At 35.3% G+C, this 57,671-nt stretch carries 48 protein-coding genes, 5 tRNA genes, 1 rRNA gene, 3 pseudogenes and 1 riboswitch (1 of these 58 running past the window's edge); of the genes and pseudogenes, 6 read left to right on the plus strand and 51 right to left on the minus strand.

What is annotated here, in order from left to right; genetic code table 11:
• Positions 1-48 precede the first annotated feature (48 nt).
• The 18 genes and pseudogenes from CAT7_RS02250 to CAT7_RS02330 form a co-directional block, all read right to left on the minus strand.
• A pseudogene (locus CAT7_RS02250) lies at positions 49-568 on the minus strand (phosphate ABC transporter ATP-binding protein); the annotation flags it as partial.
• Positions 568-1,383, minus strand: a complete 816-nt coding sequence (gene pstA / locus CAT7_RS02255; RefSeq protein WP_029277397.1) for a phosphate ABC transporter permease PstA — start codon at positions 1,381-1,383, stop codon at positions 568-570. The pseudogene CAT7_RS02250 and the gene pstA, both read right to left, overlap by 1 nt.
• A 2-nt stretch (positions 1,384-1,385) precedes the next feature.
• Positions 1,386-2,246, minus strand: coding sequence for a phosphate ABC transporter permease subunit PstC (gene pstC, locus CAT7_RS02260; RefSeq protein WP_007721571.1), 861 nt, complete (start codon positions 2,244-2,246; stop codon positions 1,386-1,388).
• A gap of 239 nt (positions 2,247-2,485) precedes the next feature.
• Positions 2,486-3,388: a substrate-binding domain-containing protein gene (locus tag CAT7_RS02265; RefSeq protein ID WP_007721573.1), complete on the minus strand. Its 903-nt coding sequence runs from the start codon at positions 3,386-3,388 to the stop codon at positions 2,486-2,488.
• A 275-nt stretch (positions 3,389-3,663) separates the two neighbouring features.
• The gene (gene pnpS, locus CAT7_RS02270; protein WP_007721574.1) at positions 3,664-4,923 is read right to left on the minus strand and encodes a two-component system histidine kinase PnpS; all 1,260 of its coding nucleotides are present in this window, start codon (positions 4,921-4,923) and stop codon (positions 3,664-3,666) included.
• Positions 4,924-4,934: 11 nt separating this feature from the next.
• On the minus strand, positions 4,935-5,438 hold the full coding sequence (locus CAT7_RS12500; RefSeq protein ID WP_007721575.1) for a sensor histidine kinase: 504 nt from the start codon (positions 5,436-5,438) through the stop codon (positions 4,935-4,937).
• A complete protein-coding gene (locus CAT7_RS02280) occupies positions 5,435-6,163 on the minus strand; it encodes a response regulator transcription factor (protein ID WP_007721576.1) in 729 nt (242 codons plus the stop codon). The genes CAT7_RS12500 and CAT7_RS02280 overlap by 4 nt, the downstream gene beginning before the upstream one ends.
• A gap of 51 nt (positions 6,164-6,214) precedes the next feature.
• Positions 6,215-7,393, minus strand: a complete 1,179-nt coding sequence (locus CAT7_RS02285) for a PDZ domain-containing protein (protein WP_007721577.1) — start codon at positions 7,391-7,393, stop codon at positions 6,215-6,217.
• Between the two features lie 414 nt (positions 7,394-7,807).
• The gene (locus tag CAT7_RS02290) at positions 7,808-9,019 is read right to left on the minus strand and encodes a C40 family peptidase (protein ID WP_007721578.1); all 1,212 of its coding nucleotides are present in this window, start codon (positions 9,017-9,019) and stop codon (positions 7,808-7,810) included.
• A 57-nt stretch (positions 9,020-9,076) separates the two neighbouring features.
• The gene (ftsX, locus tag CAT7_RS02295; RefSeq protein WP_007721580.1) at positions 9,077-9,964 is read right to left on the minus strand and encodes a permease-like cell division protein FtsX; all 888 of its coding nucleotides are present in this window, start codon (positions 9,962-9,964) and stop codon (positions 9,077-9,079) included.
• Positions 9,954-10,640: a cell division ATP-binding protein FtsE gene (gene ftsE / locus CAT7_RS02300; RefSeq protein WP_007721581.1), complete on the minus strand. Its 687-nt coding sequence runs from the start codon at positions 10,638-10,640 to the stop codon at positions 9,954-9,956. Before ftsE ends, ftsX begins: the two co-directional genes overlap by 11 nt.
• A gap of 366 nt (positions 10,641-11,006) precedes the next feature.
• A protein-coding gene (gene prfB, locus CAT7_RS02305) for a peptide chain release factor 2 (protein WP_197050098.1) occupies positions 11,007-12,120 on the minus strand; the annotation gives its coding sequence in 2 pieces (ribosomal slippage) (positions 11,007-12,047 and positions 12,049-12,120; 1,113 coding nt in all).
• Between the two features lie 105 nt (positions 12,121-12,225).
• A pseudogene (locus tag CAT7_RS12665) lies at positions 12,226-12,303 on the minus strand (SEC-C metal-binding domain-containing protein); the annotation flags it as partial.
• Positions 12,304-12,371: 68 nt separating this feature from the next.
• Positions 12,372-14,754: pseudogene (gene secA / locus CAT7_RS02310) on the minus strand (preprotein translocase subunit SecA); the annotation flags it as partial.
• A 287-nt stretch (positions 14,755-15,041) separates the two neighbouring features.
• A complete protein-coding gene (gene hpf, locus CAT7_RS02315) occupies positions 15,042-15,584 on the minus strand; it encodes a ribosome hibernation-promoting factor, HPF/YfiA family (RefSeq protein WP_007721586.1) in 543 nt (180 codons plus the stop codon).
• Between the two features lie 136 nt (positions 15,585-15,720).
• A complete protein-coding gene (locus CAT7_RS02320; protein WP_007721588.1) occupies positions 15,721-16,407 on the minus strand; it encodes a ComF family protein in 687 nt (228 codons plus the stop codon).
• Positions 16,404-17,753 (minus strand): DEAD/DEAH box helicase, encoded by a 1,350-nt coding sequence (locus tag CAT7_RS02325; protein ID WP_007721590.1) that lies wholly within the window; start codon positions 17,751-17,753, stop codon positions 16,404-16,406. The genes CAT7_RS02320 and CAT7_RS02325 overlap by 4 nt, the downstream gene beginning before the upstream one ends.
• A 121-nt stretch (positions 17,754-17,874) precedes the next feature.
• Complete coding sequence (locus CAT7_RS02330; RefSeq protein WP_007721592.1) at positions 17,875-18,726, minus strand: DegV family protein; 852 nt, start codon at positions 18,724-18,726, stop codon at positions 17,875-17,877.
• A gap of 202 nt (positions 18,727-18,928) precedes the next feature.
• Here CAT7_RS02330 and CAT7_RS02335 point away from each other — a divergent pair, with 202 nt between their 5' ends.
• Both CAT7_RS02335 and CAT7_RS02340 read left to right on the plus strand, forming a co-directional pair.
• Positions 18,929-19,561, plus strand: a complete 633-nt coding sequence (locus tag CAT7_RS02335) for a YigZ family protein (protein WP_007721593.1) — start codon at positions 18,929-18,931, stop codon at positions 19,559-19,561.
• A 149-nt stretch (positions 19,562-19,710) separates the two neighbouring features.
• A complete protein-coding gene (locus CAT7_RS02340; RefSeq protein ID WP_231549447.1) occupies positions 19,711-20,766 on the plus strand; it encodes an LCP family protein in 1,056 nt (351 codons plus the stop codon).
• A gap of 81 nt (positions 20,767-20,847) precedes the next feature.
• On the opposite strand, the gene CAT7_RS02345 is transcribed toward CAT7_RS02340, so the two are convergent.
• The 15 genes from CAT7_RS02345 to CAT7_RS02415 form a co-directional block, all read right to left on the minus strand.
• Positions 20,848-21,927, minus strand: coding sequence for a glycosyltransferase family 4 protein (locus CAT7_RS02345; protein WP_035019350.1), 1,080 nt, complete (start codon positions 21,925-21,927; stop codon positions 20,848-20,850).
• Positions 21,928-22,065: 138 nt separating this feature from the next.
• Positions 22,066-22,782 carry a GntR family transcriptional regulator gene (locus CAT7_RS02350; protein ID WP_007721599.1) on the minus strand — a complete coding sequence of 239 codons (717 nt, stop codon included), beginning with the start codon at positions 22,780-22,782 and terminating at the stop codon, positions 22,066-22,068.
• Between the two features lie 10 nt (positions 22,783-22,792).
• Positions 22,793-23,500 carry a glucosamine-6-phosphate deaminase gene (locus CAT7_RS02355; RefSeq protein ID WP_007721601.1) on the minus strand — a complete coding sequence of 236 codons (708 nt, stop codon included), beginning with the start codon at positions 23,498-23,500 and terminating at the stop codon, positions 22,793-22,795.
• Positions 23,501-23,534: 34 nt separating this feature from the next.
• A complete protein-coding gene (nagA, locus tag CAT7_RS02360) occupies positions 23,535-24,665 on the minus strand; it encodes an N-acetylglucosamine-6-phosphate deacetylase (RefSeq protein ID WP_007721602.1) in 1,131 nt (376 codons plus the stop codon).
• Positions 24,666-24,740: 75 nt separating this feature from the next.
• A complete protein-coding gene (locus CAT7_RS02365) occupies positions 24,741-26,639 on the minus strand; it encodes an LTA synthase family protein (RefSeq protein ID WP_007721604.1) in 1,899 nt (632 codons plus the stop codon).
• Between the two features lie 36 nt (positions 26,640-26,675).
• The gene (locus CAT7_RS02370; protein WP_007721606.1) at positions 26,676-27,626 is read right to left on the minus strand and encodes a glycosyltransferase family 2 protein; all 951 of its coding nucleotides are present in this window, start codon (positions 27,624-27,626) and stop codon (positions 26,676-26,678) included.
• Between the two features lie 127 nt (positions 27,627-27,753).
• A complete protein-coding gene (gene nadE / locus CAT7_RS02375) occupies positions 27,754-28,581 on the minus strand; it encodes an ammonia-dependent NAD(+) synthetase (protein ID WP_007721608.1) in 828 nt (275 codons plus the stop codon).
• A 124-nt stretch (positions 28,582-28,705) separates the two neighbouring features.
• Positions 28,706-30,184 (minus strand): nicotinate phosphoribosyltransferase, encoded by a 1,479-nt coding sequence (locus CAT7_RS02380; protein WP_007721610.1) that lies wholly within the window; start codon positions 30,182-30,184, stop codon positions 28,706-28,708.
• Between the two features lie 88 nt (positions 30,185-30,272).
• Entirely contained in the window at positions 30,273-31,694 is a 1,422-nt protein-coding gene (locus CAT7_RS02385) for a glycosyl hydrolase family 28-related protein (RefSeq protein ID WP_007721612.1), read from the minus strand.
• Between the two features lie 26 nt (positions 31,695-31,720).
• Positions 31,721-32,179 (minus strand): SprT family protein, encoded by a 459-nt coding sequence (locus tag CAT7_RS02390; protein WP_007721614.1) that lies wholly within the window; start codon positions 32,177-32,179, stop codon positions 31,721-31,723.
• Positions 32,180-32,330: 151 nt separating this feature from the next.
• The gene (locus CAT7_RS02395; protein WP_007721615.1) at positions 32,331-34,508 is read right to left on the minus strand and encodes a Tex family protein; all 2,178 of its coding nucleotides are present in this window, start codon (positions 34,506-34,508) and stop codon (positions 32,331-32,333) included.
• A 140-nt stretch (positions 34,509-34,648) separates the two neighbouring features.
• On the minus strand, positions 34,649-35,479 hold the full coding sequence (locus CAT7_RS02400; protein ID WP_007721617.1) for a metallophosphoesterase: 831 nt from the start codon (positions 35,477-35,479) through the stop codon (positions 34,649-34,651).
• Between the two features lie 34 nt (positions 35,480-35,513).
• A complete protein-coding gene (locus tag CAT7_RS02405; protein WP_007721619.1) occupies positions 35,514-37,031 on the minus strand; it encodes an ABC transporter permease/substrate-binding protein in 1,518 nt (505 codons plus the stop codon).
• Position 37,032: 1 nt separating this feature from the next.
• Positions 37,033-38,013: an ABC transporter ATP-binding protein gene (locus CAT7_RS02410; RefSeq protein WP_007721621.1), complete on the minus strand. Its 981-nt coding sequence runs from the start codon at positions 38,011-38,013 to the stop codon at positions 37,033-37,035.
• Positions 38,014-38,041: 28 nt separating this feature from the next.
• Positions 38,042-38,776 (minus strand): metallophosphoesterase, encoded by a 735-nt coding sequence (locus CAT7_RS02415; protein ID WP_007721624.1) that lies wholly within the window; start codon positions 38,774-38,776, stop codon positions 38,042-38,044.
• 178 nt (positions 38,777-38,954) lie between these two features.
• Here CAT7_RS02415 and CAT7_RS02420 point away from each other — a divergent pair, with 178 nt between their 5' ends.
• The 3 genes from CAT7_RS02420 to CAT7_RS02430 are packed head-to-tail and all read left to right on the plus strand — an operon-like array spanning position 38,955 to position 41,760.
• Complete coding sequence (locus tag CAT7_RS02420; RefSeq protein ID WP_007721629.1) at positions 38,955-39,815, plus strand: efflux RND transporter periplasmic adaptor subunit; 861 nt, start codon at positions 38,955-38,957, stop codon at positions 39,813-39,815.
• 14 nt (positions 39,816-39,829) lie between these two features.
• On the plus strand, positions 39,830-40,519 hold the full coding sequence (locus tag CAT7_RS02425; RefSeq protein ID WP_007721630.1) for an ABC transporter ATP-binding protein: 690 nt from the start codon (positions 39,830-39,832) through the stop codon (positions 40,517-40,519).
• Positions 40,520-40,533: 14 nt separating this feature from the next.
• Positions 40,534-41,760, plus strand: coding sequence for an ABC transporter permease (locus CAT7_RS02430; RefSeq protein WP_007721631.1), 1,227 nt, complete (start codon positions 40,534-40,536; stop codon positions 41,758-41,760).
• A gap of 132 nt (positions 41,761-41,892) precedes the next feature.
• Here CAT7_RS02430 and CAT7_RS02435 read toward each other — a convergent pair whose 3' ends face one another.
• The 3 genes from CAT7_RS02435 to CAT7_RS02445 form a co-directional block, all read right to left on the minus strand.
• On the minus strand, positions 41,893-43,284 hold the full coding sequence (locus CAT7_RS02435) for an L-cystine transporter (RefSeq protein ID WP_007721632.1): 1,392 nt from the start codon (positions 43,282-43,284) through the stop codon (positions 41,893-41,895).
• Between the two features lie 334 nt (positions 43,285-43,618).
• Positions 43,619-44,974 carry a DUF1576 domain-containing protein gene (locus CAT7_RS02440; RefSeq protein ID WP_007721633.1) on the minus strand — a complete coding sequence of 452 codons (1,356 nt, stop codon included), beginning with the start codon at positions 44,972-44,974 and terminating at the stop codon, positions 43,619-43,621.
• A gap of 181 nt (positions 44,975-45,155) precedes the next feature.
• Positions 45,156-47,822, minus strand: coding sequence for a cation-translocating P-type ATPase (locus CAT7_RS02445; protein ID WP_007721634.1), 2,667 nt, complete (start codon positions 47,820-47,822; stop codon positions 45,156-45,158).
• 237 nt (positions 47,823-48,059) lie between these two features.
• Here CAT7_RS02445 and CAT7_RS02450 point away from each other — a divergent pair, with 237 nt between their 5' ends.
• Complete coding sequence (locus tag CAT7_RS02450) at positions 48,060-48,749, plus strand: zinc metallopeptidase (RefSeq protein ID WP_007721635.1); 690 nt, start codon at positions 48,060-48,062, stop codon at positions 48,747-48,749.
• A gap of 331 nt (positions 48,750-49,080) precedes the next feature.
• Here CAT7_RS02450 and CAT7_RS02455 read toward each other — a convergent pair whose 3' ends face one another.
• From CAT7_RS02455 to CAT7_RS02525, 15 genes are all read right to left on the minus strand, one after another.
• The gene (locus CAT7_RS02455) at positions 49,081-49,497 is read right to left on the minus strand and encodes a hypothetical protein (protein ID WP_231549448.1); all 417 of its coding nucleotides are present in this window, start codon (positions 49,495-49,497) and stop codon (positions 49,081-49,083) included.
• A gap of 149 nt (positions 49,498-49,646) precedes the next feature.
• On the minus strand, positions 49,647-51,350 hold the full coding sequence (locus CAT7_RS02460) for a Na+/H+ antiporter NhaC family protein (RefSeq protein ID WP_007721637.1): 1,704 nt from the start codon (positions 51,348-51,350) through the stop codon (positions 49,647-49,649).
• A 99-nt stretch (positions 51,351-51,449) separates the two neighbouring features.
• Positions 51,450-51,629, minus strand: a riboswitch (Lysine riboswitch).
• 86 nt (positions 51,630-51,715) lie between these two features.
• A complete protein-coding gene (locus CAT7_RS02465) occupies positions 51,716-52,402 on the minus strand; it encodes a DUF554 domain-containing protein (protein WP_007721638.1) in 687 nt (228 codons plus the stop codon).
• 183 nt (positions 52,403-52,585) lie between these two features.
• On the minus strand, positions 52,586-53,944 hold the full coding sequence (gene glmM, locus CAT7_RS02470) for a phosphoglucosamine mutase (RefSeq protein ID WP_007721639.1): 1,359 nt from the start codon (positions 53,942-53,944) through the stop codon (positions 52,586-52,588).
• A gap of 68 nt (positions 53,945-54,012) precedes the next feature.
• Entirely contained in the window at positions 54,013-54,342 is a 330-nt protein-coding gene (locus CAT7_RS02475; protein WP_007721640.1) for a CdaR family protein, read from the minus strand.
• Positions 54,336-55,154: a CdaR family protein gene (locus tag CAT7_RS02480; RefSeq protein ID WP_007721641.1), complete on the minus strand. Its 819-nt coding sequence runs from the start codon at positions 55,152-55,154 to the stop codon at positions 54,336-54,338. The genes CAT7_RS02475 and CAT7_RS02480 overlap by 7 nt, the downstream gene beginning before the upstream one ends.
• Entirely contained in the window at positions 55,154-55,993 is an 840-nt protein-coding gene (gene cdaA, locus CAT7_RS02485; protein WP_007721643.1) for a diadenylate cyclase CdaA, read from the minus strand. Before cdaA ends, CAT7_RS02480 begins: the two co-directional genes overlap by 1 nt.
• Before the next feature lie 209 nt (positions 55,994-56,202).
• Positions 56,203-56,275 (minus strand) — tRNA-Lys (locus tag CAT7_RS02490).
• A gap of 15 nt (positions 56,276-56,290) precedes the next feature.
• Positions 56,291-56,406, minus strand: a 5S ribosomal RNA gene (gene rrf, locus CAT7_RS02495).
• A gap of 37 nt (positions 56,407-56,443) precedes the next feature.
• Positions 56,444-56,515, minus strand: a tRNA-Gln gene (locus CAT7_RS02500).
• A gap of 4 nt (positions 56,516-56,519) precedes the next feature.
• Positions 56,520-56,603: transfer RNA gene (locus tag CAT7_RS02505), tRNA-Tyr, on the minus strand.
• 42 nt (positions 56,604-56,645) lie between these two features.
• A tRNA-Thr gene (locus CAT7_RS02510) sits at positions 56,646-56,718 on the minus strand.
• A 23-nt stretch (positions 56,719-56,741) separates the two neighbouring features.
• A tRNA-Glu gene (locus CAT7_RS02515) sits at positions 56,742-56,813 on the minus strand.
• A gap of 199 nt (positions 56,814-57,012) precedes the next feature.
• Positions 57,013-57,291 carry a GNAT family N-acetyltransferase gene (locus CAT7_RS02520; RefSeq protein WP_007721645.1) on the minus strand — a complete coding sequence of 93 codons (279 nt, stop codon included), beginning with the start codon at positions 57,289-57,291 and terminating at the stop codon, positions 57,013-57,015.
• Positions 57,292-57,381: 90 nt separating this feature from the next.
• On the minus strand, positions 57,382-57,671 hold the final stretch of the coding sequence (locus CAT7_RS02525) for a zinc-dependent alcohol dehydrogenase family protein (protein WP_007721647.1). Its footprint extends 706 nt past the window's final position; 290 of the gene's 996 nt are visible here — the last part of the coding sequence; its start codon lies off the right edge, out of view; it ends in the stop codon at positions 57,382-57,384.

Consider the following 57,671-nt stretch of genomic DNA (forward strand, 5'->3'; position numbering starts at 1 on the left):
AAACTGTAACTAGCTCTTCGATTTAGCTGTGAGATAGGTCCAAAGCACTGTAGGCTCATCCATTAGTAAATCTCAGGTTCAACCGCTAAAGCACGTGCAATACAGATTCGTTGTTGCTGTCCGCCGGATAACGATAAGGCACTTTTTTCAGATCATTTTTCACTTCATCCCATATAGCTGCTCCGCGAAGACTTTTTTCAACTAATGCATCCAATGTATTTTTATCCTTAATACCATGTGTTCGTGGCCCATAAGCTATATTATCATAAATACTCATCGGAAACGGGTTTGGTTGTTGAAAAACCATACCAACTTTTTTGCGCAGCTCATTAACATCAAAATCTTTTTTATAGATATTATTTTCATCTAGTAAAATTTCACCTTCAATTTTACAGCCTTCAATTAGATCATTCATCCGGTTTAAACTTTTAATCAAGGTTGATTTGCCACAACCAGATGGCCCAATAAAAGCAGTAATTTGATTTTTAGGAATTTCTAAATTAACATTATGCAAAGCTTGAAATTCACCATAAAATAAATCCATATTTTTTATACTTAATTTACTCATTACTTTGTCCCCTTTGTCAGTCTATTACTCAAAAATGTTGACAACCCATTAATCATTAACACAACGACGATTAAAATGACCCCCGTTGCGTAGGATTCATTTACATGCATCCCTTCACTTGATAAGACGTACATATGCAACGCTAACGTTCTTCCTGAAGAAAACAGACTGTCTGGTAAGTTGGTCGAACTTCCGAGCGTGTACAATAACGCTGCTGTTTCACCTACAACTCGTCCACTTGCAAGAATCACACCAGATAAAATTCCTGGCATTGAAACTGGTAAAATAACTCTAAAAATCGTTCTTAATTTGCCAGCACCTAAAGCAAAACTAGCTTCTCTTAACGAATCATTTACCGCTAGTAATGCTTCTTCTGTTGAACGAATAATCAATGGTAAAACCATAATCACAGAAGTCAGTACTCCAGCTAAAACTGAATATTGAAAGTTCAAAAAGGTAACGAAAAATAACATTCCAAACAATCCATACACAATTGACGGTACTGCTGCTAAAGTGTCTGTTGCAATCCGCACAATTCCAACGACTTTATTGCCTTTTTTTGCATACTCTACTAAATAGAAACCTGTAAACACACCAATAGGAGTCGCAATCACTAACGTCATGCCTACCACGATCAAGGTTGTAATTAATGAAGGCATCAAAGATACATTATCTGTCGTATACTTCCAAGCGAACATATCAAGGTTAAGGTAAGGTATTCCTTTAATTAATATAAATCCGACAACATAAAAGAGTGACCCAAAAGTTATGGCTGCTGCTAAATAAATGAACCCTCTCGTTAATTTGCTGGCCATCATTATTTAGCCCCCTTTTTCTTAATAATCAAGAACGTCCCATTAATGATTAAGATGAATACAAATAGCACCACTGCCGTTGCAATGAGTGCCTCTCTATGCTCACCACTTGCATAAGCCATTTCCAGTACAATGTTTGTTGTCAAAGTACGAACGCCTAAAGTTAAACTTTCTGGCATAATGGGTTGATTTCCCGCAATTAAGACAACTGCCATCGTTTCTCCGATGGCACGTCCGATTCCTAAAATAACAGAAGAGACGATTCCAGACTTAGCAGCTGGTACAACAACTCTCATAACAGACCGTTCGTGTGTCGCTCCTAGGGCCATACTTCCTGTGTAATAACTTCTCGGAACAGCTCGGATAGATGATTCTGACAAGCCAATGATTGTTGGAAGTATCATGATTCCCAGTAAGATGATTGCTGTCAGCATATTCATTCCGGTACCGCCGACAAATTGTCGCATGATCGGAACAATCGCTTGCAATGCAAAGAATCCATAAACAATAGAAGGTATCGCGGCCATTAAGTTGACTGCCGGTTTCAAGATTTTATGCAACCATACCGGACAAAATTCAGCCATAAAAATAGAAGTTAAAATTCCTATAGGCACTCCAACGATAATAGCACCAAAGGTTACAGCTAAAGATCCCATGATCATTGGCAATATACCAAATGAGGCTGGTGTATTAGATGGTGACCATTTTTGGCCGAATAAAAATTCCGACAACCCATAATCAAGTATAAATGGAACGCCACCTGCAAAAATAAAAATACAGATTAAAATGATGGCTAAGACTGATGTCAATGCAGATACAAAAAAGACACCTTTCATAAATCCATCTAATTTTTTCGTTTTCATAGAGTTCTCCTTTAACATAAAACAGAATAAATCATTCATAAATACAGTTGTTTTCAATTGCATTTATGGATAATTGTAAATAATTTTTACCTACTTTTATCCCCATAAATGAAAACCAACCTATCTTTATTTTTATCTATCAACAGGTTGGATTCATTTGTCAATTTCCCAATTGACAAAAATTCAATTTATAAAAATACCCAGAACCATTCTGGGTATTTTTAGTTTATACCTAATGATTATTTAGCAATTTCGTCCCATGTTGTTACTTCACCTGTAAAAATTTGCTTAACTTGTTCCATTGTTAAATCTTCAATAGAGTTTTCAGTATTAACGATTACTGCAATACCGTCAATCGCAATCGGTTCAGCAGTCAAGACTTCTAATTCTTCGTCTTTTAGTTCACGAGAAGCCATTCCAATATCAGCTGATCCGTCCATTGCAGCTGTCATACCAGCCGAAGAACCATTTGATGTAACATCGATTGTGACATCTGGATTAAGTGCTGTATAACCTTCAACTAAAACTTCCATTACAGGTGTTACAGAAGTAGATCCGACAACACTTATTTTCCCTGACATACCATCAGTTGCTTCATATGCAGGAGCATCCGTTACAGCTTCAACATAACCTTCACCAACAACGATTTCTTGTCCTTCAGCACTCATGATGTAACTCCAGAAATCTTGTGCTACTTCGCTTAATTCTCCATTATGAGCAAGATTAAATGGACGAGCAATTGCATAGGAATTATCTTGAACAGTTTCAGCTGTTGCTTCTATTCCTTCAATATTCACGGCCTTAACACTATCATCTAATGAACCTAATGAAATATACCCAATTGATGTAGGATCTCCAGCAACGGTTGTCATAACACCGCTAGTACTATTTTGAATCGTTGCTGCAGAGTAAGTATTATCTGTTTCATTATCTCCGTCTTTTACTAGCACACCTGTAATTTCTGTAAATGCTCCACGAGTACCTGAACCGTCTTCTCTTGAAATAACATTGATTGTTTGAGAAGCATCAAATCCTCCTGCATCTTTTGATGAATCTGTTGAACCTGAATCAGCTCCACAAGCTGCTAATGTTAATCCTACGCCCATTGTTAAAGTCAGTTTTGATAGTTTTGTAATAGTCATATTTCCCATCCTTTTCAGTTATAATGTTGGACACTTTTACCCCTCGTCCACATAACCCATCTTACCCAATGAATATTAATTTTAGCCTCACTTCATGTAATGTTTTTGTTGATTTTTGTAAAGAGTGTTAAAATTTTGTAAATGCTTTACAGTCTATTTGCATACAAAAAAAACCTCAAGAAATTAATCCCAAGGTTTTTCGGCTTCAAACTATTTATTAGACAATCATTTTTAAATAGCAACTTCTCTTTCATTATTACTAGTAAACTCTGTCATCATTTCGGTTGAATAGGCAATTTGACAATAAAAGTGGTTCCTAATCCAAGCTTACTCTCAACCGTAATAAATCCATTCAAGTTTTCAACTAAATACTTAACAATGGATAAGCCTAGACCAGTTCCACCAGAATTACGACTACGGGCTTTGTCTACTCTATAAAAACGTTCAAAAATTCGATCTTGCTCGTCTTCAGGTATTCCTATTCCGTTATCTGAAACCTTGATAACAGCAAAATTATTTTCTTTTTTTATAGTGACTTCTACCTCGCCACTTTCTTGCGTATAAACAACTGCATTGTTGATTAGATTAGCTAATATTTGTTTTAAACGACTGCTGTCTCCAGTGATGAACAGATTATCTTCTTCGATTATATTCAACTTCATTTTTTTCTCATCTGCTTTTTGCTTAACCAATTGAAATGTTGATATAACAGCTTCAGTAAGATTAATTTCTTCTATTTTAAGTGGGACTTGTTTCTGTTCCAACTTGGACAACTCTAGGATATCATTCACCAAAAAATCTAATCGACTGCTTTCAGCTAACATAATTTCTAAAAATTGTTTTAGGACTTCTTTATCTTCCATAGCTCCATCTAACAACGTTTCTGAAAAACCTTTAAGAGCTGTAACTGGCGTTTTTAATTCATGGGAAGCATTCGTTACAAAGTCCGTTCGCACTTTTTCTAATCTTCTAATCTCTGTAATATCATAAAGAAGTACGATTAAATTTTGCTCCCCCGGTTCTTTTCCATCAATTGGGACAATATTTGCATCAACAATTTTATCTTTAGGATAATAAAAATATATTTCATCATTTTGTTGTTCATTTTTTTGATAAGCCATTTCAATCATGTGGCTTAAGCCATAACTTTTTGTTGCTTCTACGTATGAATTTCCGACCAATTGACTGACATCTTCGCCTAAAATAACGCTCATTGCTGGATTGACCATTTTTATAATGCGGTGTTCATCAATTAGCATAACTCCGATAACAAGATGATTAATCAGTTCATACAGTCGTTTATCATTTTGAACTAGCTCTAAGTTTTGTTCTTCTAAACTAGTCGCTAGATCATTGATTGTTTCACCCAAATCAGCCACTTCTCCATAAGCATTACCTGTGTATCTAACTTCATATCTTTTATCTGAAAGACTTTCAGCGACTTCCATAATATCATTGATGGGTTTTGCTATACGTTTAGTTATAATAAGCGTAATAAAGGTAGTTAGGATAAGTGCCAGTACACTAAAAATCAACAGAGATTTTTTTATCTGTTCGCTGATTTGATTATATCTGCAACTGGTCTAGCCAAACGTAAAACACCTAACAGTTCATCTTGTTTTCCGAATAATGGGACAGCGACATAATACAACGTTTCATTAGTACTTTTGCTTTTTCTAACAGAAGTTCCTATTTCGTCTCCTGCCAATACAGCTTTAAATTCTTCCCGATTGTTGTGATTTTCTAATACCTCTTTATTGGTTACAGAATCATAAACTACCACACCAGAAAGATCAATAACGGTTAATCTTTCTTCTGATTGCATATCCAGAGTGGCTAAACTAGTCGCTAAAGATGCTAGATTTGTTGTATTTTCAGTATCTAATTGAAGCATACTTGCAACTGTTTTCGCTTGCTTAATCAATGCTTCTTGTTGACTAGTACTAGCATATTCTTGCAATAAGTTCGTTGAGAAAATAACAATAGAAATACTAAAAATTGTAAATATCGCAATAAAGATGGCTAAAATTCGAAATTGGAGCTTTCTCATTTTTTTGGATCCTCAAACTTATAGCCGAAACCTCTAACCGTTCGAATATAAGTAGGATTTTTTGTATCAACTTCTATTTTTTCTCTTAAGTGACTAATATGCACATCCACTATCCGCGTTTCACCAGCGTAATCGAAATTCCATATAGCATCCAGCAACTGTTCTCTGCTCAAAATACGGTTAATTCGCTTAATCATATACATCAGTAATTCAAATTCTTTTGGTGTAACATCAACTTTTTCATCTCTAACAATTACTTCATACTGACTAGGATCAATTCGAATATCGCCTACTTGGACCAATTCAGCTTCTTCTTTTATAGTATCTTTAGTTTTTAAAGCTTCTTCTGCATTGCTTTTACTACTCATTCGTCTCATAATGGCTTTCATTCTAGCAAGTACTTCACGTGGACTAAATGGTTTTGTCATATAGTCATCTGCACCTAATTCGAGACCAATGATTTTTTCAAGTTCATCGTCTTTTGCTGTTAACATCATTATCGGTGCGTCAATTTTTTCTTGTCTCAACTTTTTACAAATATCCATACCACCCATTGATGGCAACATCAAATCTAAAATAATAAAATCATAAGCGTGTGCTAGTGCCATTTCATAACCTTCTAAGCCATCCAAAGCAGTATCTACATGGTAACCTTCTTTTTCTAGATTAAAAGCTAACAATGTTAAAATTGATTGTTCATCATCGACAATTAATACTTTTTTCATTTTTTATCCCGCCTATAAAAAAATTTTAATTTATAAGTTCCATAAACTAAATTACTTTGTTAAGATGACTACTCCGATTTCATGTGGAGAATCTGCATAGATCGCCGTTTCAGTTAACCGGAGTTCACCATCCACACCGCTAACTTTCAGATGGCAATAAACACTGTTTTTTGATAAAGCTTGATAAAAATCTGTTTCAGTTTCGATAGTAAGATTATTGCACTCAATAATAGTATCGCCAACCATTAAATTCATCTTTTCAGCTGGAGTATCTGGACGAATACCAATAATTTTTATTCCATTTTCAGCTGGTCCAAAAAGAACACTCCACTGTTTTTCGCGCTTACGGTGTCGGTACAGGGTGATTAGTCCACCGACAATCAATAAGACAAAACCCGCAACCAAAGCATACGGAACCCAGAAAGAGCTAATCACACTAATCAAAGCAATTCCTAATAAAATCATTAAATCTTTAGCAATTTTTGAAACTGCTTCTTTTGGAATCTGAGACTGTACTGTAAATTGCAGGCCCATTAACACGGGAAGCCAAAAGAAAGAGTACTGTTCATTTCCAATTGAAAAGACTGGCCACCAGCTAAAGAAAGCATGAAAGCTTTCGCCTGGAACAACTAATAGTAACGGCAATACCCAAAATGGTTTAATAGGGTATTTCGCAATTTTTTTCCCACGTTTTGTTTTTAAAAACCGTGCTGATAGGTGACGATCAGCGGTTCTCTTAATTGTAAAAATAGAGGTTGCTAATAAGAAAATAAGTATAATAAACACATTCATTAATAACGGTTTCCCATTGAACTCAGCTTGACTTAATGGGTGGTACCAAGTGCTAGGCATAAAAGAAAAATCACTACTGTTTAACATAAATGATAGTCCTATTAGCAGTAAAGAACTTATTGAAAATGTAAATAAAGGGTGAATAAATCGATAGCCAAAAATCAAACTCACGATTGCTACGATTTGATAGATTATAATCCAATCCATTGTAACCGGAACTCCTATAATGGTTAACAGAATAGATCCAACTACTCCAAAAAGAAGTCCTAATAGTAAATAATTTTTAATTTCGTACAATGTACTATAAATTGCTACCCTATGATTGCTTCTTTCATGATTGATTCTACGATAACTTGTCCAAATCGTAAAAACCAATCCAATGATAAATACGGGTTGAACAAAAAATAGCGCTAGTGCAATAAAAAAATTTGCAGCCATTTACATCTACTCCTTTTCTGCTTCTTTTCTATTTTATCAAACTAATTCAATATAATCACGGATATATCCGTTTCTAAATATAGTTTACATGATTTTTACACTTAAAACAGTTTCTAGCTTATATTTCTTCTATTATCTGAAAAAAGCCTCCATACTTTTTGTTGTAGATAGTTGAATTTAGTTCATGCTTAACATTCTGGAGTAATAGAATTATTTGTAGCCCTGTGTAGTATTCAAAGATCTTACGAGCAAATCCGGTTATTTCGAAAGAATTTTTAGAAGCATTCACACTATTTGACGAAGGGCCTAAAAAAAACGCAAAAAAAAAACCATTTGCTAACACCAAATTAGCAAATGGTTTTTAAATCGTTTTGGGGAAACGGTTAGAATAAATTAATTGTTACATAGAATTTTTTAGTTTACACGACCAAAACCAACTAGGTATTGAGCCCAGTAAGCTTGGCTAATTGTTGTAACAGCAACTCCAGTTGAAGATTGAGAGCCAATAAACTGATTGTTTCCAAGATAAATTCCCACATGATCAATGCTTCCTGTTTGATTAAAGAATACTAAATCTCCAGGTTGAGCTTCAGATTGTGAAATTTTAGTTGTAGCTGCGTATTGTGCACCAGCCGTACGAGGAAGATTGATTCCAGCTGCAGCAAATGCATATCTAGTAAAACCAGAACAATCAAATCCACTAGTAGTCGTTCCACCATAAAGATAAGGTGTTCCACTAACTCCATAGGCTGCACTTTTAATTGTTGCCCATGAACCAATTGGAGCTTTAGTTGTTGAAGCAGCATTTTCTGTTTCAACTGGTTTAGCTGTTACTTTTGAAGCAATATTAGTTGAAGTAGCAGAATCTTTCACTTCAGTACTCGTACTAATTGTTTCAACTTTTCCAGTTGTAGCAGTAGTTGTTTTAACAAGTGCCAATTCTTCTGCACCTTGTTCCGCAACAGCTTTAACAGCTAAGAACTTCTCTTTTTCACTTTCTAAACCAGCTTTTTCAGCAGCAATCGATGCAACTACTGCTTCTTTTTCTAATTTTTGTTGTTCCAAATCTGTTTTAGAAGCTTCCAATTTCGCAGCAACTACTGTTTGTTTTTCTATATTTGACTCGGTTTCTTTTTGTTTTGCAGCTACCGCTTTTTTGTCATTTGCTTGAGCTTCAACTAACTCTTGGTTTGCAGAAACAATTTGAGAAACAACATCAACGCGTCCAATAACATCAGCAAATGATTTAGCATTTATGACAAATTCCACATAATTTTGGCTATCTCCGTCTGTTTGTACAGAACGTGCTTGCTCATTTAATTTAGCTTCACGTTTCTCAATAGCTGCATTCAAATCAGAAATTTGCACTTTTAACTTTTGTAAGTTAGTTTGCGTTTCCTTCATTTCATTCATCAAAGATGATGCTTTGTTTTCATTATCAGTGATTGCAGTTGTAATAGCTGCTAATTGAGATTCAGCTGAAACTTCTTTATCTTTTAAATTCACCAATTTTTCTGTAGTTGTTTGGATATCTTTATCTGTACTTGCAAATGCTGTTATAGGTGCTATATAGGTTGTAAATCCTAATGCTGCAACTAAAGCTATGTTAATAAACTTTTTATTCAACTTTGTTATCCCCCGTTTTCCCAAATGATTTTAGTTTTTGATTTTTAGTTAAAGTTATTATACTTTTAAGAATTTTCTAATTGACATAAATGATCCAATCGCACCAATGATAATTCCGATTGCCAACATTAATCCTCCAACTTGGTATAAAAATGGATTTGGTGCTAATAATCCAAAATACGTACCTTTTAAGAAGTCTGTTCCTATACCATAAGCCGTTACATATACAAAACTTAGTATAGCTACTGGAATTATGGCACCAACAAGTCCAATTAAAGCTCCTTCAATTAAGAAAGGCCATCTAATATACCAATTTGTTGCACCGACTAATTTCATAATTTCAATCTCAGTACGACGTGAGAAGATCGTGATTCGAATCGTGTTCGAGATTAAAAATACAGCCGTTAAAATTAAAGCTACTATAACAACTGCTCCAATATTACGAACAGTATTCATTGTTTTAAATAAGCTGTCTGCTGTTGCTCCACCATAATTGACTTGAGTAACATACTCTAAATCTTCAATTTGTTTTGCAACTGGTGCTGTATTTTCTGGAACATCCGTATTGACAATAAAAACGTCATATAGAGGATTATCGTCTCCATCAAATAAATTAAATTCATCACCATAGCTTCCAACTACTTGTTTCAGTTCATCTTCACGACTTGAAAACTCAACAGAGTCTACATTCTCAAGTGTTTCTAATTCTGTCTGTAATTCTTTTTGCTGATCTTCATTTGCAGCTAGATCAATATAAACTCGAACACTTACATCATTTTCAATATCTGTAGCTAGTTTATTAACATTCATCAACATAGCAATAAATGTTCCTACTAGTAGGAGCGTTACTGTTACAGCACTTACTGCTGCTAGAGACATCCAGCCATTTCTTTTTAAACTTTTAAAGCTATCAATTATATGTCTCTTTACTGTTCTAGGCTTCATAACCGTAATCTCCTTCCAATTGATCTCGGACGATGCGTCCATTCTCAACCGCAAGAACACGGTGTTTAACAACATTAACGATTTGACTATTATGAGTAGCCATTATTACGGTTGTACCTTGATTGCTGATTTCTTCTAGAATTTTCATGATTTCCCATGAAGTATCTGGATCAAGATTTCCTGTAGGTTCATCTGCGATCAGAATGTGCGGTGTATTTGCAATCGCTCTTGCTATTGCAATTCGTTGTTGCTCACCACCTGATAATTCATTAGGAAACATACGCACTTTGTGTTTCAAACCGACTAGTTCGAGAACTTCTAATACTCTTTTTTGAATGGCTTTAGGGTTTTTTTCGACAACTTCCATCGCATACGCAATATTCTCATAAACTGTCAATTTAGGTAGTAATTTAAAATCTTGGAAAACTACTCCTACATAACGTCTTAAATATGGAATGTTTTTTTCTTTTATTGTCATTAAATCAAAATCACCGACTTTAATCGTTCCTTTAGTAGCTTTTTCTTCACGATAAATCATCTTAATAAAAGTTGATTTACCAGCACCACTAGGTCCGACAACATAAACAAATTCACCTGCTTCAATACGAACAGATAAACCGTTAATTGCTGTAATGCCATTAGGGTATTTCTTGTAGACATTTAGCATTTCAATCATTATTATCACCTAACTTTTATTAGTTTCTAAATCACAATTCAGGTGTTGCTTCTACCTCAATCGGTACTTTTCCTCAATGCTTAACTATTATAGCATTATAAAAAAATATGTCGGTTGTATTTTCTTTACAAATTCATTTCAATTCGTATTATATTTGTAATGTAACTGTTTTATCCTATCGCATTTTAGCATTTATCTTTATTTTCCCACTATTTTCTTTAAAAAAACCTAAATACAGGTTTCTGTCCCCAATCCACTCTAAAAAAAGCTACATTTTTGGGATTAGGTAGATTTCTTTTATTACAGACAAAAAAATCAAAATTCTGACAATTAGATTAAATATGTCGGAATTTTGACTTTTTTATTTTATTCTTCTAGGTCAGATACTTTACTTCTTAAATAGGCCTGTATAAACGGATCTATTCCACCATCCATAACTTGTGCAATGTTTCCCGTTTCATAATTTGTGCGGTGATCTTTCACCATTGAATAAGGATGAAAAACATATGATCTGATTTGAGAACCCCAACCAATTTCTAATTGTTCGCCTCTTATAGCAGCCATTTCTTTTTCTTGTTCTTCAACTTCAAGTTGGTAAAGTTTTGCTTTCAACATACTCATAGCTTGATCTCTATTTTTCAATTGTGAGCGCTGAGCTTGACTTGCCACTACCACGCCACTTGGAATATGCGTAATTCGAACAGCAGAATCGGTGGTATTGATATGCTGTCCACCTGCTCCAGTTGCTCTGTAAGTGTCTATTTTCAAATCATCTGAATTAATTTTAATGTCCACGCTGTCGTCTAATTCTGGAACAACATCGATAGAAACAAACGACGTATGTCTTCTTCCGGCAGAGTCAAAAGGTGAAATCCGTACTAAGCGATGAACCCCTTTTTCAGCTTTTAAATATCCATATGCGTTCATTCCTTTGATAAGCAACGTAACACTCTTGATACCTGCTTCATCACCAGATTGATAATTGAGCGTTTCAATTTTAAATCCTCTTTTTTCAGCCCATCTTGTGTACATACGAAGCAATAAGCTTCCCCAATCTTGTGATTCGGTTCCACCTGCTCCAGGATGAAGTTCAATAATCGCATTATTTTTATCATATGGGTCACTCAATAATAGATCTAGTTCATATTGATCTAACTTATCTAAGAAAGGACTGATTTTACTATTTAACTCTTTGGCTAATTCTTCATCATTCTCTTCTTTGACCATTTCAAGTAACAACTCTAAATCTTCTTTCTCGGTTACAAGGTCATTATATTGATTGTATTTTTCTTTCAACTCGTTTGCTTCATTAATAACAGTTTGAGCTTTTTGGGCATCTTCCCAAAAAGTTGGTTCCGTCATTCTATCATTGTATTCAGCAATGTCTCTTTCCAGATTCTCTAAGTCAAAGAGACCTCCCAAAACCATTTATTTTTTTATCTGCCGTTTCTAAATAATTTCTAATATCACTTAACTCCATTATTCCCACTCCAATTCAGAAAAACACGACTCTACTAGCAAATCGTGTTTTTCTTCTATCTATTTTAGTTGACTTGATTCTTAAAAAAATATTTACGGATGCTGCTTATTCAACATTTCCGTGGCAATTTTTATATTTTTTACCGCTACCACATGGACAAGGATCATTACGACCTATTTTTGAACTCTCTATTTTAATCGGTTTTTTGTGCGCTTCTTTCACTACTTGGCCATCACCCGTCGAACGTGCAGTCGTTCCTTTTGCAACTTGTTCTCTTTTTAAATTTTGACGAATTTGTGATTTCATGAGTAGACGTGTAACTTCATAATCAATAGAAGCAATCATTTCTTCAAATAATTTGAACCCTTCTGCTTGATACTCAACTAATGGATTGCTTTGTCCATAAGCACGAAGTCCAATTCCTTGACGCAATTGTTCCATCGTATCGATGTGTTCAGTCCATTTACTATCTACCACACGTAGAATAACAACTTTTTCAAATTCTAATACTTGCTCTTTACCATTTAATTGTTTTTCTTTTTCAGTATAGATAGATTGTGCTGCATCTAACAATACTGTTTCAATTTCTGCAACTGTTTTACCTTCTAAATCACTTAGAGCGATATCATCCGGATGAACTAATGCAGCTTGTGCAAAATCAAGTATGGTTTGTAATTTCCATTCTTCTTTTGTTCCTTGAGTATTAATTTGAACAATACGTGAAATGGTACGCTCGATCATTGGAACAGTCACATGTTTTAGTGACTCTTCAGCCATGATGACTTCAAGTCTTTGATTGTACATGATTTCGCGTTGTTCACGCATCACATCATCATATTGCAACACATTTTTACGTGTATCATAGTTATTTCCTTCAACACGTTTTTGAGCAGACTCTACTTGACGAGAAATCATTTTGCTTTGGATTACAGCGTCTTCTTCACTAACTTTTAAGCGTTCAAGAACAGCTTGAATACGTTCTGAACCGAATCGTTTCATCAGTTCATCTTCTAAAGAAAGATAGAATTGAGTCACACCAGGATCTCCCTGACGACCTGAACGTCCACGCAATTGATTGTCAATACGACGTGATTCATGACGTTCTGTACCAATGACACATAATCCGCCTACTTCACGAACACCTGCGCCTAATTTGATATCTGTTCCACGTCCAGCCATATTTGTTGCTATAGTAACGCCGCCTTTTTGGCCAGCATTAGTAATAATCTCAGCTTCTTTAAAATGATTTTTAGCATTTAAAACTTGATGTGGAATTTTATTTTTTCTTAACAACCCTGATATCAATTCAGAAGTTTCAACGGCAACCGTTCCAACTAGTACTGGCTGACCATTGGCATGGCGTTCTTTAATTTCTTCCACTACAGCATTGTACTTACTTTCCAATGTTGGGTAAAGCAAATCGGCTTTATCTTCACGAATAAGTGGTTTATTCGTTGGTATTGAAACAACATGGATATTGTAAATTTCACGGAATTCTTCTTCTTCCGTTTTTGCCGTACCTGTCATACCTGCTAATTTTTTATACATACGGAAATAGTTTTGGAACGTAATATTTGCCATAGTTTTTGATTCATTTTGAATCTCTACATTTTCTTTTGCTTCAATAGCTTGATGCAAGCCATCAGAATAGCGACGACCTTCCATAATTCGACCAGTAAATTGGTCAACAATCATTACTTTTCCTTCTTGGATAACGTAATCCACGTCATGATGCATAATAAAATTAGCTCTCAACGCTTGGTCAATATGGTGTGTCAAAGCTTGATTTTCAACATCATACAAATTATCAATTCTAAATGTTTTTTCAGCTTTTTCAATTCCATTTTCGGTTAAAGCAATTGTTTTAGAAGGAATATCAATTGTATAGTCGTCCTCTTCTTTTAATCCTTTAACAAAAAAGTCTGTTCGATTATAAAGAGCTGTAGATTTCTCTGCTTGACCTGAAATAATCAATGGTGTTCTAGCTTCATCAATTAAAATAGAGTCGACTTCATCGACAATAGCGTAATTTAATGGTCTTTGTACCATTTGTTCTTTATAGACAACCATGTTATCTCTAAGGTAATCAAATCCCAATTCATTATTCGTACTGTACATAACATCCGCTAAATAAGCTTCACGTTTTTCTTCTGAAGATTTTGAATTTAAGTTTAAGCCCACAGTTAAGCCTAACCATTCATACAACTCTCCCATTTCAGTAGCATCACGACTAGATAAATATTCATTTACCGTTACAACATGAACGCCTTCACCTGTTAATGCATTTAGATATACAGGCATTGTTGCCGTTAAAGTTTTACCTTCACCCGTTTTCATCTCTGGAATATTTCCACGATGTAGAGTAACTCCACCCATCAATTGCACATGATAAGGGTACAACCCTAATACGCGTTTAGCTGCTTCTCGTACAACTGCAAAAGCTTCAGGCAGCAAAGCGTCTAAGCTCTCTCCATCTTGGTATCTTTTTTTAAATTCCGGTGTTTTTGCTTTTAATCCATCATCCGGTAGATTTGCCATTTCATCCGCAAACTCTTCAACTTGCTTAGCTATTTTGCTTAGGCTTTTTAATTCTTTTTTATCATTTTCAATTAAGTTACGTAAAAAATTCGCCATCAGTCTTTCTCCCCTATATCTTTATCTATATTTCTGTTTATGTTAGTTACATTTCATTTACTGTTAGACAAGTTGACTTCAGCTTGACATTTGTACTGCATTTTTCTGACAAAAGTCTCTATTCTTGTTAATTCTATCATTACTGATTCACAATTGAAACCTTTTTATCTATATTAATCATCGCTTTGCAAGATGCTTTTTTACAAAGAATCAGAAAACAAAAAAACTTCAAAGCAAGAAAGAATATTCTCTCGCTTTGAAGTTTTTTAATTTTTCAGTACATTTAATTATTCTGTTTCAATTAAGCCGTATTTTCCATCTTTACGACGGTACACAATACTTGTTCCATTTGTATCTGCATCTTCAAAGATAAAGAAATTATGACCTAACATATCCATTTGTAGAACAGCTTCTTCACTATCCATAGGTTTCAATGATAGTCGTTTTGTTCTAACGATATTCACTTCATCTTCATGTGATTCTTGTTCTTCACCTGGTAAAACAGGAGGAACAACCACATTGGATCCGCGAGTTCTACGATTAATTTTAGTTTTATATTTGCGCATTTGTCGTTCAAGTTTATCTGAAACTAAATCCACACTTCCATATAAGTCAGGCGAGGTTTCTTCCGCACGTAAAACCAAGTAAGGTAAAGGAATAGTTACCTCCACTTTAGCAGTTTTATCGGAATACGTTTTCAAATTAACGTGGGCTGTTGCTTCAGGTACATCATTAAAATATTTCTCAACTTTCCCCACTTTTTTTTCAACATAGCTGCGAATAGCTGCAGTTACCTCAATATTTTCGCCACGGACATTATATTTAAACATAGACACTCTCCCCTTTCATCTGATTGTTTCTCAGAATCAGCTTCATCAGTTGGACCACTCAAATGATGATATGCTTAAATTAATTATATATTAACCCCAAAATATTGCAAATAAAATCGATTACATTTAGGGGATTTTAACGAGAAATTGAAAACGTTTCAATGCTTTTTGCTCCATTTTCAAATAAACAGTCTGCAGCATGAAAAAAAGTCCGGCCTGTTGTATAGATATCATCAACTAAAATGATTGATTTGCCTTTTATATTCTCTTGAAAGATTTCAGCTACTTTAAACGGTTGTGGAGACAGCATCCGCATTTTACGATCTTTGCTTGATTGTTTTTCTCCTGTTCCACAGTGAATTAACGCTGGCATGTACTTTACCTTTGCAAATTCCAACAAGCCTTCAACTTGATTGAAGCCTCTTAATTGTTTGCTTTTATAACTTATCGGGATAGGAATGATTAATTTCTTCTGCTTATAAAAAAAAGTTTGAATCTCCTTTTTATATAATTCTCCAAGCCGATAATCTCCAGCATATTTATAGGCTTCTATCCACTCTTTTATGAAATCATTGTATTGGTAAAGAGCTGTATGTTTGAATGGATAGTTCGGATAGTCTGCTTTCCATTTTTGACAATCTGGACAGAGCCCATCCTCGCTCCAGTAACGACTACAGCCCAGACAGACAGGGCCAATCTGTAATGAAACTAATTTAGCAGAACATGAATCACACCTAACTGTGGGTTCAATTTTAGTAAAAGTAAGCAATGTTCTTAACTGAATGACTTCTTTTTGAGGTTTCTTGCACCATAAACAATTCATTGATTTATCAGTAACCCTCTTTCACGAGCTAAGCGATTCATTTTTTTTATTTGACGAATAGCACTTTTTAAGGCTTTTGTTTGACCATAATGGAGAAAAAGCACTTCACCAGTTGGAAAGTCCTTGTGCCTACCAGCACGACCGGCAATTTGAATCAAAGCGGCTTCTGTAAATGTTCGATCTTCAGCACCGATAACTAAAACATCTATATCTCGGAAAGTGACACCTCGTTCCAGAATAGTCGTCGTTAGCATGAACTGATAGGTTTCATCACGCATACTCTCTACTTTCTCTTTGCGTTGTCCATCTTCAGAAGAAACACTTGTAAATGAACAGTGCGGAAAAATTTCCTTAAGGTATACTGAAAAGTCTATCATCAATTCTATATTCGGTACAAAAACAAGAAATCGACGATGTGCTTGTATCAGACGGTTAATTTCTTTATAGATAACCGCTTTCTTTTGCCGCTTAATGATCGCATTACGCCAATCTCCTGCCCACATGGCTTTAGGTTCTGGCAAAGCATATCCATGATAGCGTGCCGGTAAAATTGAAGCGGTTAATTTTTTTTGCGCAATATCCTGCCTCATTTTTTTATTTGGAGTAGCCGATAAGTAAATAAGGGCTCCTTTCGTTTTTTTGGCTTTTTGTGCTGCAAACTGTAAACCATTATCTGTATCAAACGGAAAAGCATCAATTTCATCAATAATTAAAACGTCAAAAGCCTCTTTAAACCGCATCAACTGATGCGTCGTGGCAATAACTAATTGTGTGTACCTATAGGACTCTTCCATATCTCCATAAAGAGTGAGCTGTTCGACATCTTGAAATGCACTTTTTAGACGAGGTGCTAATTCTAAACACACATCAGTCCTTGGCGAAGCAATGCAAACCCTTTTTCCTTCCCTTATCGCCAACTCAATTCCTTTGAACAACATTTCTGTTTTTCCAGCACCCGCTACTGCCCAAATCAATCTTGTTTGTGCTGCCTTTATCGTCGACTCAATCTCTTTAGACGCCCTTTCTTGTTGGACTGATAATTTCCCTTGCCAAGTTAATACTGGTTCTTTTACAGGAGAAAATCGATTTTTTTCTGTAAGGGCATAAAGCAGACTGCATCTTTTTATTTTTCCCATTTGAAGACAACGAATGCAATAAAAACAGTGGTCTCCACAATTGCATGGAGCGGATTGTCGGTCTTGCGGCTGGTTAGATCCACAACGACGGCAGGTTATTTGTTTTCCTATTTCTATGAAACCTGGTGAAGTAGTCCCTTCCCACTCTTCAGGTAAACCATCGTTCAGCTCACTTTGCACTAATTCTCTTCCCATCAAAAAATAATCCATCTCAACTCACCTCTTTATAGTAATGTACGCAAAAAAAAGAGGTTGAGAAAAATATCTCACCTCCTTTTGACTATTAAATAGTTGTTCTAAATGAATTTTTTAATAAAAATAGTATAATAGCTTAATTTTTTGTCGAATCTTCTATCCAAGTCATTCCTAATGCGCCTTCACCTAAATGTGTCCCAATAACCGGACCGAAATAACTGAGTTCATAACGAATAGTTGGGTAACGGTGTTTTAAGTTTTCCATCCACTCAATCGCTTCTTGTTCAGCATTAGCATGAATAATTGTCGAAACGATTGGATAACCTTTTGCGACATCTTCACCTAATATCTCTTCGATTCTTTTAAGTGCTTTTTTCTTCGTTCTTATTTTTTCAAAAACCGTAATTTTTTTATCTTCAAAATGTAAAATTGGTTTTATTTTTAATAATGACCCAATCATTGCTGATCCATTGGAAAGTCGTCCTCCACGAACCAAATGATGCAAATCATTTACGACAAAGTAGGCCTGTAGTGTGGGTTGCATTTTTTCAAATGCCTGGAAAATTTCCTCAACGGTTGCCCCTTCATTTGCCATTCTGGCTGCTTCTAGTACAAAATACCCTTGTGCTGAGCAACTGATTCCTGAATCATAAGGATAAATCTTTAAACCTTCATATATATTCGCTAAACTTGCTATCGTGTTGTATGTTCCGCTAAGTTCACTCGACAAATGAACACTTATAACAGCATCATAATTTTTTGAAAGTTTATTAAATAAATCTATCGTTTGACCAATGGTTGGTTGAGAACTTGTCGGCAAAGCATCCATTTCTTCGACTCTTTTAAAAAAATCATTATTCGTTATGCTCGTTTCTTCTATAACATCATTTCCCATAATTACCGATAAAGGTAACCTGTAAATAGAATATTGTTCACATTGCTCTTCTGTTAGATAAGCAGTACTGTCTGTTACAACTGCGATCCTCAAATCATCACCTCACTAGCGTATTTTTGTATCTAAAATTTTATACTTAAGATAAAAGTATAGCATATATATTTTAGGGTTCAACCTCCTCAATTGCTCAGACTGGTTTTGCTTATTTTTTCTATGATTAGACCTTGTTGAATACTCGTACTAACGGTACACTAACTAAACAAAGTAATTACTTAGGTTAACGAAAGGATTATCTATGTTAAATCATTATTATACAATTGAACAAGATGGGCAATTTGAATTAGAAATTAAAAAATCTCGTTTTATTTGCCATTTAAAGCAGGTAACAACTGAAACAGATGCTCAAACCTTTATTCAAGCAGTTAAAAAGGAACACAGCAAAGCCAATCATAACTGTGTTGCTTATTTGATTGGTGAACAAGATGAAATTCAACGTGCATACGATGATGGAGAACCCTCTGGCACAGCTGGTGTTCCTATGTTAGAAGTTCTGAAAAAAAAACAATTAAAAAATGTTGTTGTTGTTGTTACTCGTTATTTTGGTGGTATCAAGCTTGGAGCAGGTGGCTTAATACGTGCGTATGGAAAAGCTGTCAGCCAGGGGTTGGTTGAAATCGGTGTAGTTGAAAGAAGACTACACACTCAAATAACTGTTGTCGTTGCTTATCCAGCCTCTGGAAAATTAGAAAATTCTCTTCGTGAAGCAAACTATACAATTAAGGATGTTCTTTATTCCGAAGTGGTCTCTTTTGTCTGCCTAGTAGATCAAGAACACCTGAATGCGTTCCAAGAAGAAGTTATTGAATGGCTTAATGGGCAGGTAAGTTTTAAAATAGGTGAAAACGTTTATTGTGACAAAAAAATGTAACGTTAATATTAAGAAATCGTTACTTTTTTTAAATAAACTTTCTACTTGTTTTTATTCGTGATAGAATAAACAAGATATTTTAGGCTAAAGATTTTGTGTAGTGGCCTCTATTTGATCAACTGAAAAGCAAAATGATTTTTTGAAGGAGAATGAGAGTGAAGAAACATTCTAATACTAGCAGAAGTGTATCGTACGTTAATAAAAGAAAAAAACGAAAAAATATTATTATTCTCAGTATACTAATTCCAATTATGATCATCCTTTTAGGAGGAGCAGTTTATGCAGCTAAGCTATACGCAACTGCTCAAAAAACGATTGATGATTCGTATCATGAGCTAGATCGTACGAAAGAAATAGAAGTCGATCCGATTAAAGAAACGACTTCTATCTTGATCATGGGAATTGATGATACTGAAGATAGAAAGCTTGGCAGTTCAAGAACGGATTCACTTATCTACCTTACTATCGACCCTAATAACCATGAAGTAAATATGGTCAGTATCCCTAGAGATACATATACTCCAATCATGTACCAAGGGGAAAATGAAGGTGAGGACAAAATCAACTCCGCTTATAGCGAAGGTGAGGAACAAGCAACAATTGAAACAGTTGAAGAATTGCTAGATGTTCCTATTCATTATTACGTAACATTTAATTTTGATGCCTTTTTAAAAATCATTGATGCTTTAGGTGGAGTCGAAATGGATGTTCCGATAACTTTCTCAGAACAAAATTCTGATGGTAAGATGAATCAAATCACTTTAGAAAAAGGGTATCAAACGTTGAATGGTGAAGAAGCGTTAGCCTTGGCTCGTACAAGAAAAATTGATAATGACGTGATGCGTGGAGAAAGACAACAATTGCTGATACAAGCCATTGTAGAAAAAGCCTTAAGTGTTGGTTCAATTACTAAATACACTGATGTTATTGAAGCTGTTGGATCAAATATGCGTACAGATTTAACGTTTAATGAAATGCTAGGAATCGCTCAAACAGGACTAGAAGGTTCATATAAATTCAACTCTTATACATTTGAATGGACTGATTTCATGTTAAATGGTGCAAGTATGGTTGAACTTTATCCAGATAGTGTTGATTTTATTAGTCATCGTTTCCGAGTAGCATTAGGTCTAGATTCTTTAGATGAACGTGATGCTGAAGATTATGAATTTGAAACAAATGGCTTAACGAATTACGCTTACTAGAGGACTTCGTTCTTTATCTTTTGCATAATTTAATAAATAAAAAAATGGGCACCAAGACTGTTTAATCTTGGTGCCCATTTTTTATCGTTTTCGATTTAATTTCTTTGCAAAACGTCCTAGTCTTGATAATAAAGGTCTTCTTTCTTCACTCACTAAACCAATTAATTCCATAAACAACTCTAAACCAAGCAATAATCCTATGGTTAACATTATGGAACCTATGAAATCAGATAATGGATACATTAATGCAATCAATGAAAACATTGCGGCAATACAGTAAATAGCCAGTACCGTTTGTCTATGAGTCAAACCTAATGTCATTAGGCGATGATGCAAATGCATTTTATCCGCACTAGAAATTGGTTTTCGATTTAACCGTCTTCGCAATATAGCGGCTACCGTATCAGTAATCGGTATGCCTAATATGACAACCGGTATGATAACTGTAATCAATGTAGCATTTTTCAATCCTTGTAACGACATAATAGAAATCATAAAGCCTAGAAATAAAGCGCCAGTATCTCCTAAAAAAATGCGAGCTGGAAAAAAATTATACGGTAGAAAACCAACAGCTGCAGCAACTAGCGTAAAAATCATGATAGGTACCACAACATCATCAATCGTTAAAAAGAAAAATCCAATGATACCCATGGTCGTTAAGGCAATAATTGAAACTCCAGTTGCTAGCCCGTCTAGGCCATCAATTAGATTAACAGCATTTGTAATAGCTAATATCCACAGTAACGTTATTGGTAAACTGAAAACACCTAATTGTATTTCTCCAATTAAAGGCAATGTAACAAGATCCATTCGAATATCAGCAACATAATAAATGATAAGCGCGCCTATAACAATACCTAACAGTTTCATTCTTGGCGATATCTCGACTAAGTCATCGATTATACCTGTGATAATGATAACAGTAGACGCAATAAACAAGGGTATCACTTGTTTAAAAGGGATAGGTTGCAAAAAAAACAATGAAATATAAAAAGACAAGTAGATGGCTAATCCACCTAATGTTGGCATAGGCTTTACGTTTACTCGTCTTTCACCAGGTTTGTCTATAGCATTTACTTTTAATGCTAATTTTTTTATTAGCGGTGTTAGTATAAAACTGATAATGACTGTTAACAAACAGAACACTAAAACTTGAAACATATCATACATAAAAAAGAAACCTACTTTCAAAGCCATTCTTCATTTCATTATACAAACATAATTACTAAAACACAATTGCAATTTAGTTTTGAATTTTACGAGTACCGTGAAAACAAAAAAAATTACGCTAGCAATTGCTTAGCGTAAATCTTTTTCTAAATAAAATTCAAATCTTTCGCCTACATATTGAGTACGAACATACTCAAAAGGCAGATTTTCTTTTGAATAACTAATTTGTTTTAACTGAAGAATAGATTCCCCACGTTTTATTGATAAATATTCCGCAATTTTTTCAGAAGCTCTCATGGCTGAAACGGTTTGTTCAGCTCGCATGACGGTAATGCCTTGTTCAGATTCCAATACTTTATAGAGAGATTTTGTGATTTCCTGTTTTCCTAACGATTCCACCAGATAATATGGAATCGTTGCTACTTCAAAACAAATGGGAATTTCATCAGCATAACGAATCCGTTCCATTCTTAAAACCATATCTTCAGTCTTTAACTTCAAATTTCCAGCTTCACTCACACTGGCAGGCTTCACGTGATAAGAAATTGTTTTACTTGTTGGTTTTCGTCCTTGTGAAATCATAATATCTGTAAAACTTTGAATACCTGCCATTTTTTCTTGCACTTTTTTATTGGATACATAGGTACCAGACCCTACTTTTCGCTCTAGTATTCCTTCATCTACAAGAGTTTGTACGGCTTGTCTCAAGGTCATTCGGCTGACACTAAATTGGATAGCTAAATCTCTTTCAGAAGGAATACGCTCTCCAATTTTCCAAACTTCTTGTTCTATCATTTTTCTTATCTGATTATGAATTTGAATGTAAATGGGTGTCGCCTTAGCCATTATTTCGCTCCTAACGTTGAATTAATTTCGCTGCTGCCTCATCTACAATCATAATTACATTGTCATGATTTTGCAAGATACTTCCAGGGACATTTTCAGTTACAGGTCCTTCAATTGTATTTTTGATAGCTTCAGCTTTTGTTTCACCATACGCCATCAAAATTATTTTTTTAGATTTCATAATTGATTTGATTCCCATTGAGTAAGCTAAACGTGGAACATCTTCAATAGTATCAAAAAAGCGTTTATTCGCTTCAATTGTAGATGGAAGCAATTCAACTTTATGTGTTGTTAAATCAAAAGAAGTCCCAGGTTCATTAAATCCGATATGTGCGTTGCTGCCAATACCTAAAATTTGAATATCAATTGGGTGTTTTTCAATAATTTGATCATAACGTTCACATTCTTCTTGTGCGTCTTTAGCCATACCATTTGGTACAAATGTTTCTTTAAATGGTTTTTTAGAAAAAAGTTCTTGGTCCATAAAATAATGGTAACTTTGAGAATCTGTAGGTGCAAGTCCCACATATTCATCTAAATTAAGAGCTGTCATTTCTGAAAAATCTACGTCACTTTGAATCATTTCGTGATACAAAGTAATAGGTGTACTCCCTGTAGCTAAACCTAATACTTTTGCTCCTTGATTCATGCCTTCTTTAATCAATTCAAATGCTTTCTTTCCGCCTTCGATGTTATCTTTCACAATAATTAGTTCCATTTTTTAATTTCCACCTTTTCTTTTCAATTTTAGTTTAATAAACCATTTTCCCGTAACTAAATGTATGCTCTACATCAAAATCATTGCTCATTAAAATTAAATCAGCATCCATTCCAGTTTTTAAACTACCTTTTTTATTTAACCCAAATTCTCTTGCTTGATTGACAGAAGTCATTTTTACAGCATCTTCAATAGAACAACCTGTAAAAGCCATAATGTTTTTAAATGCATCATTGAACGTTAATACACTTCCTGCTAGCGTTCCATCTTCTAATCTTGCTTGGCTATTTTTCACTAAAACTTTTTGTCCACCTAATTCACTTTCTCCATCTGGCAAGCCTTTAGCACGCATTGAATCTGTGATTACTTCAATTCTGTCTGGACCTTTAACTTTATATGCAAGGTTAACCATATCAGGATGGATGTGGTACCCATCGACAATCATTTCAGTATAAATAGAGTCTTCTAAGAATGCATGACCAGTCACTCCAGGTTCGCGATGATGTAACCCTCTTTGTGCATTATACAAATGTGTAATATGAGAAGCTTTAGAATCCATCAACTGAGCTCTAGTAGCATTGCTGTGTCCGATTGAAAGGACAATATTATGATTCACACAATAATCTTCAAATTCTGAAGCATCGCTTGTTTCAGAAGCATACGTTACTAATCGAATCCGGTTCCCACTTAACTTGTTCCATTTTTCCATTTGTTTTGCATCTGGCACACGAATAAATTCTTCTGGTTGTGCTCCTTTAAAAACTTTCGAAACAAAAGGACCTTCTAAATGAATTCCTTGTATCGCTGGATTTTTAATGGCCGCTTCATTGATCGCTACCAGTGCTTTATCGATAGCATCGTAAGATTGCGTCATCGTTGTCGCAAAGTAAGAAGTGATTCCTTCTTGATGCATTTTTTGGATCATTTGATTGATTTCTTCTGAATTCGCATCCATATTGTCGTAGCTGTATCCACCATGACTGTGGACATCAATAAACCCAGGCAAAACAATTTTCCCTGAAGCATCTTGTTCTTGATCAGCCGTTTCTTTTTTATATTCACTCATTCTTCCTACAGCTAAAATTTCTTCAGAGAAACGAATAAAAGCATTTTCAATCTTTTCTTCTCCTGTATACACTGTTACATTTGTAAATACATTAGCCATTTAAGTTTTCTCCTTTACTCTTTTTTATCATTATAAATGGTATAGACCAAAAAAGCAAGCGAAAAAATAAAGCATTTAATCTTCAAAGAAGTTAAACGCTTTACTATAATTTTCACCCACGGTCACATCGTATTGAATTGTATCATAAACCTTTAATAACTCTTGTGTTTCTTCTGAAAGATCTGCTCTTTTTTCAAATACTTCTGTTGAATTTCGTTCAATATATAACCCTTTTTCAAAAGCTGGCAAAGCTTCTTCTAACTCCATCAACAAAGCATAATAAGGGGTAACTTGCGCATTTGTAGTATTTAAAATATGATTCATGAAATAAATTGGGCTGATGGTTCCTAATGCACCCGATTTTTCTGCAAAGTTAGGATAAACTAACAGCGGAGTCTGATGCATTTTTAAACTTCCATTGGTTTCAGCAATAGTTTCACTATAAAAACTAGGTAAGTGGTCGCCCCAGAATATGACAATTGTTTTTTCAGGTAATTCATCTATAGTTGTTAAAAAATCAGCTAGTGCGTCATCACTATAAGACAAGTCCTGCAAATAGTTAGCTGCTTCTTTGGCATTTCCCGTTCCTTGAGCTGAGAAAGCTGTTCCAGGGTATTTACCACTATAAACCATATGATTCTGCATGGTAACCAAATGAATAAAATCCGATTCATCTGTGGTTTCCATTTGTTGTAAGACTTCTTGATAAGCTGATTCATCTGAAATATAAGGATTTTGACCTTTTTTAGCTGAAAACTCCATATTTGTTTCATTTAAAAATGTTGTAAACCCTAACTTTTGATATACTTCATTCCGTTTATACATCGTTGTATTATAGGGATGAATAGCCGTTGTTGCATAACCCTGCTGTTTTAAATAGGAGATGGCAGATGGCAGTTCATTCATTCTAGAAACCAATTGCGTATAAGGAGTTGTTAAACTTGCCGACATTGGTTCCATGGACAGTCCCGTCAATACTTCAAATTCAATATTGGCCGTTCCACCTCCATATCCTTGAGATAAAATTGTTCCACTCAAAGTAGTTTCCTTCAATAGTCGTATTTTTGGAATAGGATCTTCTGAAACGGTTACTCCTTCCAGAGCTAAAGGATCTGAAAAACTTTCATTCATTACATAAACGATATTCACATCATTTATTGCTGCTGGTCTCGTTTCGTTTATTTCAGCTGCTCTTTCTTTGTATTTTTGAACGATATCCGCTATTTGTTTTTTTGAATAGTTAGCTGGTTCTGTCATTGCATCGACACCCAAGTTATACAAAAAGCCTCCTATAAAGCCATTATTATAATAATTCATTTGTTGGCTGTAAGGTATCCAATAGGCATAACGATCGTAGGCAGACTTCAATACATTTCCCGGCTGATTAAATCCAATGCTGTAATGAAGAACACCGCTAGTGATAATAAACGTTACTCCTCTTACTATCCAGTTTAATTTCTTTTGTACCGGATTAGTCCATCGCTTTGAACTTCTTTTTTTCTTAATGAACAAGATAATACCTAGGCTCACTAGACTTATTAGTAAGATAATAACCGCTATTACTAATTTTCTATCAACCATTTTAAGCAAAAAAGGCAATTCATTGATCATCGTGAAATCAGAGGGATATAACGGCTCACCGCGTAAGGCCATCTTCTGTTGCGTGGTCACTCCCATTGCTACTGTGATAATCAACAAAATTAATGCACTCAACCAACGAGAGCCGCTGAGTGCTGTAAGCCATAAATACAGCGTAAATAACAAAAACATTCCTAATAAAAACATCTCTGTATGCCACTGAAAAGTAAAATGAATAGCTAAGGAAAAATTATATTGATTTTGAAACAGTTGCAAGGAAAAGTTTCCAATGAATGCTGTAATCAATCCTAAAAGAATCGTTTTCAAACCATTTATCAGCCTACCAGAATCGCTATCTGTAAATTGATTCATTCGTTTTTTATTTATTTTTTTCATCACAGTCACCTTTACTAAAAACGTTCTTAACCTGTTTTATTTTTTTGGCTTTTTATCTGTTTCTTTTAAAATATAAATGGGTCTTTTTTTTGTTTCTAAATAGGTTTTTCCAAGATATTTCCCTACTATACCTAAACAGAATAATTGCAATCCTCCGATAGCTAGTATAATCGTCACTAAAGAAGGCCACCCAGCTGTTGGATCGTCAAATAAGACCGTTCGAATAATAATCACGATCATGAAGAATACAGCAATAATAAAAGAGGCTAATCCTACAAACGATGCTAGTGCCAAAGGAATATCTGAAAAATCGACTATTGCATCTAATGAGTATTTAAATAAAGACCATACCGACCAAGACGACTTGCCAGCCACACGTTCCTTATTTTCAAACTCTAAATATTTTGTGTCAAATCCTACCCAACTAAAAATCCCTTTTGAAAAACGATTTACTTCAGTCATACTGAGAATAGCATCCACCATTTGGCGGGTCATCAATCTATAATCTCGCGCTCCATCTACAAATTTCACATCTGAAATACGATTCATCACTCGATAAAACTCTTTTGCTAAAAATGACCGAATAGGGGGCTCGCCTTTTCGATTGACTCTTCTTGTCCCTACACAATCATAAGATTCATCCCGTATTAAATGGAGCATTTGTGGCAATAATTCAGGTGGGTCTTGCAAATCCACATCCATTACAGCTACATAGTCACCAGTAGTATGCTCTAACCCTGCATACAAAGCAGCTTCCTTTCCAAAATTTCGTGAAAAGGACAAATATCGAATCGAATCGGGGTAATCTTGTGCCATTTCTCTTAATACCGTTAATGTATGGTCTTTCGAACCATCATTAACAAAGATATATTCTATAGTCGTATTCGTCAACGCTGTACGGATTTTCTCCACTGCAGCAAAAAAGAGAGGAATCGTTTGTTCCTCATTATAACAAGGAACGACGAGTGACAACTTCTCCATTTCCATTCGTTCCACCTCCTTGTTTTTTTTTTTTGAAAAGACTTTAAAAATCTAGCCAATTTATAAGAACAAAAAAGCTGGAATTTGTCTTCCAGCCTTTTATAAATGCTTATTTCCTTTATTGTTCAATTTTTCATTTCCAAAAATCATCAAATATCGTAATTGGCAAGTGTCGTTTGTGTTCTGTTTTTACAAACCAACTTTCAATTTTTTGAGCTGCTTCTGCTGGCACTTCTTTGCCTTCTAAGTAATCATCAATTTGATCATAAGTTACGCCTAATGCTTTTTCATCTGGTAATGATGGTTTATCTTCTTCTAAATCTGCAGTTGGTATTTTTTCGTATAGATGTTTTGGGGCTTCAAGTTCTTTTAATAGAGCTTTTCCTTGGCGTTTATTTAATCTAAAGATTGGATTAATGTCCGTTCCGCCATCACCAAATTTAGTGTAAAATCCGGTAACGGATTCCGCAGAATGATCGGTTCCCACTACAGCACCCTTATGACTTCCAGCTATAGCATATTGAATAATCATTCGTTGACGAGCTTTGATGTTTCCTTTAACAAAATCACTAACAGTTGTACTGCTATCTTCTAAAGTTTGTACAGTTGCATCTACTCCAGGTTTCACATTAACTTTAACAACTTTATCTGCTCCAATAAACTCAATGGCATCCATAGCGTCTTTTTCATCGGCTTGTTCCCCATAAGGGAGGCGTACAGCAATAAATTGATATTCGTTATCTCCAGTCTCTTCTCGCAATTCAGTCATGGCCAACTGGCTTAATTTCCCAACTAACGTCGAGTCTTGCCCTCCGCTGATACCCAATACTAACGTTTTTAAAAAAGAATATTTTTTTATATAATCTTTTAAAAAATCCACACTTTTTCGTATTTCAATTTTTGGATCAATAGATGGTTGAACGCGCATTTCTTCAATGATTTGTTTTTTTAATTCTGCCATATCTGTGTCCCCTTTTCTTTGATTAATCGTTAAACGTAGTATAGCATAGTTTTTTTTGACTTTATCATTTCTAACTTCAAAAAAAGAATCAGTAACTGATCCTTTTTTTGAAACTATTTTACTATTAGATAAGTGGTTTATTTGACAGTTTTTTCACGTCATCGCGTGCTTTTTCAATGGACTTAATTTTATGGTGATACGCTGATTGTGATAGATCTACTGGATATGCCTCTGGATTTAAGCTACGTTTATACTCTTCCCAAAGCATCCCTAAACTGACTTCAGCATACGTTTTAATTTCCATTAATTTTGGCAGATCATACACTAATTCTCCATCTACAAAAATTTCTTTTAGTAGAGGTCTAGCACTAAAATCCGTTACTGTTTTATTAATATATGTGTGTACCGGATGGAACATAAACAATTCTTCTTTTTGGTCGGGTCTTTCTTCCCAAAGAGTAATATAATCGCCTTCTGACTTGCCATCTTCATTTTTAGTAATACGCCACACCTGTTTTTTACCCGGTGTTGAAACTTTTTCAGCATTGCTAGAAAGTTTCAATGTGTCTACCATATTTCCTTGTTCATCTTCAATAGAAACTAATTTATAAACAGCTCCCAGAGCCGGTTGGTCGTATGCTGTGATTAATTTTGTCCCTACGCCCCATACATCAATGCGAGCACCTTGCATTTTCAAGTTTAAAATGGTCTTTTCATCTAAATCATTTGATGCATATATTTTTGCTTCAGTAAATCCAGCATCATCAAGTTGTTGACGTACTTTTTTTGAAATGTATGCCATGTCTCCACTATCAATCCGGACACCCAAAAAATTGATTTTATCGCCAAGTTCTCTTGCAACTCGAATAGCATTTGGAACGCCAGATTTCAAAGTATCATAAGTATCTACTAGAAAAACACACTCTTTATGTGTTGTCGCATACGCTATAAATGCATCATAATCATTGCGGTAAACTTGTACTAATGAGTGCGCATGCGTTCCACTAACAGGAATACCAAAAATCTTCCCTGCACGTGTATTACTTGTTGCATCACATCCTCCAATATAAGCAGCTCTTGTTCCCCAGATAGCTGCATCCATTTCTTGTGCTCTTCGCGTACCGAATTCTAAAACGGGCTCATTTTTTACAATTGATTTGATGTTAGATGCTTTGGTTGCAATCAACGTTTGGTAATTTAAAACATTTAAAATAGCTGTTTCAACTAGTTGGCAATCTGCTAACGGACCTTCTACTTGAATAAGCGGTTCTCCTGCAAAAACAACTTCTCCTTCAACCATTGAACGAATCGTTCCTTTGAATTTAAAGTCTTTTAAATAAGCTAAAAATCCTTCTGGGTATGTGTTTAAACTTCTTAAGTAATCAATATCACTTTGCGTAAATTTTAATTTTTGAATGTACTGCACAATGCGCTCTAATCCGGCAAAAACAGCATATCCACTATTAAAAGGGTTACTTCTAAAATACGATTCAAAAACCGCATGTGCATCTGCTTTTCCTAATTCCCAATAGGTTTTCATCATATTGATTTGGTATAGATCAGTGTGTAATGCCCAACTGTCATCTGGATATATCGTATTCATTACTCTTCCCCTATCTCTAATTTATTCCCGTTAATCATAACATAAAACTACTAGAAATATGGCGATTTAAAGATTTTATCTGACTAGCTTAAACCACGTATCCATCTAGGTATACTCTACCTGTTTCTTTACCTATGCGGACAGGTTTTTTTGCATGTCCATAATTTCTCAACTGAATTCCTTTAATAGCAACTTCTGCTGCCCGATATTGGATAGCTATAGCAATTTTGTCTGACCGATTCTCTTGTTTGGTTACAGCAAAAAACTGGTGAATGGCTACTTTTTGGTACGCAGATACAACTAGTGATCTTGGCGTTGAAGCTGTATAAAGATTAGTCGTTTGCGGATAACAAGCGGCAAGAAAAGTTGCTCGTATACCAAAAGCTGATTTCGAGTAAGCATCATCTCCTTGGTGGTGACCGATGTGCCTAAAATTATAAGATCGGTTGTCATGCTCCGAAAAGTGCCCAACAATTTGAACATCCGAAGCGGCCGAACTTGTTTCATGAGCTTTTATCTCAACCCCTCCAAAACAAAAAGCTGTATGGTTATTTACTAAAGTCACATGTTGCGAACCATCATCTACTTCGATTCCATTTGAATTAGAGTAGCCTTTTTTGTGAGAACGTCCACTAGGATGATGCGCATAAGAATTAGAGATAAACAGATAATCGCTATGGTGAGTGGTAATTCCATCATCGCCAAATCCGCTTGTTTCAATTTGATCAATCCAAACGTATTGACTGCCTCCAGTTGCTCTAAGACCGTCTCCTGAGTAATTATATAGTGTTGATGTAACATCGATGCCATGCAATCCCGGATTAATTATTTTCACATTACGAATTACAGCATATTTCACTTTGGCTAGCGTAATCCCGCTTGAGTATGTTCCACCGGTCGCTGTCTTTTCGGTGCTGCTTAACCTTGTAACATTCCAATCTAAACTCATTCCTTCAATATAGATATGATGATTGCCATTTAAATGATGTTTATTCGTAATCAAGCGTGCTTTTTTGGGGGCATCCTTATGCAAAACAAGCCTAGTTCGATTGATTCCACTTCCAACCAATTCTGTATGAGAAGGAACTTCAATTTCTCTAATGACATAATTTCCAGGTGGGATGATTACCCGTCTAAATCCTGAATCCAAAGCTTTTTTAAAGGCGGTTGTACAATCTTTCTCTCCATCACCCACTGCACCATAATCAAGAACAGATACCGTTTTTGTTCTCTTTTTCAACCAAGTCATTTCAAAATCCAATACTATTTTCCAAAGTGGGAAAACCGTGCCCTTTTTATTTACTAAGACAGGTGGTTCAGTCGTAAAATCATTTTTTACAGAACAGAGTCCACTGATTGTTGACCAACTTGATTTTTGTTGTGCCAAACTACCTGCTAGCGTTCGAAATATTTTTTCTGTTTCATCAATCGCTAGTTGCTTTTTTAACGGACTGCCGTATGAGGGGAAAACGGTCATTAATTTTTGCTGAATTATTTGTGTTTGATTCATTTTTTTCACCCCTAAGTTTTGTTATTTCATTCCTGAATCTTAATGTACAACAACTTACCGCTACATTGACCACAAACGTACTTTTGAGTATTCACTTTACGCTGACGATAAATGAACTGTGCACAACTTTGACATTGATACACTACTCTTTTTTTTACTGGCTTAGGGTTACCTAACGACTTTACAAATCTTGATCCACCGACTTCAGTTAATAGTTGTTTAAATTCTTTGTCTTTGTGCTGAAATCCTTTACCCGATAAATGCAAATGATAATGGCACAGTTCATGTTTAATCACGCCTAAAAACTCGTCTGCTCCAAATGTTTCTAACACTTTTAGATTGAAGTCTAAATGATGCGACTTTAAATGGTAACGCCCTCCAGTTGTACGCAACCGATTGTTAAAAGTTGCTTGGTGCTGAAAAGGCAATCCAAAACAATCGAGTGATGTCTTTTCCACTAGTACCTGTAACTCAATTTGATTCATTCCGACTCTTCCTTTTAAATCCTAATTTTATTTCATCAATTAATTACTTAGGCTTTATTTTACAAGTTTACCCGCTTTCCTACAACTAAAAACCGTTGCACAAAAAAAGGAGTTGGGACACGTACTCCCAATTCCTTTTTTTATAAAACTCTTATTCTTTTGGTTTCAACATGGTCAAAGCAATTCGCCCTTTTTTCAAATCAACATTATCGACCCAAACGGTTACGACATCTCCGACTGAAACAACATTTGTTGGGTGTTGCACATACCCTTTACTTAGTTTAGAAATGTGAACCATTCCGTCTTGTTTAACTCCAACGTCTACAAATGCACCGAAATCAACGACATTTCTGACAGTGCCTTCTAGTTCCATACCTGGTATAAGGTCTTCCATACTCAAAACATCCGTGCGCAACAATGGTGCTGCTAATTCATCTCGCAAATCGCGACCCGGTTTTGATAAAGCTTGTACCATATCTTTTACCGTTTCTTTACCTAGCTCAACTTGTTCAGCCAAAGCTGATAAATCCATTTTTTCTAGAACTTTTTTGGCTTCCATACTACCTATATCTGCTAAAGCTAGTCCTGCTGATTCAAGTATTTGTTTTGCCTCTTTATAGGTTTCAGGGTGGATACCTGTATTATCTAATACATTTTTCCCGCCAATAATACGTAAGAATCCTACTGCTTGTTCGTAAGCTTTAGGTCCCAAACGAGCAACTTTCTTCAATTGAGCACGGCTTTCAAAACGCCCATTTTCTTCACGATAAGCTACCACATTCGTTGCGGTTGTTTTATTCAAGCCTGCAATATGTTGCAATAAAGGTGCACTTGCAGTATTCACATTGACACCAACTTGGTTAACGGCCGTTTCCACTACAAAATCAAGTCGTTCTTCCAATTGCTTTTGAGAAACATCGTGCTGGTATTGACCCACACCAACCGATTTAGGATCTATTTTAACCAGTTCAGCTAATGGATCTTGTAAGCGACGTGCGATACTAACCGCACTTCTTTGTTCCACTTGCAAATCTGGAAACTCTTCTCGAGCCGTTTTACTTGCTGAATAAACGGAAGCGCCCGCTTCATTTACAATGACATAAAAGACTTGTCTTTCTAATTCTTTCAAATTCTCAGCAACAAAGGTTTCAGACTCACGACTAGCTGTTCCATTGCCGATTGCAATCATTTCAACTTGGTAAGATTCGACTAGTTTTTTAAACTTAACCGCTGCTTCCGCACGTGCATTTGCGCCTGCTGGTTTATGCGGATAAATCACATCAATCGCTAATACTTTACCTGTAGGATCGATAACAGCTAGTTTACATCCTGTACGGTAAGCTGGATCCAAACCTAAGACAATCTTCCCTTTTAGCGGAGCTTGCAATAACAAATTACGCAAGTTTTCGCCAAAAATATGAATGGCTTGTTCACCCGCTGTTTCCGTTAATTCTGCGCGAATCTCACGTTCAATTGATGGTCCGATGAATCGTTTGTAACTATCTTCGTAAGCAGCTTTTATAAACGGTACCGTTGTCGATTGAGGCTGTTCAATTAATTGTTTTTCTAAGTATTCATGAATTTTTTGTTCATTCAACTCAAAAGAAACCTTTAAAATATCCTCTTTTTCGCCACGATTCATTGCTAAAATACGATGAGAAGCGACTTTTGACAATGGTTCGCTATAGTCATAATACATCTCAAAAGTTCCCTTTTCATCTTTTTCAATTTTTTTGACTTTAGCTGTGATAGCTCCATTTTTAAAACTATAGTCACGAATCCATGTCCGATATCTAGGTTCATCCCCAATTTGTTCGGCAAGAATTTCATGTGCTCCAGCTAATGCCTCTTCACTTGTAGCAATATCATTGTCTTCATTAACGTATTTTTCTGCTTCTACTTGTACACTGTCATTCGGGAAAGACAGCAACCATTCTGCTAAGGGTTCTAAGCCACTTTCTTTTGCAATCGTTGCTTTCGTCCGGCGTTTTTGTTTAAATGGACGATACAAATCTTCCACTAGCTGCATTTTCGCTGCTTTTTTAATTTTCCCTTCTAGTTCTGGTGTTAATTTTCCTTGTTCATCAATCGTTCTTAGGACATCATTTTTACGTTTTTCTAAATTCGTTAAGTAGCTATGACGTTCTTCTATTTCACGTATTTGGACTTCATCCAACGTTCCCGTCATTTCTTTCCGATAACGGGCTATAAAAGGGACTGTATTCCCTTCAGCTAATAGGTCCAAGACCGTAGTTAATTGCTTTTTAGAATAACTTTTCAATTCATTTTTTAATAGATCTAATACTATTGATTCATTTGTTTCAGTCATGTAGTTCTTCCTCTCTCGTTCCACTTTACTCAACTATTTTACCATAAACATAGTACTCTCTCCAAATCACTCTTTTATACCGAATATGATTGCGCCACTAAAAAATGCGCAAAAAGGATTAGTCCCTTTTTGCGCATCTTTTAGTTCTCTGGTAATTGAAATGTTACTATCGCATTAACGATTTCTGCTTCTGGGTCTTTCGTTAGCCAATGTTTAGATCCACCTAAGCACGCACAAATATAGGTGATTTGATTGTCCACTAAGGTTTTCCGGAAATGAACATGCCCCATAATGCTATACGCAATCGGATACGTTTGATACAATTTTTCATATGAAGAACTTCCTAGAAAAGCATTAAAATAATCATAGATTTTATGTGGCAAGGGAACGACAAACTTTGGATGAGTAACCACATGTGTCATTAAAATGACCTTTCGTTCTCCAACGGATTGGAAATCTGATTCTAACTTATTCAGCATCAATTGAGCAATTTGTTTATTCTCTTTTCCCCAATGAACGTAGCGCTTGTCTTGCCATGCACCGAATCTTAATTTCATTTCATTAAATTCTGCTTCGGTATATTTAGTTTGATCTCCATAACCATAGTCATACCAACCAGCATTTCCGATAATTGCCCATTCATCATTCAAAATATAGGGTTTATTTAACAAACTATTCGTTTGATTTTTGAAAAACTGATAGATTTTTTTGGTATCCGTTTCTCCATTTTTTATTGACCAGAAATCATGATTTCCCGGGACAAACAAAACAGGAATTCCACTTATAGTTGTGACTTCATCTAAAAACTGTTGAGATACTAAATAATCACTGCTGATGTCACCTGCAATCAACATCAAATCAATCTTTTGCCGTTTGATTTGCCTAGTAACGATTTCTGCAAATGTTTCGTTCTCAGCTAATTTTTTCTTATTGGTATCAATATGCAAATCTGATAGTACACCGATTTTCATAAACTTCTCCTTTATAGCTTATACATATAATTCTTTATTTTTCTAATAAACCTTGATCCATTAAAAATTGTTGCGCAACTTCACTTGCACTCTTTCCGTCAACATTTACAGCATAATTCATTTCTCGCATTTCCGCATCCGTAATTTTTCCAGCTAATTGGTTTAAAATATCTTCAACTTCTGGGAAATTCTCGATTGTTTCGTCTAGCATCAATGGAGCCCCTTGATATGGCGGAAATAATCCGCGATCATCTTCTAATACAACTAAGTCATATTGAGCAAGTTCGCTATCGGTTGAATACGCATCTACTAGATTAATATCGCCTGTCTCAATAGCTGCGTAACGCAGTTTTGGTTCCATTGTTTGAACTTCACCAAATTTAAGACTATATAAATCTTGAATTCCTAGATAACCATCTTGACGATCAGAAAATTCTAAAGTAAAGCCTGCTTTAATTTCATCTGCGATTGGGATTAAATCAGAAATGGTTTTCAGATCATATTGTTCCGCTAATTCTGATGTAACCGCCAACGTATAGGTATTGTTAAAGGCCATGGGTTTTAGCAACGTCATATCATATTGGCTTGCTAGACCTTTTTTAGCTTGTTTGTAAACGTCTTGTTCATCTGTTGAATTTAATTCTTCATTTAAGAAAGTAGCCAAAATTGTACCCGTATATTCAGTATACACATCAATATCTCCAGATTCTAATGCATTGAACACAAAAGTTGTTTTCCCCATATTGGGCTCCAACGTAACTGCTACATCTGTTTCTTCTTCAATTAAGTATTTATACATATTCATAATGATTTCAGGTTCGGCACCTAATTTTCCAGCAATGACCAATTCTTCTTTATCTTTCATTAATAATGGTGCTATTAACAAGCCTAATATAATGACACTAAGAATGCTTAATGTAATCATTGTTTTCTTAAATGAAATCTTTTCAAATAAGCTTAAAAGGTAATCAAATAAAATGGCTAATAATGCAGCTGGAATAGCTCCCAATAAAATCAAATGATTATTTCCGCGATCGATTCCTAATAAAATAAGACTTCCTAATCCACCGGCTCCAATTAAGGCTGCAATGGTTCCAGTTCCAATAATCAATACCATTGCATTCCGTATTCCTGCCATAATAATAGGCATAGCAATCGGAATCTGTACTTTAGTAAGTTTCCTCCATCGATTCATTCCCATTGCATCTGCCGCTTCATTTAATGATGGGTCAACTTCCATTATTCCAGTGTACGCATTTCTTAAGATTGGCAGCAAAGCATAAATAACGAGTGCTATAACAGCTGGTACAGTTCCAATCCCTACTAATGGAATCATTAAACCTAACAGAGCAAGTGACGGGATAGTTTGAAAAATAGATGTAATTTGAATCATAACCGTCGCCATTCTTTTATGTCTCGTTAAGTAGATTGCCAACGGAACAGCTATAATAACTGCTATGAATAATGAGATAAATGACAATTGCATGTGTTCAATCAGTGCGGTTAATAATTCACTTTTACGTTCCTGAAAGGTAGTGATAAATTCATTCATACTATCTCACCATACTTTCTTTTTCAACTTGAATTTCTTGAGCCAGGTAATCGAGCAGCTGTTGTTTTGTAATCTTGCCAATTAAATTGCCTTCATTCTCTTTAATATTCACAAATTCTTCTCTAGCTAAGGCAACGACCAATGTATCAACCGTATCTTCAAGAGCTAAATAAGGCCCCATTCCTTCAACTGCTTCTCTGACTTCTAACTTTCCAGTAGCTATGATTTGTTGAATCGTTGGAGACTCTTTAAAATCATTAATACCCGTTTGTAAAAAGTTACGCACAAAATCATTTTTAGGGTGTCTTCGAATGTCATCGGGTGTTCCTATTTGTTCTATTTTCCCATTGTTCATTAAACAGATACGGTCTCCCAAAGCTAGCGCCTCTTGCATATCATGCGTTACAAATACAACTGTCTTGTTCAACTTTTTCTGCAGTTTAGCTACATCCTGTTGTAAATTGTGCTTGCTGATTGGATCTAACGCACTAAATGGCTCATCCATTAAAATAATATCCGGATTAGCAGCTAAAGCCCTGATAACACCAATTCTTTGCTGTTCTCCACCTGAAAGTTCAGCTGTTTTACGCTTCCGGTATGCTTCTGGTTCTAGACCAACACTATCAAGAAGCTCGGTCACTCTATTTTGCATATCTTCTTTAGACCACTTTTTCATTTCCGGTACGATTGTAATATTTTCTTCAACTGTCATATTGGGAAATAAAGCAATCTGTTGCAATACATACCCAATATTCCAACGCAATTCTTGTAAATTGTAATCACTGATGGGTTTTCCATCTATCCGAATAAAGCCTGATGTTAATGGAATCAATCGATTGATCATCTTCAGTGTCGTTGTTTTCCCACTTCCACTTGGTCCAATAAACACAAAAAATTCTCCATCTTTTATTTCCAAATCGATATTTGATACTACCGGTTTACCTTTTTCATATTCTTTAGACACATTTTCAAAAAGAATCATTTTATCACTCCTTCATTTTTTCTCTATTTTATATTTCTCCATCCCAAACAAATCCTGTATTATCTAGTTTGATATCTTTGACTAGCTTTTCTTTATTAAATAATACACCATGAAGCGCTCCTCCGTATACAGCTCCTCCATCTATGCCAATTTTATTATCATTGATCCATAAATCCGTTGTTTGATTGTCTCCGAATAAAGCTGGCGTAATGGTATGACCAAACACAATCGTTTTTCCGGTAGTATTTTTTGCTTTATGAAAAGGATCACGAATCCAGACATAATCTTCATCAGACGTTTGATGCCAATCACGCTTAGCTAAATCAACACCTGCGTGGACAAATATAAAATTTCCCCATTCATAATAGAGAGGCAGTGTTTCAAGAAAAGGGCGCAGCTCAGGATAACGACTAGTTAAAAATAATGCCATTTCTGTAGGTGAATATTCTGCATCTAAACCTGGATGTAAGAACGTTTCAAGAGTTTTCATTCCACCATTTAAACAGTAGAGCTCATAATTTTTTTCAGGATGATCCATAAAAGCCAACAACATATCTTCATGATTGCCTTTTAAATAGATCGCTCCTTTTTGCTCCACTAAAGTCTTTGCTAGTAAGAAACAGTCTTTTGGATTCTCGCCACGATCGCCTAAATCCCCAATTAGAAGCAACTGTTGGGACTCTTCATCCCAATGGCTCAACAGTTCTTTAAACAGTGAGATTTGGCCATGAACATCCCCAATTGCAAATAATTCTCTTTTCATCATCTAACACCTCTTTAGCGCTTTTCATTAGTATACCAGTTGCCCGATAGATTTTATAAAATAATGATTTTATCATTTAAAATATAAGAGCTTAGTCTAGACTATAAAAACTAAAATCATTATAATTAATAAAACGCTTACCACTTCTAATGTCCCCATAGAAAGGAAGTATCGTACTATGAATTGGAAAAAAGGAATCGGAATTATTATAGCTATTGCGGTCATCATTTTTATTGTTTACAGCGTCGTAAATTCTAACTCAGAGGAAGAAACAATTAACGTCCAAACCGCTAAAGTAACGCAAGAGACAATCAAGGAAACGTTAAGCACAACTGGAATAATTGAGTCTACCCAAACACAAGCTATATTTGGACAAGGGTTTGTTCAAGATGTGCCAGTAAATGTAGGTGATTCTATTGAAGAAGGAGACCGCCTTATTTCTTATAGTGATGGTACAACCCAGACGGCTGACTTTAGCGGAACAGTCACAACTGTTAACGCAAAAAATGACCAAGTAGATTTGAGCAGTCAAACTGGAGAACCTGCTATTGTTATTGCCGACTTGACGGATTTACAAGTGACTATAAATTTAAGCAAATCAGATGCACCTCTTGTTGAAAAAGGACAAACTGTCGTTCTAACAACTGGAGAAGAATCATTTAATGGAACAGTCTCACACATTGATCCGGTAGCCTCAACTACAACGAGCCAAACTGGTACATTGACGGCTGTAAAATCCATTATTTCATTTGATACGCCACCTGAAAATCTATTTGTTGGCTTCGATATTGATGTAGCTATTAACACAAACACTGCTGAAAATGTTTTGGCTATTCCAATTGAAGCCCTATTATACAATGAAGATAATAAACCGTACGTTTATGTTGTAGAAAATGGAAAAGCAATAGTTAGACAGATAGAAACGGGTATTCAATCATCTACCCACGTAGAAGTAAAAGATGGCCTAGAATTAGACGACTCAATCATATTATCTCCTGATGATACTATCAATGACGGCACCCTAGTGACGAGTAAATAGAAAGGAGTACGAACATGATTAGTGTGAAAAATATTATTAAAACGTATACAACTGGTGCCGAAACATTAGTCGCTTTAGATACCATTTCCCTGGAAATAACTGCGGGTGAGTTTACTGCAATAATGGGACCCAGCGGATCCGGAAAATCGACATTGATGAATATTTTAGGTTTATTAGATCGCTTTGATTCTGGTACGTATATGCTGAATGATCAAAATGTAAGTGATTTAACGGATAACGAAAGTGCAAAAGTGCGCAATAAGGAAATCGGATTTGTTTTTCAATCCTTTAATTTGATGCCGCGTATGTCCGTTTTAGAAAATGTTGAATTGCCATTAGTTTATGCAGGTGTGAAAGCTAAAGAAAGACGAGAACGTGCTTTACAAGCCTTAGAGCGTGTCGACCTAAGCAATCGCGTTAAACACAAACCAAATGAAATTTCTGGTGGTCAAAAACAACGGGTTGCCATTGCTCGAGCGATTGTAAATAATCCTTCTGTATTAATGGCAGATGAACCTACAGGAAATCTTGATTCTAAAACAACAGTCGACATTATGCGTATTTTCCAAGAACTGAACGCCGAAGGAACAACAATTTTAATGGTCACCCATGAACCTGAAGTAGCCTTATATACTAAACGAATTGTCACGTTTAGAGATGGTGTATTAGTAAGCGACCAGCCGCAGCAGCAAAAATTAGTATAGAAAGGAGCTTTCGCATGAATATTCGCGAGAATTTCAAAATGGCTGTAGATAGTATCTTTTCAAATAAATTGCGCTCCCTCTTAACTATGCTGGGCATTATTATAGGAATCGCGGCTGTTATCGCCATTCTATCCGTAGGGAATGGCGCAACTTCAGAGATCACAAAAACGTTCAATGATTTTGGAGCTTCTACCATTTCGGTGTCTGTCAGCGACAAAGCTTCAGTTGATGCAACTATTACAGACGCTGACATTGAAGCACTAAAGAACTCTATTCCAGAAATCACTCGTATCTCGCCAGATAATACGGCTAATACGACCGTACGTTCAGTTTTTGATAGCCGCTCAGCATTGGCCTTTAGCGGCACATCCGATTTGCAATACACCAATCGGTCAATGGAAAGTACTATCACCTATGGACGTTACTTCAATCAAAGTGATTACGATGATGCAAAAGAAGTTGTCGTGATTACTGAAGATACAGCTGCGGCGTTATTCAACGGGCGCCAAAATGTTATTGGAGAGACCATACAGCTGATTGGCAACACCGGAAACACATTAAATTTAAAAATTATTGGTATCATGGAAGGAACTTTTCAAGAATTACAAGGCTCATTTGATTTAAGCCAAATGCCGTTATATTTGGCTCTCCCTCTTACAACAATGAAAAAATTGAATCCCACAGTAGCCGTTATGAATAGTTTGACCGTCCAAGTGACAGATAAGGATGCAATTGAATCTGTCTCGAATCGCATGGTTCGCCTATTAGAAACCAGACATGATACCGTAGGAGAAGATATGTATACAGCAACGAATTTCTTGCAAGCACTTGATCAAGTAGATTCAGTCTTAGGCTTATTCGTCAACTTCATTGCTGCTGTAGCAGGGATTGCTCTATTAGTAGGTGGAATTGGTGTTATGAATATTATGTTGGTTTCAGTCACTGAACGAACCCGTGAGATCGGGACAAGAAAAGCTTTGGGGGCAACAACAAACACCATCCTTTTTCAATTTTTAATGGAAGCTGTTATATTGACTTTGATTGGCGGAATCATTGGCCTTGTATTAGGAATACTGCTTGCAAACGGCATTGCTAGTGCATTAGATATTGTTCCAACTATTACTTTGGGATCCGTCCTTTTAGTACTTTTGTTTTCTACTGCTGTTGGTGTTTTCTTTGGTATCTATCCGGCTCGAAAAGCTGCAAAGCTAGATCCAATCGAAGCGTTAAGATACGAATAATTTTTTGTCCCAACAGCAAAATAACATTAATTCACTAAGGTCCCTGTTTATTAATAGACAAAAAAAACGTTCATTGCTAAAGTGCAATGAACGTTTTTTAAGTGACTGAAACTGTTAGCTCAGTCTATTTTTTTAGATGTCAGACTTTACAACTGCAGAGTCATCATTGAAAATTTCTTCATTGAATGTTTTTAATCGTTTAGATGATACGATACCTGCAATCATACTGTCATTTACATTCAGCAATGTACGAGCCATGTCAATGATTGGTTCAACCGAGATAACTAATCCAACGATTGCTACAGGTAAGTTTAATGATCCTAATACGATCAATGCAGCAAAGGTTGCTCCACCACCTACACCTGCAACACCAAATGAACTGATGGTAACAACTGCCATAATTGTAAGAATGTATGCTGGGCTAAAAATATCTATCCCTGCAGATGGAGCTACGATAGCAGCCAACATTGCTGGGTAAATTCCAGCACATCCATTTTGTCCGATAGACAAACCAAATGTTCCAGAGAAGTTTGCAGAAGCTTCATCTACACCTAAAGCTTTTGTTTGTGTTTCAATATTCAATGGTAATGCTCCTGCACTAGAACGTGCAGTAAATGCAAAACTCAATACAGTAAAAGTTTTTTTCAAATATTGGATTGGGCTAACTTTAAATCCAAGTAAAATAAGCATGTGAATTAAGAACATGACAATAATTGCTGCGTATGAAGCAATTACAAAAACACCTAAATTAACGAGTGCATTAAAATCACTTGTTGCTAACGCTTTGGTCATCAATGCGAAGATTCCATAAGGTGTTAAACGCAATACCAATGTAACAATACGCATTACAATCGCATATAAACTGTGAATGATCTTAGCAAAGAATTCACCGGCTTCTTTATCTTTACGGTGAACACCTAAGTAAGCTACTCCCACAAAAGCCGAGAAAATAACAACAGCAATTGTACTTGTAGAGCGAGCATTCGATAAATCAGCAAAGAAATTAACTGGAATAAATTCTAAAATTTGTTCTGGAATACTTAAATCCGCTACTAATGCTTCTCTTTCGCTTAATTCTGCAATACGTGCAGTTTCAGCAGCACCTTGACTAAACTCTGCTCCATCTAAGTTAAATACCATCACACTTGCAACCCCAATTAAAGCAGCTATTGCTGTTGTTGCTAATAAGGTTGCTAATACATTAAAACTAATTTTTCCAAGGTCTTTAGACCCCTCAATTTTTGTAAAAGCTCCTACAATGGATACAAAAATCAATGGCATGATTAACATTTGTAAAAATTTAACATAGCCTGTACCGACTATACTGATCCATTCAATAGATCCCGTTGTTACCTCACTGCTTGAGCCGAATATCAATTGTAAAACAGCTCCGAATAAAACACCTGATCCTAAAGCAATAAAAACACGTGTTGAAAATTTCATGTGTTTCTTTTGTAATTGCCAGAACCCAACCAGTACCGCAACAAACAGTACTAATATAATACCTATATAAAGATTTGTCATAATGATCCTCCCTTTTTTTGCTCTCTTAAATAAGAAAGCAGATCCATCATAAGATTAAAGGTCTCAAGTAGCCCAGTCCAAAGTGACTACCCTAAATTCAAGGATTTTCCTCAATTTTTAGTGACTAATAAATATTACTTTACTTTTGTAAGGAAATCAAGTAAAAAATACTATCTAGCCTATCACATTGAAAACTTAACTCATCATATTAGGAGGAATATTTTTGCTAAAAAACTTCATCTTGAAAACTGCTACACAAAAAAATTAATAAAACTAAACGCTGCAAACTAACGAGAAGACATTAATTTAAAGCGTTTAATTTTATTATTCCAAGCTATTTTTTGGGTTCTTCTAGATCTTTAACAGATTCAGTGTTGATCATAGGCTCTGTAAGTTCTTTATTTTTCCGTTTACTTTTATGGAAAAAAAAGACTTCTAATAAAGGAACAATTATGGCTGCTGTAAACCCGCCTGAGAAACCATTGTTATAGAGATTCATACCCGCATGTAAATAACTTATATTAGTTACAATAACCATATGCAAACTGCCTGCTAAAACACCTGCTATTACCCCATAGTGCCCACTAACTGGTGCTAACGTTGTTCCAAATAGTGCAGTAAGTAAAAAACTAGTGCTCGATAATTCAGTTGATGTTAACCATCCTACGAGCAGCACTCCTAAAAGAATAGGAAAAACGTTTTTTATATGTTTTCCGAAAGCTCCAAAACCAACTACTGTAAAGATCCCTCCAATAACTGGTCCATTTAATTCTCCTTTTACTACCAATACAAAAGTAGTAGTTAGCATACCTAGCAAAGCCATATTTATGAAGGTCAACCCTAAACCATGGCGTTCAATAAAATCTGGTCCACCTCTTCCGTCTTCTTTCAAAAATTTAGCATATCCCGAAAATGACCTTCCATTAAGATAAATTCCTGCACTAAGTAATAAAACAAACAAACTGTAAAGATAAATAGATAAAGGTTTATTATAACCAGATGACACTAAATAAACTGTATCTACTTCTATCCCATAGGCTCTGAAAAATGCAATAAAAGCCATCCCAATAATTCCAGCAGTAAATCCAATGTTATAGAGACTAAATCCTTTATGAAAACTAACAAAGTGACGTGATAAAGGTGGCAAAATCAGTCCAACAACAATGCCTGCTGTACAACCTAAAAAGATTCCCATAAAAAACGAAAATCCACTATTGAACGCTACTTCACTCACTAATGGCCCTAAAGCCGTACCGTATAAAGCAGATAACAAATAATTTTTAAATGGTGTACGAGTCAATTTCGCATACAATAATACCCCAACAATAATTGGAATAGAATTAAACAAATTTTTACCAAATAAAGAAAAGCCTGCTATCGTGAAAATAGCAGCAAATAGTGGTCCTGTTAGCGCTACTTTCGTTGAGCGGATAATTAATAAACTCTTTATAATCATCAATGCTGCATTGATGAATGCCGCACCAACATTTGCAAGTTTAAAATAGTCCGTTATAAGGTTAGCAGGAGAAATAAGAATCTTAATACTCCCGCGCCATATTTCTTCAAGTGTATTGAAGTAAAGAGCTAGCCCAACTAGCGTAAACGAGAATAAAAAAGCTATACTATATTTTATTTTTTCCAGAATTATTGGATCTTCTACCTTTAAAGGTAGAAATCTTACTTTTCCCATACGCATCAACCTCTTTTCTTTGATCACCCGATTAGTCTTTTAGTTGTCTTTTTCAAAAAAGCGAGTACTTGCTATTTAAAAATAATAACACGCCTTTTTTACAAGCACAATATTTTTTTTATCTACCTTCTTTCTATAAAAAAAGCATTCCTAAAATCAGGAATGCTTTTCTTTATTTAGTTTATTCTTTTGAAAACTTTCGCATAAAGAATTTCACTATTTCTACTAAAGGAATAATGGAAATAGCAGATCCTAATACTAACAGCCATTGATTCATATTTAATGATGACACACTAAATGCATCATTTAAACCAGGTATTAATATAACGGCACTTAATAATGCTGCTGATAATAAAATAGCTAAGTTAAATGTTTTATTTTTGAAAAATCCAACCGTGAATAGCGATTTTTTGATCGATTTGACATTAAATGCATGGAATAATTGTAATAACCCTAGTGTAGCAAATGCCATTGTTAACGCATCTTCATGAACGAGATGTAAATCATTTGGATGTGCTGGATAGTGAGTTGCCCACCAGTACACAAATAATGTAATTCCTCCTTCAAAAATCCCTTGATAAATCAGACTAGGAAGAACTCCATTTGAAAAGAAAGTTGCTTTTCTTCCTCTTGGTGGCTTTTTCATTGCGTCCGCTTCAGCTGGTTCCAACCCTAAGGCAATTGCTGGGAAAGTATCTGTCACAAGATTGATCCATAAAATATGGACCGGTGCTAGAATATTCCACCCTAGTAAAGTAGCAATAAACAAAGTAAGCACTTCACCTAAGTTAGCTGATAATAGAAATTGAATCGCTTTTTGAATATTTGAAAAAACTTTCCGTCCTTCTTCGACTGAAACGACAATCGTTGAAAAATTATCATCTGCTAAAACCATATCACTAGCGCCTTTGGAAACTTCAGTACCTGTAATTCCCATTCCAATTCCGATATCAGCTGTTTTAAGTGCTGGCGCATCATTTACTCCATCACCTGTCATGGCAACGATTTTACCAGCTTTTTGCCAAGCTTTAACAATGCGAACTTTATGTTCAGGGGACACCCTAGCATATACAGAATAATCTTTCACTTGTGTTGCAAAATCTTGATCACTGATTTTATCTAATTCTGCTCCCGTTAAAACGCCACCTTGTTGTGTTTCTTCCAATATACCTAAACGTCGTGCAATCGCTTCTGCTGTATCTCTGTGGTCTCCAGTAATCATTACCGGACGAATCCCTGCTTCTCTTGCTACTCTAACAGCATCTTTAGCTTCGGCACGTTCTGGATCAATCATACCCGTTAGCCCAGCAAAAACTAAGTCTTGTTCAACACCTTGCGTAGTTACATCGGTTGGCAGTTGATCAACAATTTTATAAGCCATCGCTAGCACTCGTAAAGCTTGCGTTGCTAAATCATGGTTCATATCTAAAATAGTTTCTTTCATTTTTTCATCTAACGGTTGAATCTCGCCTTTATTATCTACTTGTGTACATCTTTTTAACAGTTCGTCAGGTGCACCTTTTGTTCCAATGAAAAATTTCCCATCAGGCAACTGATGAATCGTAGACATCAATTTGCGATCCGACTCAAAAGGAACTTCCGCAACACGAGGCTCTTTGGTTAATTCCTCTTTCACATTCATTCCTTTATCCAATGCAAATTTCACCATTGCTGTTTCTGTTGGATCACCAATCAATGTTCCGTCATTTGCGATTTGGGTATCATTACTATATGTCATTACTCGAACAATGGGAGCTAGTAAATCAATCTCGTCTTTACTACTTTGTATAGCACCATTAAGATAAATCTTTTCAATTGTCATTTTATTCATCGTTAATGTACCCGTTTTATCAGAACAAATAATATCCGTGCTGCCCAATGTTTCAACAGCTGGTAAATTTCGGATCAATGCTTTTCGTTTTGCCATTTTTTGCGTTCCTAAAGCTAATATAATTGTTACAATCGCAGGAAGTCCTTCAGGTATGGCCGCAACGGCTAAAGAAATCGACGTTAACAGCATATCTAACCATTCACGGCCATTAAACATCCCTACCCCAAACATCACGACAGCAACGACTAAAATTACAATCGTTAAGTATTTTCCTAACCGATTCAAGTTTTCTTGTAAAGGTGTCATTGTTTCTTCAGAAGTAGCCAGCATATCTGCAATTTTGCCTACCTCTGTGTTCATACCTGTTCCAACAACAATCCCTTCTCCACGACCATAAGTTACATTGCTGTTCATATATGCCATATTGAGTCGGTCGCCAATACCTACTTTTTCATCTTCAATTACAGTAATGTCTTTTGATACAGCTTCAGATTCTCCCGTTAAAGCAGATTCTTCTATTTTAAGAGAAGCAATTTCAATTAACCGTAAATCAGCTGCTACTACATCTCCAGCTTCTAATAATAATATATCTCCAGGAACTAATTGGTCGCTTTTCAAAGAAACAACATTTCCATCTCGTTTGACTCTGGCTTCCGGAGAAGACATCTTTTTCAAAGCATCAATTGCTTCTTCCGCTTTAGCTTCTTGATACACTCCTAATATAGCATTTAAAACTACAACAACTAAGATAATAATAGCATCTGTAACATCTCCGAAAATAGCTGAAATAAGAGCAGCTGCTAATAAGACTAAAATCATAAAATCTTTAAATTGTTCTAAAAATTTAACCACGATACTCTTAGATTTGCCTTGATTCAGTTCGTTTGGTCCAAATTCGGCGATCCGCTTTTCAGCTTCACTTGATGTAAGTCCCTGTTGGGTCGTTTCCATTTTTTTCAAAACTGTTTCTTCATCTTGTGCAAAAAAAGTTTCTTTCAATTGCTGCTTTTTTTCCATTTCCCATCCATCCTCTCCAATTTAAAAGTTGTTAGTACAGAAAAACAAATGATCTTTCCCTTATAAATTTGATTATAACTTTTGACATTTCTTTAAGCAAAGTATCTGAGTTTCAATATTTAGTTTTTCAACATATTTTATTTAACAAAGAATTGCTAATATTACGAAAATCTTCACATATGACATTCATCGCTTGTGTTATACTAATCAAAAGGAAGTAGAAAGGTGGAAATCGAGATGTTTTTCTTTGATCAAACTTATATTTTAATTATTATCGGTGTTCTATTATCTGGAATTGCAAGCTCATTCGTCAAAAGTACGTATGAAAAATATAGTAACGTGACGAATGCAAAAGGATACACTGCCACTGAAGTTTCGCGTCTTATTTTAGATAATGCCGGATTGCAGCATGTAAAGATTGAGGCTGTCAGAGGTGATTTAACAGACCATTATGATTCTAGTGCAGACATTTTACGTCTATCCGATGCCACCCGTCATTCACGCTCAGTTGCTGCTATTGGTGTCGCTGCTCATGAAGTAGGACACGCTATCCAAGATCAAAAAAATTATATTCCATTAAAACTAAGAAGCGCTTTGGTTCCAGCTACAAACTTTGGCCAAAAAATTTCTTTTCCAATGATTTTATTAGGTGTTATTTTTGGATACAACCAGACTTTGATCAATCTGGGAATCATTTTCTTCTCTGTGGCACTGATTTTCCAAGTAGTTACGTTACCGGTTGAATTTAATGCTTCTAACCGAGCCATTGCTATTTTAAGAGACCAACAAATTTTAAATTCTACTGAAGTTCCGCAAGCTAAAAAAGTCTTAGATGCTGCAGCTCTTACTTATGTTGCGGCAGCCATTGCTTCTTTCTTACAAGTCCTCAGATTAGTTTTACTATTTGGCGGCAGAAGAAATAATTAAATTATGATTTTATATAGATAAAAAGAGAATCCAAATTTGGATTCTCTTTTTTGGCTCTATACTTTTTAGTGTGGATAGATGAATGTAGTTCATGCTTAACACTTCTGGGGAATTGGATTGCTTGTAGCCCTGTAAAGTATTCAATGCGAATGACATCGCTTTAGCGATTAAGCTGTGTTTGAGGCTTGAAAATTCTTAAGACTTTAGACTTAAGACTGTACCAGGGCTCTTACAAGCAAATCCGTCTATTCCGAAAGAATTTTTAAAAGCAGCCACACTATTTGACGAAGATTCTCTTTTTTATGGTTCTTTATTAAGTTGAACGTATTTTTCATTTAAAAGTATGAGGTCTTTGATTTCTTTTTGAAAACAATTGAGTTAATAATAATACAAGTGAAAGTAGCCCACTTATTTCAGTAAGAATTAAAGCGACTATACTGTTGTCTTGAAAGAAAAAGATGCTGCCTATCACTACACCAATAAATGCACCTAAATGATAATAGACTCTTTTCATTTGTTCTTTTATTAAAGAAACGAGTATGCCAATCAAAGGAAAGTTTGGTATCAATAAAAATATCCATGCAGTAAGCAATACGTTTACTATTTTCCCAATAGGACTGAGATCTAAAATAGCATCACTACCAAATGAGCCATATAAAAATAACGGGATTGTAAGAAAATTCCACGCAATCAACAAAACTACACTAACTGTTACTATGAAAGTTTTCTTTTGATTTGCTTTCATCATTGCTCCCTCATTTCTAATTTCACCTTTAGAAACACGTTAAAATAGAACTCTTACTTTCTTTTATACTTTATTATATCATTTCTTTTAGTAAAACCTTCTGGTGTAAATCTTCGTTTTATACTCTTATATTTTCATAAAATTTGTTTTACTCATTTCTTTTCTTCAACCGATTTACCAAAGAAGTAAACAACTAAAATAATAACAATCATTGATACTGGAAGTACAAGTCCTATCGGCAGGCCTAATCCAACTGGAAGAAAACCAAATAATACGGTAATCATTCCTACTACAATGGCATAAGGCAATTGTGTTCGAACATGTTCCATATGATTTACACCTGCGCCCATAGAAGAAAGAATGGTCGTATCAGAAATGGGTGAACAATGATCTCCAAAAATAGCTCCAGTTAAAACAGCTCCTGCTGAAATAACAATAAACTCTGGATCAGGTGACAAAGCTGCTGCTAACGGTATCGTCAATGGCATTAAAATCCCCATCGTTCCATAAGATGTGCCCGTTGCAAAGGAAATAATAGAACCTAGAATAAAAATAACAGAAGGCAATAAAAATGCAGGCATGGAATCAGATAATAATGAAACTAAGAATTGAGCTGTTCCTAAATCTGTAATAATTTCGCTCAATGACCATGCCAATAACAAAATAGCTCCAGTAATAATAAGAGATTTCATTCCGTTTATCCAAGTTTCGACTGCTTGACCCCATGTAAAAGTTTTTTGTGCCACTCCCATAGCCATAGCAACTAGGCTGGCCAACAAAGCCGCTTGAAACAATACAATACTTGCATCTGATGCTCCAAATGCTTCCTGAATGGCCGTAAACGAATACGGACTCTCTTTTAACAAATCAATTAACATGCTATTTTCTCCAGCTAAAATAGCATGATAACCGTTGGCATAAAAACCGACAATAGCAACAACAATTAAGGTCCCAATAGGAACAATGGCATTCCAAATACTTAAGTGAACCCCTTCAGCTGGTTCCATTTCATCAATTTCATTTACAACACTTGGATTGATTTCATCTTTATTTTCTTGATCGTATTTTCTTGCTCTTCTTTCTGCTGTCAACATAGGACCAAATTCTTTTAAAAAAACGGCAGTACATAGTACAAATACAAGCATTAAAATATTATAAAAACGATAAGGAATTGTTTCAACAAAAATACTATAGGCATTTACCTCTTGGCCAATTGCTTCATATCCATCTTTGATTAATCCTACTTCATAACCAACCCAAGTAGAAATCAATGCAATTCCAGCAATTGGAGCAGCTGTAGCATCAACGATAAACGATAGTTTTTCGCGCGAAACTTTCTTTTCATCTGTTACCGGTCGCATAACTGGACCAACTATTAATGAATTTGCATAATCATCAAAGAAAAGTAGTACACCTAAAATCCACGTAATAACTTGAGCGCTAATAGGTCCTTTGGCTTTCTTAGATAATGCATTTGCAACAGCCTTTGCTCCTCCCATTTTTGTCATCAATGCAATTAAGCCTCCAATTGTTAGAACTTGCAAAATAATCCCTGCATTCCACGGATCAGCTAATGAGTTTAACGTGTAATCAACTATACTCAAAAATGATTGCATGAAGGCATAAAAAACAGAGCCGTCTGCTAAATGTAAGACAAAACCTCCTGCAAAAATACCAAAGAACAATGAAATAATAACATCTTTTGAAATAAACGCTAAAATTATAGATACAACCGGTGGCACTAAAGAAAACCAGCCGAAGTCTACGGTAGATCCAACAGAATCTCTGAACTCTCCATTAATTGAAAACAACATAAACGCAAGAATAAATAAACCAATAACCACTTTTTTCTTCATTCTAAACTCCCTTTCTATTTGTGCGCACAAAAAAACACCTTGAGTTCTATACAACTCAAGGTGCTAGAATAGTTCCATATGTAATGTCCCTTTAACCCTTTTGTTGATAGTCCTCCAAAAATTTCGTGACAAAATTTTTGACAGTGTTAAACATATTCTGCTTAACCCCAGCATAAAGTACTTGGCAATACTTTACACTTCGGCAATTTTCCCTTTCCAGTTATTAGCTTGTGCCTTCATAATAACTGTACTCTTAAAAATTGCGCCTCTATCTCTCTATTAAATTACGTTTTTAAATATACTATAATAGCAATACTTATGCAACTAAAACTACCCAAGCTATTTTAATTGATGATTCTTGTACTCTAATAAAACAATCCAAAAATAATTGGAATGAAAGCTGCAGGTGCATAATTCATTATTTTTAAATCTGTTATTTTAAGCATATTCAAAGCTAAACCGATTATTAAAAGAGACCCTACACAGGTCATTTCATTAATGACTGTATCTGTTAGTAGCGGAGCCAACATGCTTGCTAACAAAGCAATAGTCCCTTCATAAATGAGAACTAATCCTCCTGCTAGTAAAACGCCCACTCCTAAACTTGAAGCTAATACAAGAGCTGCTATGGCGTCAATCAATGATTTAGCTAGTAACGTTTCATGATTCCCCGTTAACCCACTTTGTAATGCTCCTACGATTGACATAGCCCCTACACAGACTAATAAACTAGCTGTTATAAATCCTTTAGAAATTGATACTGTATCTTCTTTGGGACGAAATTTAGTTTCCATTAACAGACCTAACTGATTTACTTTCTTATCTAAATCCAATCCTTCGCCAATGATAACACCAATGACCATTGAACCTATCGTAATGATAATATTTTCTCCAGCCATCGCACCACTAAAACCTATGTACAAAACGCAAAGAGCTAAACCATTCATAATCGCTTCACTTATCCGTTTGGATAGTCCTTTATTTAATAACAATCCAATACTACCACCGAGAACAACCGCTACCCCATTAATAAGTGCCCCAAATAATATCACTTTATATCCCCTTTCAACATTGCAACTAACTAAAAATAAGTATAGTTGCAATACGTCTTTTAAGCAACACTCATTTTTGTATTTACTACTTGATCTTAAATCTAACGACAACAAAAAAAGAGTTCTAAATCAATGATTTAGAACTCTTTTTTTTGTCGTAAAATAAGCGACTAGAAAAGATTTTTATTCAGCCAATCCAATTTCTTCTTTTACAACAGAAGCAATTCGATCAACATAAAGATTTACTTTTTCTTGGGAAGGAGCTTCTGCCATAACACGTAGTAATGGTTCTGTTCCACTAGGACGAACCAAAATACGTCCATCTCCGTTCATTTCACTTTCAACTTCATCAATGATCGCTTTTATAGCTGGAACATCCATTGCTCCATTTTTATCGCTGACACGAATATTCACTAATTTTTGCGGATATGTTTGAACTTCTGCAGCTAGTTCTGACAATTTTTTGCCTGTTTCTTTCATAACATTCAACAATTGAATTCCTGATAACATTCCGTCACCAGTCGTATTGTAATCCAAGAACACCATATGTCCTGACTGTTCTCCACCAAAGTTATACCCATTTTTACGCATTTCCTCTACTACATAACGGTCTCCCACTTTAGTTTGAAGAGCAATCATATTATTTGCTTCAATGGCTTTATGGAAACCTAAATTACTCATAACAGTAGAAACGATTGTATCTTTTTTCAGACGACCTTTTTCTTGCAGATACTTACCGCAAATGAACATGATTTTATCTCCGTCAATAATGTTCCCTAGCTCATCAACTGCTATAACTCGGTCTCCATCACCATCAAATGCTAAACCAGCGTCTGCTCCTTTTTCAACTACAAATTTAGCCAAATTTTCAGGATGTGTTGATCCAACACCATCATTAATATTCAGTCCATTTGGTGTAGCTGCCATTACGTCAAATTCTGTTTCTAAATCTGCAAATAAACGGTTAATAAGAGGACTTGTTGATCCATTAGCACCATCTAAGCAAACTTGTAAGCCAGCTAAATCATTGGGAATAGTTTGTTGTAAAAATTGTGTGTATTTCAATGCACCTTCAGGATATTCATCAACAGTACCTAGACCTTGTGCAATAGGACGAGGCAAATTATCATTATCTTCATCCAATAGTGCTTCAATTTCTAATTCAGTTTCATCAGATAATTTGAATCCATCAGATCCAAAAAATTTAATACCGTTATCAGGAGCAGGATTGTGAGAAGCTGATATCATTACACCTGCTGCAGCTCCTTGGACACGTGTTAAATAAGCAACTCCAGGAGTTGATATAATCCCTAGTTTCATTACTTCGATTCCGACTGATAAAAGACCAGCAATTAAGGCAGATTCTAACATCTCACCAGAAATACGAGTATCTCTTCCAACTAAAACACGTGGATGTTTCTCTCCTTCAGCATGTTGAGTCAAAACAAACCCACCATATCTTCCTAACTTAAAAGCCAATTCTGGAGTTAACTCAGAGTTAGCAACCCCTCTTACTCCATCTGTTCCAAAATATTTTCCCATTTTTACTTTACCCCTTTTCAAAGTTTGAGCCTTATTCAAAAATAATTTGCTCTATCTTATTCACTTACTTATTCACTGGATTCAATTACTGAATCATTTAATTGTTCTTTTGAAGAACTTGAAGAAGATTCACTTTCATTTTTTACAGACGCACTTGATGAACTAGACTCACTTGATGAACTAGATTCACTTGAACTTGAGTTTTTCTTACTTGTGTCAGTCGGACTTTGTTCATTTTCTATTGGATTTTTTTTAGTAACGGTAATGGTTACCTCAATTTCCTTTGGATCTACCAGTGTTACCCCTTCAATTAAAGGCAACTCAATCGTTTGAGTGATTGTTTTAGTTATATCTGTCACATCAACATCAACTGGATAACTACTTAAGTTCTTTAACACTTCATTATTTGCTTGAACTGAAACGTCTGTATCCGTTTGATTATTAGCCCTAGTTCATAAGTAAAACCATCATTGGCAGTACCCGTTTGATTTAAGACTAACGGTATTTCCTTAGATGTGGGATTAACAGGTATATTAACCGTTACCTCACTAGGATTAAGATCAACGTCTAATTTTTTACCATAAGCATCACTAACAAGAATAGGAAGTGTCTGAACAATATCTTTTGTAATACCCTCTTCTTCATTCACAACTACCTTAACCGCAGATACTTGGTCAATTGTAGAAGCAGTACCGGTTAGTTCTACTGTTTCGTAATTAATAGTTGGTGTACCTGCCTCATACCCACTAGCAATTAATGACTTATCAAATTCAACATCTACACTAAAAGTTTCTACCTTTTTTTCTTCAATTGTTATAGTTACCTCTTGTGGCGAAATCTTATATTTCAATTGAGGCGAAAGGCCTTCTGCAACTAATTCTATTGTATGAGTACCAACCCCTAAACTATCTAAATCAGTCGCTACAATATCAAAATTTTTAGTTGTTTTAGTATTTAATACAATACTGGAAGGTCCTGATATTTCAACAGATACTGTTTCTGGAAACCCCGTTACATAATAGTTATCTTGATCAATTTCAACAACTATTGGCACATCAAGTATCGTATCCGTTGTAGTCGCACTTAGTCCATCAACACTACTAGTAGTTTGCCCTCTATTATTACTGCTATTTACATACGCAAAGAGGAGAATAGCAAATACGAGTGCAACGACCTTCATAAACCATGGATTATTGTAAATCTTCTCCATTATTTAGAAGCCCCCTTTTTAAAACTATCCACTAGTTCTTGAAAAGAATTTTTCTTCGCTTCTTTTTCAACAACAATTAAGTTTTTTCTTAAGAATTTTTCAAAATCATCTTTAGATAATTCTCGTAATAATTCGCCTTTATATGAAATGCTCACTCCACCAGTTTCTTCAGAAACAATGATTGTTACAGCATCTGTTACTTCACTCAAACCAATTGCAGCTCGATGACGTGTTCCTAATTCTTTAGAAATCAACGTGCTCTCAGATAGTGGCAAATAACTAGCAGCCGATGCTATTTTATAGTCTCTAATAATGACAGCACCATCATGTAATGGCGTATTAGGAATAAAAATATTAATCAATAATTCACTAGATATATCTGCATCTAAAGCAATTCCTGTCCCAATAAACTCATCTAATTCTGTATCCATCTGGATAGAAATCAATGCGCCAATTCTTCTTTTCGCCATATACTGAACAGCTTTTGCCAATTGTTGAACCAAATTTTCTCCAGGATTGATTTTTCTTTTTGCTCGGTTGAATATGGATCCTCGACCAAGATGCTCTAAGCCTCTTCGCAGTTCTGGCTGGAAAATGATAATAATTGCAAGGACACTCCATTGAATTACTAAATCAACAATCCAATCCAATGTTTGCAACCCCAAGAAGAAACTGACGATTTTTATTAACATGATGACTGCAATTCCTTTTAATAATTGAACAGCTCTTGTACCACGCAAAATTTTAATAAGTTGATAAATAAAAAACGTAACCACTAATATATCTACTACGTTAAGAAAATTTCGCCACGTTATTAACTGTGACCAATCTATAGACATACGCGCACCTCCTATACTGTTTCTGATTGTCACCCATTGTGTATTATACCATAATATCTCATATGAATAACATTATTCCACCTAATTGATACCCTCTTATCATTATTAACTTGGATACCTATTTCGGTTTCTAACAGTTATTTTATGATAATCGTTTCATTTTAAATACAAAAAAAACTTGCAACAGTAACTGTTACAAGTTTTTATTATGAGTCATGCAGGATTCGAACCTGCGACCCTCTGATTAAAAGTCAGATGCTCTACCAACTGAGCTAATGACTCAACATAAATGAATCTGCGTGGCAACGTCCTACTCTCACAAAGGGAAACCCTTCACTACCATCGGCGCTAAGAAGCTTAACTTCTGTGTTCGGCATGGGAACAGGTGTGACCTTCTTGCCATCATCACCACACAACATTCATTTGGATTATACTTGCATATTCATGCAACTGGGCTAGCTGGATTCGAACCAACGCGTGAGGGAGTCAAAGTCCCTTGCCTTACCGCTTGGCTATAGCCCATTAATGGTGGAGGGGGGCAGATTCGAACTGCCGAACCCGAAGGAGCGGATTTACAGTCCGCCGCGTTTAGCCACTTCGCTACCCCTCCATAATAAAATTATCTTTGCTATCAAATGATCATCTAAATGAATGCCGGCTAAAGGAGTTGAACCCTCGACCCTCTGATTACGATTCAGATGCTCTACCAACTGAGCTAAGCCGGCAAAAAATTTAATAAGAAAGAAAATGACCCGTACGGGAATCGAACCCGTGATACCGCCGTGAAAGGGCGGTGTCTTAACCGCTTGACCAACGGGCCATACGTGTAAATATTATTCAAGCACAAGGAATATTATATAAATAATCCAGTACAATGTAAAGACTATTCTTACATTTCTTTGCATTTTTAATCATTTTATAATCTTGAATAGTTTTATTTACCAAAAAAAGTGATTACGAATAATTCCTATCCATAATCACTTTAACAAAAAAGAACTCTTTATTCAATAGGACGATTACTATTCAGCTTCTATAGTTTTATATTTTTCAGGTTTTCTATTAAATAGTTCTTTTGCATAAGGACAAAGTGGAACAATTTTTTTGCCTTCACTTTCCATCTCTTCAACAACTCTATCTACTAGTTGCGCAGCAATACCTTGACCTCTTAAAGAAGGATCTACAAAAGTATGATCTAAAATTACTTTATCTTCACCTGAAGGAATATACGTTACTTCTGCAATTAATTTTCCGGACTCATCATTTTTGAAGAAACGATTTCCATTTTTTTCAAATTCCATACTAACACTTCCTTTTTAATTTACTTCATTAAGTTTAACACTTCTTGAATTAGATACCAAGAAAAGCCTTACAAAAAATGATTCGCTTTTTTATTTACTTACACGAAGAACTATCTTACCCATTTGTTCAGCTGCTTCCAATCGGTTAAAGGCTGCTTCATAATCCTCAAAATCAAATACTGTATCTATAATAGGCTTAATAGAATACCCTTCAATAAATTTGAGCATGTCCATATATTCTTCTCTACTCCCCATTGTCGTTCCTAGCAAAGTGTATTGGCCATAAAAAAACTCGCGCAAATTTAATTCAACAATATCACCAGTTGAAGATCCGAATAAAACCATTTTCCCACCTTTTTTTAATTGTTTCAACGATTGGT

This window comes from Carnobacterium sp. AT7 (assembly GCF_000171855.1).
GTDB classification, from domain to species: domain Bacteria; phylum Bacillota; class Bacilli; order Lactobacillales; family Carnobacteriaceae; genus Carnobacterium_B; species Carnobacterium_B jeotgali.

What these genes read in the sequence shown, in the direction of transcription:
- pstA (WP_029277397.1), bottom strand. Translation starts at nt 1,383, where the DNA reads ATGGCCAGCAAATTAACGAGAGGGTTCATTTATTTAGCAGCAGCCATA.
- pstC (WP_007721571.1), bottom strand. Translation starts at nt 2,246, where the DNA reads ATGAAAACGAAAAAATTAGATGGATTTATGAAAGGTGTCTTTTTTGTA.
- CAT7_RS02265 (WP_007721573.1), bottom strand. Translation starts at nt 3,388, where the DNA reads ATGACTATTACAAAACTATCAAAACTGACTTTAACAATGGGCGTAGGA.
- CAT7_RS12500 (WP_007721575.1), bottom strand. Translation starts at nt 5,438, where the DNA reads ATGAGAAAGCTCCAATTTCGAATTTTAGCCATCTTTATTGCGATATTT.
- CAT7_RS02280 (WP_007721576.1), bottom strand. Translation starts at nt 6,163, where the DNA reads ATGAAAAAAGTATTAATTGTCGATGATGAACAATCAATTTTAACATTG.
- CAT7_RS02285 (WP_007721577.1), bottom strand. Translation starts at nt 7,393, where the DNA reads ATGGCTGCAAATTTTTTTATTGCACTAGCGCTATTTTTTGTTCAACCC.
- ftsX (WP_007721580.1), bottom strand. Translation starts at nt 9,964, where the DNA reads ATGAAGCCTAGAACAGTAAAGAGACATATAATTGATAGCTTTAAAAGT.
- ftsE (WP_007721581.1), bottom strand. Translation starts at nt 10,640, where the DNA reads ATGATTGAAATGCTAAATGTCTACAAGAAATACCCTAATGGCATTACA.
- hpf (WP_007721586.1), bottom strand. Translation starts at nt 15,584, where the DNA reads ATGTTTAAATATAATGTCCGTGGCGAAAATATTGAGGTAACTGCAGCT.
- CAT7_RS02320 (WP_007721588.1), bottom strand. Translation starts at nt 16,407, where the DNA reads ATGAATTGTTTATGGTGCAAGAAACCTCAAAAAGAAGTCATTCAGTTA.
- CAT7_RS02325 (WP_007721590.1), bottom strand. Translation starts at nt 17,753, where the DNA reads ATGGATTATTTTTTGATGGGAAGAGAATTAGTGCAAAGTGAGCTGAAC.
- CAT7_RS02335 (WP_007721593.1), top strand. Translation starts at nt 18,929, where the DNA reads ATGTTAAATCATTATTATACAATTGAACAAGATGGGCAATTTGAATTA.
- CAT7_RS02340 (WP_231549447.1), top strand. Translation starts at nt 19,711, where the DNA reads ATGAGAGTGAAGAAACATTCTAATACTAGCAGAAGTGTATCGTACGTT.
- CAT7_RS02345 (WP_035019350.1), bottom strand. Translation starts at nt 21,927, where the DNA reads ATGTTTCAAGTTTTAGTGTTCTGTTTGTTAACAGTCATTATCAGTTTT.
- CAT7_RS02350 (WP_007721599.1), bottom strand. Translation starts at nt 22,782, where the DNA reads ATGGCTAAGGCGACACCCATTTACATTCAAATTCATAATCAGATAAGA.
- CAT7_RS02355 (WP_007721601.1), bottom strand. Translation starts at nt 23,500, where the DNA reads ATGGAACTAATTATTGTGAAAGATAACATCGAAGGCGGAAAGAAAGCA.
- nagA (WP_007721602.1), bottom strand. Translation starts at nt 24,665, where the DNA reads ATGGCTAATGTATTTACAAATGTAACAGTGTATACAGGAGAAGAAAAG.
- CAT7_RS02365 (WP_007721604.1), bottom strand. Translation starts at nt 26,639, where the DNA reads ATGAAAAAAATAAATAAAAAACGAATGAATCAATTTACAGATAGCGAT.
- CAT7_RS02370 (WP_007721606.1), bottom strand. Translation starts at nt 27,626, where the DNA reads ATGGAAATGGAGAAGTTGTCACTCGTCGTTCCTTGTTATAATGAGGAA.
- nadE (WP_007721608.1), bottom strand. Translation starts at nt 28,581, where the DNA reads ATGGCAGAATTAAAAAAACAAATCATTGAAGAAATGCGCGTTCAACCA.
- CAT7_RS02380 (WP_007721610.1), bottom strand. Translation starts at nt 30,184, where the DNA reads ATGAATACGATATATCCAGATGACAGTTGGGCATTACACACTGATCTA.
- CAT7_RS02385 (WP_007721612.1), bottom strand. Translation starts at nt 31,694, where the DNA reads ATGAATCAAACACAAATAATTCAGCAAAAATTAATGACCGTTTTCCCC.
- CAT7_RS02390 (WP_007721614.1), bottom strand. Translation starts at nt 32,179, where the DNA reads ATGAATCAAATTGAGTTACAGGTACTAGTGGAAAAGACATCACTCGAT.
- CAT7_RS02395 (WP_007721615.1), bottom strand. Translation starts at nt 34,508, where the DNA reads ATGACTGAAACAAATGAATCAATAGTATTAGATCTATTAAAAAATGAA.
- CAT7_RS02400 (WP_007721617.1), bottom strand. Translation starts at nt 35,479, where the DNA reads ATGAAAATCGGTGTACTATCAGATTTGCATATTGATACCAATAAGAAA.
- CAT7_RS02405 (WP_007721619.1), bottom strand. Translation starts at nt 37,031, where the DNA reads ATGAATGAATTTATCACTACCTTTCAGGAACGTAAAAGTGAATTATTA.
- CAT7_RS02410 (WP_007721621.1), bottom strand. Translation starts at nt 38,013, where the DNA reads ATGATTCTTTTTGAAAATGTGTCTAAAGAATATGAAAAAGGTAAACCG.
- CAT7_RS02415 (WP_007721624.1), bottom strand. Translation starts at nt 38,776, where the DNA reads ATGAAAAGAGAATTATTTGCAATTGGGGATGTTCATGGCCAAATCTCA.
- CAT7_RS02420 (WP_007721629.1), top strand. Translation starts at nt 38,955, where the DNA reads ATGAATTGGAAAAAAGGAATCGGAATTATTATAGCTATTGCGGTCATC.
- CAT7_RS02425 (WP_007721630.1), top strand. Translation starts at nt 39,830, where the DNA reads ATGATTAGTGTGAAAAATATTATTAAAACGTATACAACTGGTGCCGAA.
- CAT7_RS02430 (WP_007721631.1), top strand. Translation starts at nt 40,534, where the DNA reads ATGAATATTCGCGAGAATTTCAAAATGGCTGTAGATAGTATCTTTTCA.
- CAT7_RS02435 (WP_007721632.1), bottom strand. Translation starts at nt 43,284, where the DNA reads ATGACAAATCTTTATATAGGTATTATATTAGTACTGTTTGTTGCGGTA.
- CAT7_RS02440 (WP_007721633.1), bottom strand. Translation starts at nt 44,974, where the DNA reads ATGGGAAAAGTAAGATTTCTACCTTTAAAGGTAGAAGATCCAATAATT.
- CAT7_RS02445 (WP_007721634.1), bottom strand. Translation starts at nt 47,822, where the DNA reads ATGGAAAAAAAGCAGCAATTGAAAGAAACTTTTTTTGCACAAGATGAA.
- CAT7_RS02450 (WP_007721635.1), top strand. Translation starts at nt 48,060, where the DNA reads ATGTTTTTCTTTGATCAAACTTATATTTTAATTATTATCGGTGTTCTA.
- CAT7_RS02455 (WP_231549448.1), bottom strand. Translation starts at nt 49,497, where the DNA reads ATGATGAAAGCAAATCAAAAGAAAACTTTCATAGTAACAGTTAGTGTA.
- CAT7_RS02460 (WP_007721637.1), bottom strand. Translation starts at nt 51,350, where the DNA reads ATGAAGAAAAAAGTGGTTATTGGTTTATTTATTCTTGCGTTTATGTTG.
- glmM (WP_007721639.1), bottom strand. Translation starts at nt 53,944, where the DNA reads ATGGGAAAATATTTTGGAACAGATGGAGTAAGAGGGGTTGCTAACTCT.
- CAT7_RS02480 (WP_007721641.1), bottom strand. Translation starts at nt 55,154, where the DNA reads ATGGAGAAGATTTACAATAATCCATGGTTTATGAAGGTCGTTGCACTC.
- cdaA (WP_007721643.1), bottom strand. Translation starts at nt 55,993, where the DNA reads ATGTCTATAGATTGGTCACAGTTAATAACGTGGCGAAATTTTCTTAAC.
- CAT7_RS02520 (WP_007721645.1), bottom strand. Translation starts at nt 57,291, where the DNA reads ATGGAATTTGAAAAAAATGGAAATCGTTTCTTCAAAAATGATGAGTCC.